This is a genomic window from Larkinella arboricola (assembly GCF_003259745.1).
GTDB classification, from domain to species: Bacteria; Bacteroidota; Bacteroidia; order Cytophagales; family Spirosomataceae; genus Larkinella; species Larkinella arboricola.
The window spans coordinates 1-57,671 of the sequence record NZ_QLMC01000010.1 but is presented as its reverse complement, the minus strand read 5'-3'; the positions used below and the strand labels follow the sequence as shown (position 1 = coordinate 57,671).

General features: G+C 51.6%; 39 protein-coding genes and 1 pseudogene (1 of these 40 running past the window's edge). 14 read left to right on the top strand and 26 right to left on the bottom strand.

The genetic code is table 11. The annotated features are described in order from the left end of the window. The 3 genes from LX87_RS26745 to LX87_RS26735 all read left to right on the top strand — a co-directional run. On the top strand, nt 1–867 hold the 3' portion of the coding sequence (locus tag LX87_RS26745; RefSeq protein ID WP_111631381.1) for an alpha/beta hydrolase-fold protein. Its footprint begins 249 nt before the window's first position; 867 of the gene's 1,116 nt are visible here — the last part of the coding sequence; its start codon lies off the left edge, out of view; the stop codon is at nt 865–867. A gap of 72 nt (nt 868–939) precedes the next feature. After that, complete coding sequence (locus LX87_RS26740; protein WP_229310835.1) at nt 940–2,844, top strand: alpha/beta hydrolase-fold protein; 1,905 nt, start codon at nt 940–942, stop codon at nt 2,842–2,844. Between the two features lie 77 nt (nt 2,845–2,921). Beyond that, complete coding sequence (locus LX87_RS26735; RefSeq protein ID WP_229310834.1) at nt 2,922–3,935, top strand: glycoside hydrolase family 43 protein; 1,014 nt, start codon at nt 2,922–2,924, stop codon at nt 3,933–3,935. Nucleotides 3,936–4,050: 115 nt separating this feature from the next. Here LX87_RS26735 and LX87_RS26730 read toward each other — a convergent pair whose 3' ends face one another. From LX87_RS26730 to LX87_RS26715, 4 genes are all read right to left on the bottom strand, one after another. After that, complete coding sequence (locus LX87_RS26730; RefSeq protein ID WP_111631378.1) at nt 4,051–6,516, bottom strand: TonB-dependent receptor; 2,466 nt, start codon at nt 6,514–6,516, stop codon at nt 4,051–4,053. A gap of 169 nt (nt 6,517–6,685) precedes the next feature. Next, entirely contained in the window at nt 6,686–7,453 is a 768-nt protein-coding gene (locus LX87_RS26725) for a helix-turn-helix domain-containing protein (RefSeq protein WP_170139478.1), read from the bottom strand. 96 nt (nt 7,454–7,549) lie between these two features. After that, on the bottom strand, nt 7,550–8,926 hold the full coding sequence (locus LX87_RS26720) for a sulfatase family protein (RefSeq protein WP_111631376.1): 1,377 nt from the start codon (nt 8,924–8,926) through the stop codon (nt 7,550–7,552). 10 nt (nt 8,927–8,936) lie between these two features. Then, the gene (locus LX87_RS26715; protein ID WP_111631375.1) at nt 8,937–10,319 is read right to left on the bottom strand and encodes a sulfatase family protein; all 1,383 of its coding nucleotides are present in this window, start codon (nt 10,317–10,319) and stop codon (nt 8,937–8,939) included. 315 nt (nt 10,320–10,634) lie between these two features. Between LX87_RS26715 and LX87_RS26710 the strand changes: the two genes are divergently transcribed. The 7 genes from LX87_RS26710 to LX87_RS26680 all read left to right on the top strand — a co-directional run bounded on the left by LX87_RS26710 (nt 10,635) and on the right by LX87_RS26680 (nt 21,328). Then, a complete protein-coding gene (locus LX87_RS26710; RefSeq protein WP_111631374.1) occupies nt 10,635–11,354 on the top strand; it encodes a FadR/GntR family transcriptional regulator in 720 nt (239 codons plus the stop codon). 13 nt (nt 11,355–11,367) lie between these two features. Then, the gene (locus LX87_RS26705) at nt 11,368–12,306 is read left to right on the top strand and encodes a dihydrodipicolinate synthase family protein (RefSeq protein ID WP_170139477.1); all 939 of its coding nucleotides are present in this window, start codon (nt 11,368–11,370) and stop codon (nt 12,304–12,306) included. Beyond that, the gene (locus LX87_RS26700) at nt 12,303–13,289 is read left to right on the top strand and encodes a hypothetical protein (protein WP_111631372.1); all 987 of its coding nucleotides are present in this window, start codon (nt 12,303–12,305) and stop codon (nt 13,287–13,289) included. The genes LX87_RS26705 and LX87_RS26700 overlap by 4 nt, the downstream gene beginning before the upstream one ends. Nucleotides 13,290–13,327: 38 nt before the next feature. After that, a complete protein-coding gene (locus LX87_RS26695; protein ID WP_111631371.1) occupies nt 13,328–15,403 on the top strand; it encodes a sialidase family protein in 2,076 nt (691 codons plus the stop codon). Nucleotides 15,404–15,482: 79 nt separating this feature from the next. Beyond that, a complete protein-coding gene (locus LX87_RS26690; protein ID WP_111631370.1) occupies nt 15,483–18,572 on the top strand; it encodes a SusC/RagA family TonB-linked outer membrane protein in 3,090 nt (1,029 codons plus the stop codon). 4 nt (nt 18,573–18,576) lie between these two features. Continuing rightward, on the top strand, nt 18,577–20,055 hold the full coding sequence (locus tag LX87_RS26685; protein ID WP_111631369.1) for a RagB/SusD family nutrient uptake outer membrane protein: 1,479 nt from the start codon (nt 18,577–18,579) through the stop codon (nt 20,053–20,055). A gap of 19 nt (nt 20,056–20,074) precedes the next feature. Next, entirely contained in the window at nt 20,075–21,328 is a 1,254-nt protein-coding gene (locus LX87_RS26680) for an MFS transporter (RefSeq protein WP_229310832.1), read from the top strand. Nucleotides 21,329–21,784: 456 nt separating this feature from the next. Here the strand turns inward: LX87_RS26680 and LX87_RS26675 are convergent, their stop codons facing one another. From LX87_RS26675 to LX87_RS26660, 4 genes are all read right to left on the bottom strand, one after another. Next, nucleotides 21,785–22,021, bottom strand: coding sequence for a hypothetical protein (locus LX87_RS26675; protein ID WP_111631367.1), 237 nt, complete (start codon nt 22,019–22,021; stop codon nt 21,785–21,787). A gap of 302 nt (nt 22,022–22,323) precedes the next feature. Then, entirely contained in the window at nt 22,324–23,697 is a 1,374-nt protein-coding gene (locus LX87_RS26670) for a hypothetical protein (RefSeq protein WP_111631366.1), read from the bottom strand. A 317-nt stretch (nt 23,698–24,014) separates the two neighbouring features. Next, nucleotides 24,015–26,804, bottom strand: coding sequence for a M16 family metallopeptidase (locus LX87_RS26665; protein ID WP_229310831.1), 2,790 nt, complete (start codon nt 26,802–26,804; stop codon nt 24,015–24,017). A 140-nt stretch (nt 26,805–26,944) separates the two neighbouring features. Further along, nucleotides 26,945–27,592 carry a hypothetical protein gene (locus tag LX87_RS26660; protein WP_111631365.1) on the bottom strand — a complete coding sequence of 216 codons (648 nt, stop codon included), beginning with the start codon at nt 27,590–27,592 and terminating at the stop codon, nt 26,945–26,947. A gap of 368 nt (nt 27,593–27,960) precedes the next feature. On the opposite strand from LX87_RS26660, the gene LX87_RS26655 reads away from it, so the two are divergent. Beyond that, the gene (locus tag LX87_RS26655; protein ID WP_111631364.1) at nt 27,961–28,791 is read left to right on the top strand and encodes a helix-turn-helix domain-containing protein; all 831 of its coding nucleotides are present in this window, start codon (nt 27,961–27,963) and stop codon (nt 28,789–28,791) included. 248 nt (nt 28,792–29,039) lie between these two features. Here the strand turns inward: LX87_RS26655 and LX87_RS26650 are convergent, their stop codons facing one another. From LX87_RS26650 to LX87_RS26625, 6 genes and pseudogenes are all read right to left on the bottom strand, one after another. Then, on the bottom strand, nt 29,040–29,855 hold the full coding sequence (locus tag LX87_RS26650) for a helix-turn-helix domain-containing protein (RefSeq protein ID WP_310587950.1): 816 nt from the start codon (nt 29,853–29,855) through the stop codon (nt 29,040–29,042). A gap of 654 nt (nt 29,856–30,509) precedes the next feature. Further along, nucleotides 30,510–31,022 (bottom strand): DUF6691 family protein, encoded by a 513-nt coding sequence (locus tag LX87_RS26645; RefSeq protein ID WP_111631362.1) that lies wholly within the window; start codon nt 31,020–31,022, stop codon nt 30,510–30,512. After that, nucleotides 31,019–31,597 carry a YeeE/YedE family protein gene (locus LX87_RS26640; protein ID WP_111631398.1) on the bottom strand — a complete coding sequence of 193 codons (579 nt, stop codon included), beginning with the start codon at nt 31,595–31,597 and terminating at the stop codon, nt 31,019–31,021. The genes LX87_RS26645 and LX87_RS26640 overlap by 4 nt, the downstream gene beginning before the upstream one ends. A 101-nt stretch (nt 31,598–31,698) precedes the next feature. Next, a pseudogene (locus LX87_RS26635) lies at nt 31,699–33,090 on the bottom strand (MBL fold metallo-hydrolase). A 58-nt stretch (nt 33,091–33,148) separates the two neighbouring features. Continuing rightward, nucleotides 33,149–33,979, bottom strand: coding sequence for a sulfite exporter TauE/SafE family protein (locus LX87_RS26630; RefSeq protein ID WP_111631361.1), 831 nt, complete (start codon nt 33,977–33,979; stop codon nt 33,149–33,151). Between the two features lie 53 nt (nt 33,980–34,032). Then, entirely contained in the window at nt 34,033–34,686 is a 654-nt protein-coding gene (locus LX87_RS26625) for a Crp/Fnr family transcriptional regulator (protein ID WP_111631360.1), read from the bottom strand. Nucleotides 34,687–35,430: 744 nt separating this feature from the next. Here LX87_RS26625 and LX87_RS26620 point away from each other — a divergent pair. Together LX87_RS26620 and LX87_RS26615 are read left to right on the top strand one after the other, a co-directional pair. After that, nucleotides 35,431–37,164, top strand: coding sequence for a PQQ-dependent sugar dehydrogenase (locus LX87_RS26620; RefSeq protein WP_111631359.1), 1,734 nt, complete (start codon nt 35,431–35,433; stop codon nt 37,162–37,164). A 96-nt stretch (nt 37,165–37,260) separates the two neighbouring features. After that, complete coding sequence (locus LX87_RS26615) at nt 37,261–39,279, top strand: right-handed parallel beta-helix repeat-containing protein (protein ID WP_111631358.1); 2,019 nt, start codon at nt 37,261–37,263, stop codon at nt 39,277–39,279. Between the two features lie 12 nt (nt 39,280–39,291). On the opposite strand, the gene LX87_RS26610 is transcribed toward LX87_RS26615, so the two are convergent. The 4 genes from LX87_RS26610 to glgX all read right to left on the bottom strand — a co-directional run bounded on the left by LX87_RS26610 (nt 39,292) and on the right by glgX (nt 44,490). Further along, the gene (locus tag LX87_RS26610) at nt 39,292–40,458 is read right to left on the bottom strand and encodes a PKD domain-containing protein (RefSeq protein ID WP_229310830.1); all 1,167 of its coding nucleotides are present in this window, start codon (nt 40,456–40,458) and stop codon (nt 39,292–39,294) included. Beyond that, nucleotides 40,455–41,390 (bottom strand): amidohydrolase family protein, encoded by a 936-nt coding sequence (locus tag LX87_RS26605; protein ID WP_111631357.1) that lies wholly within the window; start codon nt 41,388–41,390, stop codon nt 40,455–40,457. The genes LX87_RS26610 and LX87_RS26605 overlap by 4 nt, the downstream gene beginning before the upstream one ends. Before the next feature lie 657 nt (nt 41,391–42,047). Further along, the gene (locus LX87_RS29185; protein ID WP_229310833.1) at nt 42,048–42,125 is read right to left on the bottom strand and encodes a DUF2254 domain-containing protein; all 78 of its coding nucleotides are present in this window, start codon (nt 42,123–42,125) and stop codon (nt 42,048–42,050) included. 250 nt (nt 42,126–42,375) lie between these two features. Next, nucleotides 42,376–44,490: a glycogen debranching protein GlgX gene (gene glgX / locus LX87_RS26595; protein WP_111631396.1), complete on the bottom strand. Its 2,115-nt coding sequence runs from the start codon at nt 44,488–44,490 to the stop codon at nt 42,376–42,378. Between the two features lie 713 nt (nt 44,491–45,203). On the opposite strand from glgX, the gene LX87_RS26585 reads away from it, so the two are divergent. Further along, nucleotides 45,204–46,619, top strand: coding sequence for a chloride channel protein (locus tag LX87_RS26585; RefSeq protein ID WP_111631356.1), 1,416 nt, complete (start codon nt 45,204–45,206; stop codon nt 46,617–46,619). 259 nt (nt 46,620–46,878) lie between these two features. Here the strand turns inward: LX87_RS26585 and LX87_RS26580 are convergent, their stop codons facing one another. From LX87_RS26580 to LX87_RS26545, 8 genes are all read right to left on the bottom strand, one after another. Beyond that, nucleotides 46,879–48,012: an efflux RND transporter periplasmic adaptor subunit gene (locus LX87_RS26580; protein ID WP_111631355.1), complete on the bottom strand. Its 1,134-nt coding sequence runs from the start codon at nt 48,010–48,012 to the stop codon at nt 46,879–46,881. Nucleotides 48,013–48,025: 13 nt separating this feature from the next. Further along, nucleotides 48,026–51,286 carry an efflux RND transporter permease subunit gene (locus LX87_RS26575; protein ID WP_111631354.1) on the bottom strand — a complete coding sequence of 1,087 codons (3,261 nt, stop codon included), beginning with the start codon at nt 51,284–51,286 and terminating at the stop codon, nt 48,026–48,028. A gap of 10 nt (nt 51,287–51,296) precedes the next feature. Continuing rightward, complete coding sequence (locus tag LX87_RS26570) at nt 51,297–52,718, bottom strand: TolC family protein (protein WP_111631353.1); 1,422 nt, start codon at nt 52,716–52,718, stop codon at nt 51,297–51,299. Nucleotides 52,719–52,782: 64 nt separating this feature from the next. Next, on the bottom strand, nt 52,783–54,192 hold the full coding sequence (locus tag LX87_RS26565) for a sensor histidine kinase (RefSeq protein WP_111631352.1): 1,410 nt from the start codon (nt 54,190–54,192) through the stop codon (nt 52,783–52,785). 2 nt (nt 54,193–54,194) lie between these two features. Beyond that, nucleotides 54,195–54,869 carry a response regulator transcription factor gene (locus LX87_RS26560; protein WP_111631351.1) on the bottom strand — a complete coding sequence of 225 codons (675 nt, stop codon included), beginning with the start codon at nt 54,867–54,869 and terminating at the stop codon, nt 54,195–54,197. A 108-nt stretch (nt 54,870–54,977) separates the two neighbouring features. Continuing rightward, complete coding sequence (locus LX87_RS26555) at nt 54,978–55,256, bottom strand: hypothetical protein (RefSeq protein ID WP_146624570.1); 279 nt, start codon at nt 55,254–55,256, stop codon at nt 54,978–54,980. A gap of 106 nt (nt 55,257–55,362) precedes the next feature. Beyond that, nucleotides 55,363–55,971 (bottom strand): Crp/Fnr family transcriptional regulator, encoded by a 609-nt coding sequence (locus LX87_RS26550; protein ID WP_111631349.1) that lies wholly within the window; start codon nt 55,969–55,971, stop codon nt 55,363–55,365. Between the two features lie 210 nt (nt 55,972–56,181). Beyond that, complete coding sequence (locus LX87_RS26545) at nt 56,182–56,577, bottom strand: hypothetical protein (RefSeq protein WP_211325380.1); 396 nt, start codon at nt 56,575–56,577, stop codon at nt 56,182–56,184. Nucleotides 56,578–57,671 lie beyond the last annotated feature (1,094 nt).

Below are 57,671 nucleotides of genomic sequence, written 5' to 3'. Positions count from 1 at the left end.
GGTTTCTGGACCGGCACCACCGACGGACCGCTGGATGAAGGTTTCCATTATTATCACCTCACGGTTGATGGCGGCACCTTCAACGACCCCGGCACGTTAAACTACTACGGGTCGGTCCGGTGGGAAAGCGGTATTGAAATCCCGGCCCATGATCAGGACTTCTACGCCCTGAAGGATGTTCCCCACGGTCACGTGCAGCAGATTCTTTTCCCCTCCAAAAGCACCCAGACTTCGCGACGCGCTTTTGTGTACACCCCGCCGGGTTACGAGAAAGAGACATCGAAAAAGTATCCGGTTTTATACCTGCAACACGGCTGGGGCGAAGATGAAACCGCCTGGACCAATCAGGGACGCGCGAATCTGATTATGGATAACCTGATTGCCGAGGGTAAAATCAAGCCGTTTATCATTGTGATGACCTACGGCATGACCAACGAAGTGAAATGGGGCCGGATCAAGGAATTCAGGATTGAGCCCTTTCAAACGGTGCTGGTCGATGAATTGATTCCCTACATGGATGCGAATTTCCGCACCCTCGCCGACCGGTCGAACCGGGCGATGGCGGGGCTGTCGATGGGCGGTATGGAAACGCGCACCATTACCCTCAATAAACCGGAAGTTTTTGGTGCCTACGCTCTACTCAGTGGTGGTGTTTATACGCCCGACGATCTCAACGGTAAGTCAAAGGCCAAACTGATTTTCCTGAGTTGCGGCAGCAAAGAAAATCCGGATCGGGTCAATAAGGCGGCCGCTGACTTAAAAGCAGCCGGTTACAATGTGGTTTCGTACGTTTCCGATAAAACGGCCCACGAATTCCAGACCTGGCGTCGCAGTCTTCGCGAGCTGGCCCCGTTGCTGTTTAAATAAAAGAGTGCCTAAAAACTCTTCTGAACCATGAAAAATAGTTTATTTCTGAGCAGGGCGTATCTGGTCATCGTGATGGCGGTTGGTACCTTGATGGGGTCAACGGCTTATTCACAAACCATCGAAAAAGAAGCGCCCAAAGGGTTTGACCAGGTACGCACGGGCATTGCTGCCGGCAAACTGGATTCGGTACAGTACGAGTCGAAAACCGTGGGTACAAGGCGCAAAGCCCTGATTTATACGCCACCGGGGTATTCGAAAAAGAAGAAATACCCGGTTTTGTATCTGCTGCACGGTATTGGGGGCGATGAAAAGGAGTGGCTCAGAGGGGGCAGTCCGCAGGTGATTCTGAATAATCTGTATGCGGAGAAGAAACTGGAGCCGATGATCGTGGTCATGCCCAACGGACGAGCCATGAAAGACGACCGCGCCGTGGGCAATGTGTTCGACAAAGACAAGGTAGAAGCCTTCGCTACGTTTGAAAAGGATTTGCTGAACGATCTGATTCCGTTTGTGGAGAAAAACTATTCTACCCTGAAAGACCGGGAACACCGGGCCATTGCAGGGTTGTCGATGGGGGGCGGTCAATCGCTCAATTTTGGTCTGGGCAATCTGGATAAGTTTGCCTGGGTGGGCGGTTTTTCGTCGGCCCCCAACACCAAAAAACCGGAAGAGCTGGTGCCCAATCCAGACGAAGCCCGAAAGCAGTTGAAATTGCTCTGGATTTCGTGCGGGGATGCGGATGGGCTGATTACGTTCAGCAAGCGGACCCACGATTACCTCTACGAGAAAAATGTGCCGCACGTTTACTACATCGAACCGGGTGTCCATGATTTCAAAGTCTGGAAAAACGGTTTGTATATGTTCTCTCAGTTTCTCTTCAAGCCAGTTGACGTCGCATCGTTGCCGAAGTATACGGTTTTGGGTTCGCCCGCTTCGACCAACATCCGTACCGCCAAATACCCGCAGATTTTGCCGGACAACCGGGTTATTTTCCGCGTAAAAGCCCCCGAAGCACAGAAAGTGCAGATTGATTTAGGCAAAAAATACAACATGGTGAAAGACACCAGCGGTTTCTGGACCGTCACGACCGATTCCATCAGCCGGGGTTTCCATTATTACTCGTTGCTGATTGATGGCGTCGCGGTTGTCGACCCGGCCAGCGAAACCTTTTACGGCATGGGCCGGATGGCCAGCGGTATTGAAATTCCGGATCGGGACGGCGGTTATTACGCCCTGAAAGATGTGCCGCATGGTGACATTCGGATTAAACGCTACTGGTCAAAAGCGTCGAACACCTGGCGGGAAATGTACGTGTACACGCCACCGGGCTACGATCAGTCGGGCGCGAAATACCCGGTTTTGTACCTGTTGCACGGGGGCGGTGAAGACCAGCGCGGCTGGGCCACTCAGGGGAAAACAAATGTAATTCTGGACAATCTGATCGCCGAAAAGAAAGCCCAGCCGATGGTGGTGGTGATGCTGGATGGCAACATACCCAACTCGGGCGGTCTGGCCGGTTTCAACGAAAATGTGCTGCGGATGTTCGAGAATGAGCTAAAACAAGGGGCTATTCCCTTCATCGAAAGCAACTTCCGGGTGCAAACCGACGCCAAAAACCGGGCGCTGGCGGGGCTGTCGATGGGCGGTTTACAGACGCTCTACGCGGGGATTAAGAATACCGATCTGTTTTCGCAGCTGGGCGTGTTCAGTTCAGGCTGGTTTGCCAATAACCCGAAACTGTCGGAACCTCAGTATGAGTTTATGAAAGCCAATGCCAGCACCATTAATGGCAATCTGAAAACGTTCTGGATTTCAATGGGTGGCAAGGAAGATATTGCGCATCAGAACTGTCAGGTGATGATGAAAAAGTTTGACGATCTGGGCATCAAATACCAGTACAGCGAATATGCGGGCGGACACACCTGGCCGGTCTGGCGGCACGACCTGTTTGGGTTTGCGCAGCTCCTGTTTAAGTGACTCTTGATTACCTACTAACCTGGATGAAATAGCATCTTATGAAACCAACCTACGCATTCCTTACCGGCGCGGCCCTGATGGCCTGCTCGCTGACAACCTTTGCGCAAACCAACGGCGGCAAAAATCCGATTTCGAAGCCCCTGGTGTCGCACATCTACACGGCTGACCCGTCAGCCCACGTTTTTAACGGCAAGATTTACATTTATCCCTCGCATGATATTGACGCCACGAATGTCAAAGAAGATGATGAGGGAGGGCATTTCGCCATGCGTGACTACCACGTGCTGTCGATGGACAAGATCGGTGGCCCGGTGAAAGACCACGGGGTGGCGCTGGACCTCAACGACGTTCCCTGGGCGGGCCGACAGCTCTGGGCACCCGATGCGACGTATAAAAACGGGACGTATTACCTCTATTTTCCCGCCAAAGACAAGCAGGATATTTTCCGGATCGGGGTAGCAACCAGCAAAAGCCCGACCGGACCGTTTAAGGCCGAACCGGAACCGATCAAGGGCAGTTACAGCATCGACCCAACCGTGTTTCAGGATACCGATGGCAAATTCTATCTTTACTTTGGCGGTATTTGGGGCGGTCAGTTGCAGCGGTGGAACAACAACCAGTACGATCCGAAAGGAGCGTTGAAGCCGAAAGATGAGGTGGCTTACCTGCCCCGCGTGGCCCGGCTGAGCGACGATATGAAAAGCTTTGCCGAGCCAGTTCGGGAGGTGCAGATTCTGGATGAAAACGGAAAGCCGTTCCTGGAAAAAGAGAACGACAAACGGTTTTTTGAAGCCGCCTGGCTCCACAAATACAACGGTAAGTACTATTTCTCGTATTCAACCGGCGACACCCATAACCTTTGCTACGCCATCGGCGACAATCCGTATGGTCCGTTTACCTACAAAGGCATTGTGCTGAAACCCGTCTTGGGCTGGACCAACCACCATTCCATCGTGCAGGTAGGCAAAAAATGGTATCTGTTTTACCACGATGTCCAGCTCTCCGGAAAGACGCACCTTCGGAATGTCAAAGTAACCGAGCTGACCCATAATCCCGACGGTACCATTAAAACGATTGATGCTTACAAGTGATCAACCTTTTTTACCGCTTTGGCTTGTTATTTAAGCCAAAGCGGTATGGGTTATTGGCAGGCGCTTATTCTTTTAACGAGGAAAGACATCGTCAGGAGATCGCGGTAAGAAATTTCTAAAACTCTTTCTCACCAAATTCGCTCTCGGCAAACTTCAGTTTTTTCCCCCGCTGATTAAGCTGATAGGTCAGGCTCAGCATGATGACGTCTTTTTCGTAAATGTAATTGGTGGTTGTGTAAAAATCCCGCCCCCAGGTGCTGATGCGCTGCTCGTTGCTGGCCAGCCAGCCCATACTTATGTTTTGCCATTGCAGAATGGCCGACAACCGCCCGCCCCAAAAGCCTTTCTTGACCGACGCATTGGGGGAGAAAAAGCGAGAGTCTTCCCCCTGCGCGGTTGCCCGGAGCGAAAGGTAATTCAAGGTTGTTTGTAGCGTCCAGCTCGGAGCCAGTTGAAAACTGCTGTTGACGTTTACCGAATAAACCAGGCTGGAATTGTTGACCCGAACGGTGTTGTTAAATAAACTTCCCTCAATCCGGTAATCATAAAGGTTTGCGCCCGTATACAGCTTCCACCAGCGAACGGGTTTGAGGTCCAGCCCAACCTCCAGTCCGATGCGTCGGGCGTTGCCCGCATTGGTGTAAATCCGGTTTAAAATCGTATCGGCATAGACACTGTTGACGCGGTTGACAACGTTCTGAATACCCTGGTAGTACAGCGTGGCAAATACCGAACTTTTCTTTCCGCTGTAAATGACACCGGCCTCGGCCAGGCTAACAAACTCCGGCAGAAGATTGGGGTCGCCCTGTTCAAGCGTCTCGGAGTGTTCACGTTCGGGCAGCGGATTCAGCTCCAGGCTGGTGGTGCGTTGCACCCGGCGACTATAACCGGCTTTCAGTTGCCATTGAGTATTGAATTTGTAAAGCAGGTTGGCCGACGGAAACAGATTCCGTAAAGTGAGCGGAAAGCGCGAAACGGTCGGGCCTTCAATCCGCAGGTCCCGAGTGGCGTATTCGTAGCGCAAACCGGCCGTGTAGGATAGCCTGGGATTCACGGTGGCTGCGTACTGTCCATACACCGACTGGATCATATTCTTCACCAATACCGTCCCGCTGAAATCCGGAAAGGAGGTTAACGGCTGGCCGGGCCGGTCTTTTTGCAGATAGAGAAACGCGCCCTGATCGCTGAAATACCGGTATTGATAACCCACTTCGAGCTTTCCCTTCCCCAGATTCCGGGCGTAATCGGCCTTTAACCGATAGCCCGTCAGAGGCCGCTCGTTGGTGTTTAGCGTGTATTGCAGCGTATCGTTCGACTCACTGTTGCGCAGGTTCAGGTTGCGGGTAAAACCCGATAGCTGATCTTTTTCGTAAAGACCGGATACCGAAATTGTTGATTGATCCGAAAATTGATGCGTATAATCCAGATTACCCAGCGAGAACGTGCCCTGTTTTTTGACCAGATTGGCATTGTAGTAAGTCGTCCGGCCTATCAACTGCCCCGTTGTCCGATCAATGGTTGTATTGTTATACGTAATGTCTGCCCGGCGGTAGTCGGTCCTGGCCCCATGGTAAAGGCCAAGCTGCAAGGCATCCCGCTTCGTAGGGTTATAGCTAACGGTGGCCCGGCCCGAATACGCCTGCTTTTGGGTGCTGCGTTCACCATCCGAAGGAAACGAGGTAAAACGGTTGCCCAGGGTAGTGTTTACATCGCCCACCCGCCGACCCGCCAGATCGTTTTGGTAGTAGCTGGCACCCAGCGAAATATCCCATTTTCGTTTCTTGATATTCAGCGTGGCATCCGACCCATAACGCTGTGGGCGCTCCTGGTTATCAAAGTCATTGAGGCTGGGCAATCCCCCCTGGGCATTGACGATCAGGGTTACCCCTTCATCCAGCCCCGTGCGGGTGGTAATGTTGATGATCCCCGCCCGTCCGTCGGCGTCATACCGCGCCGACGGTGTGGTTAGAATTTCGATGTTTTCAATACCGTTAGCCGGCAATTGACTCAGCAGGACCGTTGCATCTCCCTGCACCGGTTTTCCGTTCAGGAGCACCAGAAAACCGGATGCTCCTCGGACGCGGATGCCGTCCTGCCCGTCTACCGTAACCGATGGCAGATTTTTCAGCACATCCAAAGCCGTCCCGCCCACGGCCGATTGAAATTGCCGGACGTTGTACACCTGCTTATCGAGTTGGTGATAAACAGCCGCCTTCTGACCGCTCACCTGAATTTCCTGCAACAATCCCGGGCTGGCTGGCAGGGAAATAACACCAACATTTATAAGCCCATCGGTGGTCAGGGTGATATCCGAAACGATTTGTTTCTGATATCCCAGAAAGGTAACCAGCAGATAATACCGCCCGGCATTGAGTTTTGTGAAGGAAAACCGTCCTTTTGCGTCGGTAACGGCTCCGTTGGCCAGAGTACTGTCCGTGGTTCGGTGCAGCGCGACGGTCGCAAACTCCAGCGGTGCCTGATCGGTTTTGTCCCGGACAACGCCTTCAATGGTGGCCGATTGACCATATAGTTGAGAAAGGGAAAAGAAAAGGGAAAGAATCGCACCGACGACCGTTTTCATTCAGTATACAAAAGCCATAGATTATCCAGAAGGCTGCAAAGGTACTCGCTGGCTAACCGCTGAAAAGGTCGTAATCGGAAGAATGCTGGTCGATTTGCGAACTGCACAAGGAACCCTTCCACATTCACAAATTTTAGGATAGGTTGCCGTCGTCAGAACACCGTTTATTTTACCGGATGCGCTCGCGGTACTGTGTCGGAGTCATGCCGCTGCAACGGCTGAAGAATTTAGAAAAGTGGGACGGGTCCTGAAAATTGAGCTCAAAGGCGATTTCGGAAACGTTTTTGGTCGTATGAATCAACTGCTTTTTGGCTTCCAGCACCACCCGCTGTTCAATCAGTTGGCTGGCGGTTTGCCCCGTGGCTTTTTTGCAGAGGTCATTCAGGTATTTGGGCGATACGGAGAGTAAATCGGCGTATTGCTGCACCTGCCGTTTGGTCGTATACCCTTTTTCGAGCGCCTGCCCGAAAGCCTGAACCAGCGGGGAGTCGACCCGGCTTAAGGCATCCGGCAACTGAGAGGCAATATGCTGAAGTTTTAGCAGGATAATCTGCAAATACGCTCCAATGATTTTTTCCTTATTTGCGACGGCCGTGTTGTACTCCGCTTCCATGCTGTTCAGTAACGCATTAATCTCCTCAGCTTGCTGGGGTGTCAGGCTGAAACCGTTAAGAAGATGGCCCAACTGGATCAATTCCGCTTCATCCAGGCGATTTTCTACCAGAAAGTCGGTTCGAAACATCAGAACAAATCCTTGCGGAACCTGCGTCAACGCCCAGCAATGCACCTGCCCGGGCAAGATAAAATACAACGTATTGGCCGCTACCGGATACTGATTCACATCGATCCAGTGTCCACCGGCTCCGGCGGTCAGGAAGATGATCTCGTGGTAATCCTTATGACCATGAGGCTGGGTTGTTTTAATCACCGGCTTCATACGTGAGATTTTAAAGAGTACCCCTGAATCGATTTTTGACTTTACCTTAATCTGATCAATCATATAGCTGCGTACTACGTCTACACAATCAGTACCTTACTTTACCTGCTTTTTAAGAACCGCATAGCGCTTTCTCATCGCTTCCAATTTCGGCTGATAAGCCGGAGAAGAAGCGAGGTTCTGTTTTTCGTGGGGGTCAGCTTTTAAGTCGTACAGTTCTTCGTACCCGTGTTCAATATACTGCATGTACTTGCTATCGACTCGAACAATCCCTTCAACTTTGGGCAATCGGGGGCTGCCCATAAAAGTATGCTCATAAAAAAACTCCTGCCGCTCGAAAGCCCGGTCTTTTGAAAGGACCATCCTATTCAGGTCAATCCCCTGCATTTGATCAGGGACTTTGCTACCGGCCAGTTGTAAGATCGTCGGGGCGATGTCGATATTCAGGGCGATTTTGTTCTCGATTCGTCCTTTCTGTGCCGAATTTCGGGGATCATACACGATCAGCGGCACCCGGATGGATTCTTCAAAGCCAAACCATTTCCCCTCCAGACCGTGTTCTCCCAGGCAAAAACCGTTATCGCCCATGTAAATGATGACGGTATTATCGGCCACACCCAGACTATCGAGTTGCCGGCGTAATTTACCAACGACCTCATCCTCGCCCGTTACCAGCCGGTAATAATCTTTAACCGTCTGCTGGTACAGGGTATTGGTAGAAAGCAGCGGTTTCCATCGTTCCCGGCCAATGTTTTTATCGGTCCGAAAAAAATCCGGGAAGCGGTTCCAGTACGTAGGGTCAGCCGTTTCGGGTTGCGGAATGGTGAGGTCGTTATACAAGCTCTTAAAACGCTCCTGCACCGGATAGGTGGGCGGATTGCCGTCGAGTTCGTGGGGCGCTTTAAAACTAACCGACAGACAGAAAGGAGACGCTTTGCCAAACCGGTTGAGAAATTGATGAATGCCAATGGCAACGCTGTCGGTATGGTGAATCAGGCTGCCGTCGGGTCGCCGGTACTCATAAGGCGGTTGCCCCTTGCGGTTGCAGGCCCAGAAGTCAAATTCCTTTTCCGGTGGATTCTCTCCGACGCCGTACTTGCCAACAAAGCCGATCGTATAGCCCCGTTTTTTGAGAAGTAAAGGGTAGGTATTCTGGAGGGCCTGGGGGCTGAAATCCCTGGCAAAATCGTCGATACCGTGCCGCGACAGGTACTGACCACTTAAGATACTGGCCCGGCTAACCGAGCAAATGGAGGTGGTCACATAGGCGTTCTTAAACAGGATGCCCTGGCGGGCCATCTGGTCGATATTCGGCGTCCGGATGTAAGGATTGCCCATAACTCCCAGCGCATCATGCCGCTGATCATCCGTCAGCAGAAAGATGATATTTGGCGCAGGGGCAGGGCGGGCGGTTTTTGCCGTTTTGCTTTGCCAGAAAAGGCACAGGCTCAGCAATAGAAAGGCCGGGTTCATACAGAGGGCTTTAATCAATCGCTGATTTTTCGGTGAGGTACAGCGAGCGCATCCGGGCTAACTGCTTTTTATAGCCGGGGTCGCGGGCGACATCGCGGGTTTCTTCGGGGTCTCTCCGGCAATCATAAAGCGATTCGTACTCATGCTCGGTATACCGGAAATACTTGAAATCCTTCGAGATAATCCCTTCTACTTTGGGTAAGGCCGGACTGGTGAATACCGTGTGTTCATAAAAAAAGTGTTTTCGTTCGGCGGCTTTCCCCGCCAGCAGATCCATCAAATTCGTTCCCTGCATCCCCTCCGGTGCCCGAACGCCCGCAAAGCCTAATAGGGTGGGAGCCAGGTCAATGTTGAGGACGAGCTGCTCCGGTTGCACACTATGCCATTTCGAAGAAGGTCGTAAGTCGTTGATGATCAACGGCACGTGCGTGGAGGCTTCGAACCCGTACCATTTCCCCATCAGGCCGTGTTCACCCAGCGAAAAGCCGTGATCACTGGTGTAGACGACGATGGTATTCTCATCGAGCTTCAATTCTTTGAGTTTGGCGACAATAACCCCCACCGACTCGTCCAGACCCGTAATCAGACGGTAATAGTTTTTGGTGTTCTGCTGAAAGAGTTCGGGGGTCGAAAACAGGCCGTGCCACCGGGCCCTTCCAATGTTCTGATCTGTCCGGAAGAAGTCGGGGAAGTGGTTCCAGTATTCCGGTGCCGCCGTGGTGGGTACCGGAATGGTCACGTCCTTGTACAGGTCTTTATACCGCTCCTGAACCAGGTACGTTGCCGGTTTCCCGTTCACACCGTCAATTTCGTGAGCCGCGTTAAAAGACAGGGCCAGATAAAAAGGGCCGCCCGACTGGTGTTTCTCCAGGAAATCAACGGCTTTGCGGGTGACGTGGTCGGTCTGGTGAAGCCCATCTTCAGTCATCCAGGGTATACTGCCCTCCCAATGATCGAAAAGCTCGGTGGGCGGTTTTTTCCCGACGCCCAGAAAACCAATCTGGGCCGTTTTATAGCCCGCCTTTTTCAGAACCATCGGGTAGGTGTTCTCTAAAGCTGGGCCGGAAAATCCGGTGGTAAAATCATTGATTTGATGCCGCGCCCGATGCTGTCCGCTGAGAATACTGGCCCGGCTGACGGCACAGATCGCCGTGGTCACATAGGCGTTCTTAAACAGGATGCCCTGGCGGGCCAGCCGGTCCAGATTAGGCGTTTGAACAAAGGGATTACCCCGAATCCCCAGAGCCTCGGAGCGATGGCTATCCGTAATGATAAAAACAATATTGGGACGTTTCGGGGCTTGTGAGGGCCGATCTTGGGCAATGCCTTTCAGGGCAAGGCCCAGAACAAGACCGACTATCCAAACGGTTTTCCAGCTTTTGGCACTCATCATCTGCAAGGGTTACAAGGGTTAGGTCCCGGAGTTTATTCCAGCTTAGTAATAAAATCTGTTCGGCCGTCCAGATGGATGCAAATTAAAAAACAGGCCGCCAAAATGGGCAGAACTTTTCGTATAAATACAAATTGGGGCAATACGTCGGGGTTGTAGGAGATAGAAAAGATACGTTTTAAAACCCAGATCAAACTCACTAACGGTATCTCGGTGGAATAAAAATTCTATAAAGTCAGGAAATTTTTCATAAAAATAAAAAAACGCTTAATATTGTAGGACATATACTACTTATAGTACATATACCAATTGATTTGTATGGATGAGATCCTCAGAAATAGTACGCTGGTGGACGGGCTTGAGAGTTTGATTATCAAGCATATAACCGATAGGAAGTTAACGCCCGGCGATGAAATTCCGAGCGAACTGGAACTGGCGGAGAAATATAATGTCGGCAGAAATGTGGTTCGGGAAGCTTTGAGTCGCCTGCGAATGCTGGGATTAATTGAAAGCCGAAAGCGTCGGGGAATTGTCCTTTCGCAACCCAATGTTATGACGAGTTTCCAAAAGGTGGTCAACCCTTTCATCCTCAGTAAAGAAACCATCCTGGACTTATTGGGTATGCGGGTTTCACTGGAAATTGGATGTGCCAACCTGATCGTCAACAACATCACCGATCATGACATTGAGGAACTGAAACGGATTGTAGCCAAGGAGGAGAATATCAGCTACCTGAAGGTGAATGTGGAAATGGAACGGGAGTTTCACACCAAGATCTACGCCATTACCAAAAACCGGGTGATGCTCGATTTTCTGAATATCATTTTGCCGGTTTTCAAGTACGTCAACGAAAATTTCGAGGATTTCGACCGATTTAATAAGGGCAGTCAGCCCGAACGGCGACTGGTCCGGCACAAAGACCTCATTCCGTATCTGGAAGCCCGCGATCTGGAAGGATACCGTAAGGCGGTGGAGGACCATTTGATCGCTTATGTCGAATACATTAAAACCATCCATACGCCCGATATACCCAACTAATTTTTTATCCTATATGATTAATTACCCCAAAATAAACGGGCTGATCGCTGCGGTTTTTACTCCTTTTCACCCCGACGGTTCCATCAATCCGGCGCTGGTCAGCACGTACGCCGACCGCCTGAAACGGCAGGGTGTGGCCGGCGTGTTTGTTAATGGCTCGTCGGGCGAAGGCATGTTGCTTTCGGTCGAGGAGCGGAAAGCAATGGCGGAAGCCTGGGCCGTTCACGGCACGGCTGACTTCAAAATCATCGTCCACGTCGGCAGCACGAGTGTGCAGATTTCCAAAGAACTGGCGGCCCATAGCCAGCAAATCGGGGTCGATGCCGTGGGCTGTATGGCACCCTGTTTTCTAACGTCGTCGGATGTCGATGTCATCGTGGATTACTGTCAGCAGGTGGCCTCGGCGGCCCCTGAATTGCCGTTTTATTACTACCACCTGCCCGTTGCTACCGGAGCGCATATCAAAGTAAATCAGCTGCTGGAGCGAGGTTCGAAGCGAATTCCGAACCTCGCGGGGGTCAAGTTTACCTATACCGATTTCATGGATATGCACCAGTGCTTGGCGTTGCAGGGCGGTCGCTTCGACGTGCTGCACGGGCACGACGAAATTCTGATCAACGGTCTGGTGCTGGGCGTTCAGGGAGCCATTGGGACAACCTTCAATTTCATTCCGGAGGTGTACCACAAACTCATGGAAGCGTATCAGGACGGCGATTTTGCCGCTGCCCGGGCTTATCAGATGCAATCTATTGATATTGTGACGGTGATGCTGCGGTACGTCAATGCCGTAGTGGGTGGAAAAGCCATTCTGAAGCTGGCGGGACTCGACTGTGGCCCCTGCCGGACTCCGCTCCGGAACCTGACGTCTGCCGAGTGGCAGCAACTGGAGCAGGATTTGCAAAAGACGGACTTTTTTGAATTACTCACCGAATCCAGACTTGTTGGTTTATGAAACTTCGGAGCCTCGTTCTGGTCACGGTAGCCATGTTGGGGTGCACGGCCTCCAGCCAAACCTCCCACCAAACGGAAACCTGTATTCAGGTTCTGAAAGACGTGGCCGTATGCGACGATTTCTGGGTAAAAGTTCACGCCGTCGAATACCTGATCGAGTCGGGTTTTCGGGAGGATGCCGACGCATTGATCAAAACCGGTCTGGCCAGTTTCCAGAACGAGCCTCAGAAACGGATTGGCTATTGGCGGGCCAGCTACCTGAATGCGAGCCATGAAGCGGAAAAGCAGGGCTGGCTCGACCGGATCAAACGGGCTTATCTCGACACAACGGGACCGGACCGCATCCATGCTGCTGAAACCCTGGCCAAACTGTCGTATTCTTTTCTGCATTTTGGGCCAAACCCGGTTCAGAACGATCAGGCTGGGGGAGGAGTTCTGGCGGATTTCGTCCGTTGGGGAATGGCCTTGCCAAAAGAGCCTTCGCAACCCGTCGCGTACGATTCTTTGCTGGCAGCGGTGCGGTCTACGAACCAGACTTCCCGCAAACTGGCGGCCTATGCGCTGGGATTTATCGGAGCCCTTCCGGCCCATCAGTGGCCCGTTTTGGCCCAGGCTGCCCTGGACGAACCCGACCAATCGGAAGCAGCCGCCTACCTGCTGAGTACGGCTTACGCCCTGGCGCCCACGCCAATCGAAAAGCAGGCTGATGTTTTGAATCGGATTCGGCAACGGCTGCTGACACTTCAAAACTCCGACCGAAAAGCAGACCGTATCGAATTGTGTCGGGCGCTGGCGCGGAAAGGCACCACCGACGATGTTTCGTTGCTGCTACGGTATCTCAACCTCGAAAACCGGATTGAAACCGTTTCCGACACCACGAAGTCGGTTCATGCCCGCGATCATCCGCAGAACCTGGATGTGCAGGCCGCAGCCGCTTACGCCCTGCTTCAACTGGAAAAACGGGCGCGTTCGGCCGATATATAAAACGACGATTATTCCTAACCCTTAATTCCTTGTATTTCATGAATAGTTCGATCAAACACCTTTTTCTCTTACTGACCTTTCTAACCGGCCTCACCACCGCGTACGGTCGGAAGAAGGACGATGGGCCGGTGGTAACCAAAATCTGGGATCAGGCCACGCACAGTGCCTTTACGGACCTGATTCGGTTCAAAGGTGCGTTCTACTGCTCGTTCCGGGAAGGGTCGGGCCATATACCCGGCACCGATGGAAAAGTACGGATTCTGAAATCAACCACGGGCAAAGACTGGGAAAGTGTTGCCTTACTGGAAAAAGAAGGGATCGACCTGCGCGACCCCAAGCTGTCGATTACGCCAAACGGCCGTTTGATGATCATCATTGGTGGCTCGATTTATCAGCAGGGCAAACTGCTTGGACGAGCGCCACATGTCGCCTTTTCCGACAAAACCGGACTGAAGTTTTCGACGCCTGAAAAAGTAAACGTTGATCCGTCCATCGTCTCCTGGGGCGACTGGATCTGGCGCGTGACCTGGCACAAAGGTACTGGCTACGCCATCGATTATCAGATTGGACCCCAGGAACGCAACGGTCCGACGGCCATGTATCTGCTGAAAACGAAAGATGGTAAATCGTTCGAAAAGGTGTCCAAACTGGACGTCGACGGTTTTCCGAATGAAGCCACCGTACGGTTTGACCAGCACGATTCCCTGTTTGTGCTGATTCGCCGGGAAATAGGCGATAAAGTAGGCATGCTGGCCAAAAGTGCCGCTCCGTATACCAACTGGAATTTTCGGCGGTTGACCATGCGGCTGGGCGGGCCTAACTTCCTGTTCCTGAACGACCAGCAACTGGTGATGGGAACCCGGTCCTACGAAACCGTTCCGAACACGGCCTTCTTTCTGGGCGATAAGAATGGCAAGTTTCGCAAGATTTTCAAGTTGCCGTCCAGTGGTGACAACAGCTATCCGGGAATGGTCCTGCACGAAGGAACCCTGTATATTTCGTATTATTCCTCCCACGAAGGGAAAACCTCGATTTATTTTACGCAAGTCCCGGTTTCCCAGCTCACAGCACTAAATAAAGCCCCCGACATTCTGCCATCAAAACCGATCTGGAATTCGTCTCCGCACAGTGCGTTTACGGATTTGCTCCGGTTTAACGGCAAATTTTACTGTACGTTCCGCGAGGGACTGGGCCATGTGCCGGTCCATACCAAACCGGGCGAATCGTCGGACGGTACGATCCGGGTCATCGCTTCCGTGGATGGCGAGAAATGGGAAAGCCAGGCCCTCATCACGGAACCGGGCATTGACCTCCGCGACCCCAAGCTGGCCATTACGCCCGACGGTCGGCTGATGATCACCTGTGGCGGTTCCGATTACGTTGACAATAAGTTAATGGAATGGCATACCCGGGTGATGTTTTCGAAGGATGGCCAGCAATGGACCTCGCCCATGCGGGTGCGCGGTATTCCCTCCAACAACTGGTTTTTCCGGATTACCTGGAATGGCCCAACCGGCTATGTGGCTTCTAATGTGTGCGAAACGGATCCCAAAACCGGGCAGGTGAACACCAAAAACCGGAAGCTTATTCTGTATAAAACCGTCGATGGGATTAATTACCAGGCCGTTAGCAATGACTTCAACCCATCGCCCGAAGGCTGCGAAGCCACAGTAAAATTCAGAGCCGACAGCAGTCTGGTTATCCTGATTCGGAACGCGGGAGGCAACTCCACCGCCGGTTTTCTGGCATCCTCCAAACCCCCATACCAGAAATTCGAGATCGTTCAGATTGATCACGGCATGGGCGGGCAGAATTTCTTTGAACTAACCGACAACCGCTGGCTGGTCGTCACCCGGGAGTACCCCTATGAACGCCCTCCCTCTCGCACCGGAACGGCGACCGTGATGTTGCAGGTGGACGAAAATGGGATTTTTCAGCGTCTTTACGAACTGCCGTCCGGGGGCGACACCAGCTATCCGGGCCTATTGATTCACGAGGATAAGCTCTGGATTTCGTACTACTCGTCGCACGAAGGCAAGTCAGCCATCTACCTAAGCGTCATTCCAATGGCGCAGCTAAAAGACCGCATTCAATCGCTTCTAACCCTCAAATAAACCAACGAAAAAGGAGCTGTTCCAGCAGCTCCTCCACTCAAAAACAAGATGTACTAAACCAGTAGTAACCTTCAAATGTATGAAAAAAATTATTCCTGCTCGCTACAGGAACCGGGATTGTATTCTCTTCCGAAACCGTTGGAATTGCTTTCTGTCGGTTGTGTTGGGAATCCTGCTGTCCGGTTCGGTCTATTCGCAAAGTCTGACGGTTCGGGGAAAAGTCACCCGCGAAAACGGGGAATCCTTACCGGGTGTGACGATTCTAATCAAAGGAACCCTGAAAGGTGTCGTTTCTGACGCTGAGGGTGCGTATCAGATTACCGCGTCAAAAGGTGATATGCTCCAGTTCTCCTACATTGGTTACAATTCGGTTCAGAAAACCGTTGAAAGCGATCAGCTTGATGTGCAACTCACGGAATCGAACATCAATCTGGAAGAAGCCGTCGTCATCGGATACGGTTCGCTCAAGAGCACCCAGATTACCAGCTCGATTGCCAAAATAAAAGCCCAGGACCTCGATCAGCGGCCCGTGAGCCGCATCGACCACGCCCTGAACGGCAAACTGGCGGGGGTTCAGGTGCAGGAGACGAGCGGAAGCCCCGGACGGGGCATGGCCGTCAAGGTTCGGGGGGTTGGGTCGATCAACAATTCGGGGTCCCCGCTGTACGTCGTCGACGGTTTTCCGATCAACTCGGGGCTGGACAACATTAACCCGAACGAGATCGAATCCATCGAAGTGCTCAAAGATGCGGCTTCGGCGGCTATTTACGGATCGCGCGGTTCCAATGGCGTCGTACTGATTACGACGAAATCGGGCAAAAAAGGCAAACCGGTGCTTGAATTTGATACGTACTACGGTTTGCAGGAACGGTTTAGCCGTGTCGATGTGCTCAACCGCGATGAATACATTGATTTTGCCATCGAAGAACGAAACAACACCTGGATGCTCCAAGGCGGAAAAGCTAGTGATCCGAATTCGGTTCGGAGCAATGCCAACTACTGGATTGATCCGGTCTGGTTAACCGATCCGAAATCGTTGCCTGATCATGACTGGCAGAAGCTGATCTCGCGGGTGGCACCGGTCCAGAATTACCAGTTGTCGGCGTCGGGCTCTTCCGAGAACACCAAATACTACATCTCGGGTAACTACTTCAACCAGCAGGGTATTATACTGGGTTCGGACTACAACCGGCTGGCTTTTCGCGCCAATGTGGAAACCAAACTCAGTTCCCGCGTCAACATGGGCTTAAACCTTTCCGCTACTTCGGTCAGGAAGAATGATTCGGATGGCGACGGTCTCCAGGGGCCGGTCAGCCGGTCGGTGCGGGTAGCGCCCATTGTTGGCCTGAACCAGCAAACGCAGCTGGGCGGTTTTTATCCCTACCATGCGGCTTTTTACCTGAACCCGATTGCGCTGGCGACCCAGATCACCAACGAAACCAAAAGCCGGAACCTGCGGGCCAATCTGTACACCACCGTCGATCTGGCCCAGAACCTGCGCTTCCGGACCTCCTTCGGGGCCGATTTTCTGAGCGATCTCGACCAGTTTTTCAAACCGGACAACATCAACCGGGGCGTTGGGCACGTGGGGACGGTTGGCACCGGAACCCGGGAAAACTACCTCAACGAGAACACGCTGACCTACGATATTCAGAAGGAAAAATGGAGCCTGAACGCACTGGCGGGTTTTACCTACCAGGAAGATAAATTCACCGCCACGAGCCTTTCCAAAACCGGTTTTCCCGACGACGAAATTCCCACGCTGAACATGGGGACCATCCTGAGTGCCGGGGAATCGTCGGCCACGGCCTGGAGTCTGATGTCGTTTCTGGGCCGGGTGAGCACCTCGTTCCGGGATAAATACCTGTTGACGGCCAGCATCCGTCGGGATGGTAGCTCCCGATTTGGGGCCGATAACCGCTGGGGCTGGTTTCCGGCGGCATCGGTTGGCTGGCGGATTTCGCAGGAGCCTTTTATGCGCGCGGTTTCCTTCATCGATGATCTGAAACTGCGGGTTAGCTACGGGGTGGCCGGGAACAACAACATCGGCGACTATGCCGCCATCGGCACGCTGTCGAATACTAATTACGTGCTGGGCGGCAGTCAGGCGGTTGTTTCCGGTTTTAGTCCAAGCTCGTTCAGCAACCGGATGCTGGGCTGGGAGCGGTCGTTTACCTTTGATGCGGGTTTTGATCTGGCCGTATTCAATAACCGGGTCGTCATTGGATTTGACGTGTACCGGACCGATACGAAAGACCTGCTGCTGAACGTCCAGATTCCGCCGATCACCGGTTTTTCGTCGGCCCGGATGAACATTGGCTCGGTGCGTAATTCGGGGGTCGAACTCGAACTGACCACCCGGAACCTCACCGGTCCGTTCAAGTGGACCACCTCGTTTAACATCACCCACAACACCAACAAGGTAACGGCGCTGGGACCTGGCAATGCCCCTATTTATACGACCCGGGACGGTTTTACCACCATCACGCAGGTCGGCCAGCCGATTGGCAGCTACTTCGCTTTTGTGCAGGACGGTGTTTTTGTTGACCAGAAAGATTTCGACTCTCACCCGAAATACAAAACCCAAAATGTGGGCGATATCAAGTACAAGGATGTGAACGGCGACGGGAAAATTACGGAAGACGACCGGACCATTCTGGGTAACAACAACCCGAAGTTTTTCTGGGGTATGCAAAATTCGTTTTCGTACGGCCAGTTTGACATGATGGTGTCGATGGACGGGCAATGGGGCAATAAACTACTGAATGCCGCCATCGGGCAACACGGACAATCGCGGGGTAACGTCGATGGCTACTGGCGCGACCGGTGGCGTTCGCCCGAACAGCCGGGGAATGGCTGGGTACCCCGGGCGGCTGTGACGGCCAACCTGACCACCCCTTCCAGCTTCTGGCTCCGCAGTGCGGCCTACTGGCGGGTTCGGACCATTTCGCTGGGCTACCGGCTACCGGAGTCGCTGCTGGCCAAAACAAAGAGCATCAGCGGCATCCGGATTTACGGCAGCGTCGACAACGTCTTTATGCACGACCATTACAATAAAAACCCCCAGACGGGAACGTATTCGAACACCAATACCCTGGCTGGTGTCGATTTCGACGCCACCTACCCGCTGGCCCGGACCTATACCCTCGGTTTAAACGTAAAATTCTAGAAGGATGAAAACCGTACACCTTATTTTCACTCTGTTGATCGGACTGGCCAGCGGTTGTCAGCAACTGGATCTGGTACCGATTTCTCAAAAAAGTGTGGAGGGTTTTTATAAAACCGAAACCCACATCAACCAGGCCGTACTGGGCTGTTACAACGGCCTGCGGAATGCCTGGGTTACTTCGCAAACCTCCTACATGCTGACCGAAGCCCGTACCGACAACACGTTTCAGGGTACGGCCTACGACGACGGGCCGATCAATCGGTTTGATGTTACCCCGACGCTGCCCGTGCTGTCCAGCGCCTGGTCACTGTATTACAACAACATCAACCGCAGCAATCGGATTCTGGAAGCCGTCGGTACAATTGACATGACCGCCGACAAACGGAAGCAGTACGAAGGCGAAGCGAAGTTTGCCCGTGCCCTGTTTTACTTTGATCTGGTCCGGCTTTTTGGCGGGGTGCCGAAAGTAACGACCTCTCTTTCCATCGACGAAAGCTATAAACTCACCCGGTCGAGTATCGAGGAGATTTACGACCTGATTGTCAGTGATTTGACGGAAGCGGCTAATCTGCTGCCCGCTACGTACGACAATGCCAACAAGGGCCGGGCCACCAAATGGGCCGCTAAAGGCTATCTGGGTAAGGTCTATGTGTTCCGGAGTGGCTACCCGTTGAAAAAGGCCGAATGGACTAAGGCAAAAGATGCGTTTGAGGAAGTGATCAAGTCGGGCCAGTTTGAGTTTTTCGACAACTACGACAACATTTACAGCCATCAGTTCGAAGGTGGTAAGCAGCAGGTGTTCTCGCTTCTGTTCAAAACTGGGGCCAGTGGGCAGGGCAACCCGTTCCCGACGCGCAATGCCTCCAACGATGTTGCGCCGGTGCCCGTTGCGCAGGGAGGACTGCCGTTTGGCGGCTCTCCTTTCAACCTGTTTCTTTCCAACGACCTGCTCAACAGCTTTGAACCGGGCGACAAACGAAAAACCAGCGCGATCCGGGAGAGCTGGCTCCACAAATCCGGTCAGACCATTACCACTCTGCCCACCAGCCAGAAATACCAGAACGGCCCCGTTACGGTCGCCAATGACTGGGATATCGACTGGATTGCGCTGGGGTATACCGATGTGCTGATGATGTACGCCGAAAGTCTGAATGAAATCGGCTATTCGGCTTCAGGAGAAGCGTTTCAGATTCTGAACAACGTGCGGAAACGCGCCGGTCTAGCCCCAAAAACCGCAGCCAATGTGCCGGACCAGGCCAGCTTCCGGTTGTGGATGGAAAAGGAACGCCGGGCGGAGTTCTGCTTTGAAAACCTCCGGTGGTTCGATCTGGTCCGTACCGATCGGGCGCTGGATGTTATGAAAGCGTTCCTGACTCAGTATAACCTCGGAGGTAACGTCAAAAGCCGGGATCAATACCTGTTTCCGATTCCCCAATCCGTGCGTGATGTAACCCCGGCCATCACGCAAAACCCCGGTTATTAACCTTAATTGTAACGGCTTCGTGCAATCGACGACTATTCCTCCCCAAACCAAACCGTCTGCGCGGGCGTGGCTCTTTGTAGCCATGCTCGGCGTAGTCGGGTGTCTGAATTACCTCGACCGCATCATGATCACCACCATGCGCGGGTCGATTCTGGAATCCATTCCCATGAGCGACGCGCGGTTTGGACTGCTGACGGCGGTATTTCTGTGGGTCTACGGATTGCTAAGCCCATTTGCCGGTTTTCTGGCCGATCGGTTCAACCGGAGTCGGGTCATTATTGGGAGTCTTTTCATCTGGTCGGTAGTTACCTGGCTGACGGCCCGGGCCACCTCCTTCGAAGAGTTGCTGCTCACGCGGGCGCTGATGGGCATTAGTGAAGCCTGTTATATCCCGGCAGCTTTGGCCCTGATTGCCGATTACCACCGGGGCTCTACGCGTTCACTGGCAACCGGTATCCATATGGCGGGGGTCATTGCTGGACAAAGCTTGGGCTTTGTGGGTGGCTGGATTGCCGAAAAACACCGCTGGAACGCTGCGTTTGAGGTGTTTGGCCTGTTTGGCATTGGATACGCCCTTGTTCTGCTGCTGGTGCTCCGTGATGCGCCCAAACCGCAAACCGATTTTACGACCGAAATTGCGGCTTCGCCGGAGTCTCCAGTTAGTTTCTGGCGGGGCATAAGGAGTCTTTTCAGTCAGAAAGCCTTTGTGCTGACCCTGACGTACTGGGGGCTTTTGGGCGTGGTAGGCTGGCTGATTATCGGTTGGCTACCCACGTTCTACCGGGAACATTTTCAGCTGAGTCAAACGACGGCTGGTTTGTATGCTACCGGATATTTGTACACGGCCGGTCTGGTGGGTGTCTTGGTTGGAGGAGCCTGGGCCGACCGCTGGAGTCGCACCAATCCGAGAGCCCGTATGCTGGTGCCTGCCCTGGGGTTGGTGGTTGCCGCACCGGCAGTGTTCTTCGCCAGCAGTACAGCCAGCGTGGCGGTAGCGATAGCCGGTTTTATGGTGTATTCCTTTACCCGTTCCTTCAGTGATGCCAACATGATGCCGATTCTCTGCCTGGTTTCCGATCCGCGCTACCGCGCCACGGGTTACGGCGTTCTGAATCTGTTCAGTTGTATCGTGGGCGGTATCGGTTTATACGCCGGGGGTATTCTGCGTGACGCAAATGTTAATCTGACGATCCTTTTTTACGTTGCGGCCGCGATCATGCTGCTTTGTGCCTATTTCCTGCTGATGGTCAAACCGGCAAACCCGGCGAAATAGGGTAATTGTTTACGGAACAAATCATCAATTCTGCTGGATAGTTTCAGCAGAATTGATGATTATGTTTAGCCCCGTCAGCCCGTTCACTAGCCCTCTTTGTAGAATATCTCCTGTGTCGTGTCTGCACAAGTACTACGCCACCCGGATCCGCTTGTGGGAACCCAGTTTTAACGGTATTGCCAAAACACTTTACGTTGTCAATTTAACAGGTTTTCTACTGAACGGCTTTGAAGCCAGTACCGACAACGAGAAGAGGGACTAGGGACTCTAGGAATAGAATAGAATAGAATAGAATTGATTTATTTACTATAAAAGTAAATAGTGAAGCTACAACCTTCCTCACATTTGACCCGGTAGTAAGACATTAGATTAAGGCTGTAGGGGGATGACTGCAAGGAGTTGGTGGGTACGTGAAACCGGTGCCGAATCACTGGAAGCCGTAGCCGTGTTGGCCTGCTACACGGGCGGATCATTCTCCTTACTTTTTAAGACCAAGTAAGTCGCACTGCTGATGCCGGTCAGGGCTAGCAGCGTATCACTTAACTCGGGCAGTTCGCAGCCTTTGGTAATGAGCGATACCTTGTAGAGATAGACTAGGATGGCAATGAATGCCCAGGTTACATTCTCAAAACGGTGCAGGTTAATACCGTTGTCATCCGAGAGAATATCGGCAAAGAAGCCCTGCGAGGGCACGTGCCGGATAGGTATTGTGCTCCTTTTTCTCTGCTTCTACCTCTGTATTATCAAACAGTTCAAGCAGTAAATTTTTCTGGTTTGCGTCCGCACTTCTTCATCGCAATCACCAATTAGTAAACGAAATCATCCCGGCCGCAGCAACTAATCGTAGAATCGCCGGATCAGGTATTTTGCACTTCCTCTTTGTCTTAGTAGAACAGCAGATCAAAAAGTAAAGTCAAAAAGCCGGGTAGATCATCCATCTCCTGTGTGCTTTTCGCATTCCTGATCTACAATCCGATCAGTGAGAGATTCAACCCCTACCGATCATACTCTTCCGGTATTTTGCTGACCAGGGTGATCTGGTAAACACCCGGTGCTTGTTCAGTACTCATCTGGCTTAACACCTCGTCAGCCTCCTGCGGGCGGCCCAGTTTGATCAGCAGCCGGGTATGCAGATGCAGATACCCGGGGCAGGTGTCATATTCCAGGCAGCGAGCCGACCAGGCAAGGGCCTGCTCAAGATCCTGGGCATCGGTGAAGTTCTCCGCATAGTACTGCACCAAACCGTTCAGCCGATGCGCCATGTCCCGCGATTCCATCGTGCTCATGGCATAGGCATATTTGATGTAATCCGGCTGGTGTCCCTTCTTCTCGAGCTGTTTCTGCCGCTCCAAGAAACGCTGGTATTCCAACTTATCCTTTTGATGCACCGAAGCCACCGGGATGGTCATCAGCCGCCAGGCTTCCGCTTCAGCCAGCGGACGGTATTTCTCGAAGTTCTTCGTCTCGGCATAAAACCGCCGTCGGTAACCGCTGGCCACCCGCTCAACTTCCTCTTCCGGCAACGACTCACCCCGCTCGGCTTTGAGCAGCCGCTGGTGGCAGGCAATGACCGCTTCTACTAGCTGTTCATCCTGCCCAGTGACGGCTTGACCAAACTGCGTCCGGGCCAACTCCCGGATGCATTCGCCGATCTGCCTTGGCAGCGATGAACAGGAGCGATCCGGCGATTGGCTTAATAGACCGAGCTTTTGCAGCAAGGCGTCAACCGGCCCCGGCTGGTACGTCACTAAGTTGCCCATAATCAGGGGAATGGTGTCATCTGAGGTCCACTCGGTCTGTGGCACCAGCGATAAATAGGCTAGTAAGGCCTCCTGGTTGGGCATCTTCCACCGGCTGCGTTCGTTTAAGTAAGTCGCTAAAAACACCGGATCACGTAGACCGGCCTGGTAGTCCTGCTCGAGCACTGAGAGTTGATTCCGTTGGCGGGCGGCTTCAATGGCTTTGCCGGCTTCGGCCAAAAGGCCCTGTAGGCCTTGATAGCCCTCCGCCCGGTGCACCGGGCTGCCATCCCAGAGAATGAAGAGCGCCGTTGGAACGGCCGACTGGTGCATCCGGTAACGATGGGCAATCTGGTCCCCTTCCTCCTCTTGGGCATCAACCAGGTAGTTGATAAAATGAGCGTTGAAGGTTCTTGCCAAAGAGGAGTCGCAAACTGTTTCCTGCGCCGTTTGCTGACGGGGATAGTAGCCCATCGTGTAAAAATCAAGGAAAACGGGTTTGTTCAGGCGTTTGGCTTCCGTTAGTAGCTGCTGCCAGCTGCCCTCAAAGTAACGGACTCCGGCTAAAGGCCCACCATGGAGCGTAGGCCGGCTTAACCCGGTAAGCAGCCGCTGAAAGAAGCTTGTCATAAACTGGTCCGCTTAGAGAATGGCTCACGTCTCAATAAAGATAGTAAATTCGCTCAAGCATTACTATCGTTTTGAGCCTGATTTTGCCGAATCGGATAAGCCCTACCGTATTCAGGTACGCAAGGGCGACCTGGATGCGATGAAATAAGGGCAGTTGTGAATTTATATTGTGCCGAGGCTTGGTGAAATTACGTTGAGCAATTGCTTCTGACGGCCCGTGGAACGGAAGTGTTGATGGGTTCCAAGGTAGTAATGCCCTTTTGGGCTTGAATATAGCACCTAAAGGAGATACTATAACTGGCCCAGTAATTAGCCCACTACTTCTTGGGGGCTCCTCCTAACGCCGACGGGGGTTGGGCCTGTTTGCGGGCTGATCCCTCGAAATCTCCTCCTTTAACCTGGATTAACTTACCGTAACTAATGTACTTGTTGAAAACGGCACTGACCTGTTCCGGCGTTAAGCTGGCGATTTTCTTTTCCAGGTCTGCAGCGAAGGCAAAACTGCGGTTTAGCGCTAAGTAGGTGTTCCATTGGTGGGCCAGGTAGCTGTCCTGCGCCCGTTGCACCTGGTTATTCTGAGCAATGGCCGCCTGGGCTTTTTGTACTTCCTCGGCCGTAAAACCTTCGGCCTCCAGCTTCCCGAGTTCTTCTCGAAAGGCCGCTTCCAAGCGTTCGCCGTTTTCGGGGTTGTAAATAGCCCACATGCGGATCCTGCCTGCTGCATCGACTTCGTCAACTGACAGCGATGAATAGGCCCCGTAGCTGATGCCTTCTTTCTGCCGCAGGCGCGCCATCAGCCGTGAATCGAAAAAACCACCGCCCACAATATAGTTGGCCAGATGCAGTGCCGGGAAGTCGGGGTGATCCTCCCGCAAAGGCACATTGAGATTGGCCATGTACATGGCATTGGCCTTATCGGGCGTTTGTAAAACGTAAGGGGCCTCGCCGGGCTTTACCTCATCGTAGGTTAGGACCAGACGGAGGTAGGGCTTGGCCGCTTTCCAGCTACCGAATTCCGCCTGTAGTAGTTTTCGCATCACCGCTTCATCAAAGGCTCCGACCACCGCAACGCTGGCGTTATCCGCTCCGTAAAACTGCCGGTGAAACTGCCGGATGTCCTCCACCTTGACGGCTTCCAGGTCCTTGATTTCTTCTTCAAAGCTGGGTACATATAACGGATGACCTTTCCCTCGACGATTCAAGACGCGATCGGAAGTGCGGTACACCAGCGTCTGGGGCTGCTGCTTCTGGGCTTCCAACAAAGACAGGTAGTCCTGGCGCATGGTCTCCAGCTCTTTGGGGGGAAAGACGGAATTCTTCACCATATCGGCCACCAGCCGCGTCACCTCGGGTAAATGCTCCTTCGTAGTCTCCACCTGCACCAGCGTTTGCTGGGGGTGGCTGGAAGTAAATACCGTCGCGTTTAAGTGATCGAACTCCTGGCGAAGCTGTTGAAAGGAATGGGTTTTGGTTCCCCGATCCAGCAGGCTTGCCGTGGCATAGGCTACAGCGGCCTGATTCCTCAAACTAGTTTCATCGCCGTAGCGAAGCACCATTTGCAGCGTGACGGTATTGCCCCGAGTGGCTTTCGGCAGCAGGGCGTAGCGCAATCCCTTCCCCAACTGACCCCGTTTGGTCCGGGCATCAATGTGACGGGGTGAGGGATCAAAGGCCTCCCCCAGGACCATCGTGGGGTCGCCTTTGTAATCTTTGACCAGGTCGGCTACGTTCGGGGCTGCCGGGATGTGGGCACGCGCTGCCTTGTTTTCAGGGATAAAGATCCCAACCGTACGGTTGGAAGGAAGAAAATAAGCGCCCGCCACCCGGTTTAAATCGGCCGCTGTTACCTTTTTAATGCCATCCCGGTAGAGAAAGATCAGTCGCCAGTCGCCGGTGGCCATAAACTCACTCAGATACAGGCCAATCCGGTCGGTATCGCGCAGGATCAAATCAATATTCTTTAGAATCCGGGTCTTGGCCCCCTGTACTTCCAGGTCGGTAAAGGGAGTTCGGCCAATCCCATCCAGCGTCGCCAGCAGGGTCTGGCGGGCGGAGTCCAGCGGCTGATCCTGCCGAAGCTCGGCCGTAAAGTAAGCGAATCCCGGATCGTACGTAATCCGGGTGTAGCCTTCCTGGTAGGAGGCCTTTTTGCCTTCCACCAGGGCTTGGTAAAGCCGTCCAGCCGGTTGGTTGACCAGGGCATCCATCAGTACCTCGACGGCCACATAGTCGGAATGAGAACCCGCCGGAATGTGATAACCACAGGCCACCAACTGCACGTCACCGGCCCGGCGCAGGCTGACCGAACGCTCGCCGTCCTGGGTAGGTTCAACGGTATATGGAGAGGTTAACTGGCGCGTCGGCTTGGGAATGGGGCCAAACAATTCGGCAATGATCGCCAGCGTACGGGCTTCGTCCATAGTGCCTGCCACGAGCAGAATAGCATTGTCGGGTTGGTAATAATTTTTGTAAAAGGCTTGTAGGTTCTCAATGGGCACGCGTTCAATGTCTTCCTTGGAGCCGATCACTGATTTTCCGTAGTTATGCCACAGGTAGGCGGTGGCCATTACCCGCGCGCTGAGCACCTGATACGGACTGTTTTCGCCTGCTTCCAGTTCATTGCGCACCACGCTGAATTCGGTGGCCAGATCCTTCGGGGCGATAAAGGAGTTGACCATCCGATCCGCTTCCAGATCCAGAGCCCACTTTAGATTTTCCTCGGTCGCTGTTACGGTTTCGAAATAATTGGTTCGGTCGTAACTGGTCGTTCCATTGGAGCGGGCCCCGTGCTGACTGAATTCCTTGGGAATATCGGGGTGTTTAGTCGAGCCCTTGAAAAGCATGTGTTCCAGCAGGTGAGCCATGCCCGTCTGGCCGTACCCTTCGTGGCGGGAGCCAACCAGGTAGGTGATGTTGACGGTCACCGTCGGCTTGGAGGGGTCGGGAAACAGCAGGACCCGCAGACCATTTTTCAACTGGTATTCGGTGATGCCTTCCACCGAGGCCATTTTAGTGATGCCATCGGGTAGCTTCTGCGCCATCGTCTGGAAGGTTATAACGAAGGTTGCCAGGAGCAAGGTCCGCTGGTACAGGATTAATAATGACATGAGTGACAGGTTAAGTTGAAAGTCTATCTGTAGTCGAATAAAAAACGCTGGCAAACGGGCTGTACGGAGCAAACGATCTTCTTAATTTATAGGCATTTTTCTCTTTCCTACCAGACGCACCAAGCGGTCCTGGCGGTGAGTTAGTTAATCTGCAGGGCTACGTCCGAGAAAATAACCTTGCCGGTGGTCCTGGGCAAGATTAATAAGTACAGGTTGATGTAATCAACCGCACTAGAGTAGGGCAGAGTAACCGAATACGATGCAAAATCGGCTGTGCCGGTAATGGTTGTTTTACCCTCCGTGGAGGAAAACAATACATTTGTTTGAGCCCCTTTATCACCCCGCAGGACCAGCGAAACGCCTTTACCCTGTACCTGTTCCAGGCGGACGCGGGCCGTTAGCGTTAGGGATTTCCCAACCCGTAGGCCTGCCGGGGGCCGGATACTGTAGTACCAGTAGCTGTAGGAAGCCGTATCGTGGACCATGGGTGCGGTGATGCCCAGCGAATAGGAAGCCGGTCTGGAGCCGATGCCCCCTAACGTTGTCCCACTCATTGGGGAAGTGTTTGCGGCTTGACGATCCGTCAAGCTCTTCTGGTAGTTGTTCGGATTAGCCTGGTTACCCTCATCGCCCACCGCAAACAGCCAGTTCTTTGCCTCCAGCGTGATCGAATTTCGGCTTGTACCCAAATTAGTCGTCTTACCCGGTGAGCTGACGGGGGGAATGGTTTGATTTCGTTCGCAACTGGTCAGCAGCAGGACCGCAAACAGGAAGAGTACGTTTTTCATGATTAGCCCATTCGTTTTTCAGTAAGATGACGCCTTGCGTTACTGCTCTTTTGAACTAGGTGAACTAAGACTAAATGGACTTGCCAGATGACGTAGGCGTCCTAACAAAAGTAGGTTTGAGAATTTGCCGGGTATTGGAAAAATCAGCCATTTTTGCGCCGTTCGCTCAAATGTCTCCGCCTATGCCTAAAAGCCAGTTGGGGGCTGAGTTTATCAAGATACAGGCGAAAAGAAGTCAGCCTCCCCGATTAGAATGTCCAAGCAGGGGTTCCTACAGCCAACTTTACAAGAGCCAGTATTATTTACCTATAGTATTGATTATAAATAGATTAATGCTTAATTTGAAATACAAATAAGATATTCCGGATATGCGCTATCAGAACTTCCCCCCTTCTGCGGGTCTGCAAGATTATATCGAAGAATATACCTTGCTGTCTTCCGCTGATCCCATCAAGTCAGAGGGGCTGCCACCCGGTGGACGCTCCGGATTAATCATCAACTTAGGAACCGAGTGTCGTTTTACATTTTCCGGTACCACGTGTGGCCTCCCGCCGGTGGCTATTGGGGGGCAAATGACCCACCAGATGCAATTAACTCCTCAAGCCGGCTGTCAATTACTAATGATCACGTTCCGAACGACGGCTTTCTACCGGCTTTTTGGCCTTCCCATGGCGGAATTAGCCGATCAGGTGTTGGATATTGAAGCCGTATTTCCCTTGACCTTCCGCCAGCAATGGCGGGCAATAATGGATCAACTCCGAACCTTAGAAACCATACAGGAATGCATCCAGCTGATTGAAAAAGGCCTATTGGCTTATGTTCACCGGATGCCTTACTTCTCTGCTAACTGGGTGGATCAGGCCGCCACCTGGCTGGCTCAACCCGGCAGCCGACGCATTGGGAATTTATCCCAGGAAGCGCGGATCAGTACCCGAAGTTTAACCCGGGAGTTTAGCCGGCAGGTAGGGATTACGCCCAAAAGTTTTGCTCAGGTCATGCGCTTTCGAAATATGTTTCGCGTGGTAATGAGCCAGCCCAAGCCTTGCTGGCAAGACTTGGTGTATTACGGTGGATGGTATGACCAAGCTCATTTTTGCAACGATCTGTTGCAAATAACCGGTTTGACCCCTACTGATTTTTTTGCCCAGCAGCATGCTACTACTGGCTTACTAATCAGTAATCCAGATCAATTGAGTTAGCAATGGCTCAATAAAGGAGATTAGACCATGAAACCTTCGCTTGTAGTAGGTCTTTAATCCATTCCACGACATAACCTTATTGAGAAGATTTTAGCGTTTTTCGTGGATAAAATACGCAGCCTTCATTATCCTATTATTTGCCTTTTAGAAGGCAAACTCAAAAAGTATCAATTTCTGATTGATTCCTTCTTAAAGACCTTTTGACCTTCATGCATAAGTTATGACCATTTGAGCAACCGGTTAAAAACTCAACGTTCCCGCATAAAGTCGAGTGAGAAGTGCTTGTCGGAGAAGTATACCCCAGGGGGCTTACCCGCAAAATAGCGAAACTCATTAATGAAGTGGGCCTGATCGTAGTACCCCAGTCGGGTCAACATGTCGCCCCAGCGATGGGCCGGTTGGGTATCCATCCATAGCCGGGCTTGAAGAAAACGCTGAACCCGGGCGTACTCTTTTGGGGAGAGGCCCACGCTTTGCGTAAATCGACGGTTTAGCGTTCGTTCCGAACAGTTTATCAGATCTGCTAGTTGCCGAACCTGTAGACAACCCGGTTGTTGCTGAAGCAGCTTAACGGCCGTTTCAATCTGGTTGTCTGATCGGGAAGTGTCGTGGAGACGACGCAGGAAAAAAACATCTAACAGCCCAAAGCGGACAGCACGAGACGGCTCATTCCGGAGTTGATCAACCAGACTGTCAGTAGAGGGACCTACCCCAAGTTTCGTATCAACGGTAAGTCCGGCCAGTTCATGAGCGGGTTGTGCGAAGAGCTGGTAAAACCCCGTTGGGGTGAAATCAATGGTGATTGCCTGAACCGGGGTAGTCAACTGGTGGGTAAAGGGGCGAATCATTTGCCCAATAAACATAGAGTTATAATTAGTCAATGGCTGCCCGTCATCGAAGCTTGTCTGAAACATATTTTCCAGGAAAATCAGCCAGTGGGTCCGCCCCGTACAGCCAAAGGATAACGGATGAGTCTCCCCTGGTTTTACCTCGTATCGAATTTCCCAATAACCGTGTACGTACGGAGTTAAGGCTGGATGAGGAAGCTGATGAATAACCTGCATGACACAGTGGCATGAATGATCCTTGAATGAGTAAGATCGCATTAATCTTTGCTCTGTCATAAAGTTAGGCAAAGAACATCAACAGCGTTGGCCTATCATCCAGTACTAGGCAAGATACAAAGCATTGGCAGTTCATAAATTTCTATCCCGGCAATTTGAAATCTCTGTCAAGATAGTGACTTACGCCCTGAAAGTCAAGTAGATATAAGTTATCCTTGGGGTCTAATGGTTCCTACACAATCGGGTGATTTTAGGATGAGATAATGTCTGTATATCTCGCTGGTAACGGATGCTTACTCGAAACAAATTATAGCGGGGACACACGGGCGGCTATGCCGTTAACTGTAGCTTTACAGATAGCGTTGGAACAGATTGATCGAGAGATGGGCCAGTATCTGATTCATCACTGCGCCAGCAGACCGGTCGGATCGAGGTATTCAATACTGTAGTGTAGACCTCACTTCAGCTGTGACATGCTCGTACCTCAGAAGGCGCATCAGAGTAACAGGTCATTAAAAAAGGTGGAAAATCGTTATCTTCAAAAAAGTGGAAAAGGAGTCGGTCAGCGAAAACCCTGACTAACAGAATTTGCCCTTAAAAAGTAGTAACTTTCATCAAAACGGTCAACATAGTTCAGGACGAGACAAATACACTTTAATGCGGTAACCGCTCGCGAAAATAACCGTACAACCAGGTACCCGCCACCGCGCTGATCAGGGTGACGGCCACACTCAGAAAACCGCTTCCGATTTGGGCAAACAAAGGACCGGGACAGGCCCCCGTCAGCGCCCAGCCTAGCCCGAAGATCAGGCCGCCAAAAATCTGTCCTCTATGAAAGGTTTTCGGAGCAATTTGTACGGTTTCTCCCTGGAGCGTTTTCACATTGAAGCGTTTGATCAGCTGTACTGAAAGCATTCCAACCAGAACGGCGCTACCAATGACACCGTACATATGAAAGGAGTCAAGCCTAAACATCTCCTGAATGCGAAACCACGAAATAACCTCGGCTTTTACGAATACAATGCCGAAGGTAGTGCCGACAATCAGGTATTTTAGCAAGGATACTCCACTCTCCGAGGCCCTGGCCACGTTGGGAGCATCGCACACCGTTGCAGTTGAATGGGTTGTAGGTTTATGACGGACCGACGTTTGAGGTGAGGGTTTCATGGGTAAATCAGTTTGAAAATGAAAGGAAAGAAAACATGCGTCATGGCAAAGCCGCCAACCATAAAGCTGATGGTAGCTACCAGCGAAGGCCATTGCAGGTTAGAAAGGCCCATGATGGCGTGCCCGGATGTACAGCCACCAGCCCAGCGCGTGCCGAAGCCCACCAGTAAGCCCCCCAGAACCAGGAAAATAAATCCTTTACCCGTTGCCATAGTAGACAGAGCAAAGAGTTCGTTCGGCATGAATCCTGAAAAATCCTGGATGCCCAGTGCTTGCAACGCCATTTTGGTGGCCGGAGCTAATTGAATAGGATTCGGATTGTCCAGAAAATGAGTCGCGATGAAGCCCCCCAGCAGAATGCCCGTAACAAATAACAGATTCCAGCTTTCCTTTTTCCAATTGTAGGAAAAAAATGGAAGTTTGGCCGGTAGACAAGCCGCACAGATGTGGCGCAGAGAGGAAGAAATTCCAAATGATTTATTACCGATCAGTAGCAGGACCGGTACCGTTAAACCGATCAGTGGCCCGGCCACATACCACGGCCAGGGCTGTCGGATGAATTCCAAAAAAGACATAAGATGATGTAATACTAAAAAGGTACAGAAATTAATTACGTGCGGATTCCGCTGATCATTGCTAAACTGGGTCGAATAAGGTTGAAGGCCGCTGGCCAACATTAGCCCGCCGGTTCCAGTTTTAAATTTTTGACCCACTCGTTCATCCCACCGGAGTAATTTTTAACGGTTTTGAATCCATGACGAATCAGCAACGAGTAGCCAATTGTGGCCCGGTCGCCCCCCTGACAGTAGATAATGACGGTTTTATCCCGAGAAATCTTGTCCAGATGCGCTGGCAGGGTACCGACAAAAACCGATTCAGCTCCGTCAATATGCCCGGCTTTGTATTCGGCGGCTCCCCGCAAATCCACCAGTTGAACGTCGTTGCGGCTCACCAGAGTTTCAATGGTTTGGGTATCGATGAGGTTGACAGTCTCCAGTTCGATGCCCAGGGTATTGACATCCTCCACGTAGCCCAGCATCGAGTCGATGCCAATGCGCATCAATTGACGGGAAAAGTCCTCGATCTGCGCCCTGGATGCCACCAGCATAAAGGGCGCCTACGCCGTTAAAAACCAGCCCATCCAGGTAACAAAGGAGTTATTTCCCTGAATATTCAGACTACCCGGGACAAAGCCTTTGGCGAATTCGGTTTTATCACGGGTATCAATCAGTTTTATCCCTTTATGCAAAGCCTCCTTCACTTCCTGTGGACGTAAGTTTTTAGGGATCGGAACGTGGGTTAACAGGGGCCGCATCACCTTATTAAGTTTTTTCATCCGGGCAAAATAAGCGGGCGGTTCCGGCTGATCAGCGAGCAGAGAATCAACAAACTCGGCAGAATCGTCGAGTTGAAACGCCCAGTTTCGGATTTTTTCGTACCCCACCGTCGTGCTGGGCACCGCTCCCAGGGATTTTCCACAGGCCGATCCTGCCCCGTGTCCGGGCCATACCTGCACAAAATCGGGCAGGGCGGTAAATTTGCTGAGGGAAGAAAACATCTGTTTCGCTCCGGCTTCCTGAGTGCCGACCAAGCCTGCCGCTTTTTCAAGCAGGTCGGGTCGGCCAATATCGCCCACAAAAACAAAGTCCCCGGTGAAAAGCATGACCGGCGCCGAAGTAGCCGCCCGGTCGGTCAGTAAGAAGCTGATACTTTCCGGTGTGTGGCCGGGCGTGTGGATCACATCTAGAGCCAGGTTACCGATGGTGAGGGTGCTCCCGTCTTTCAGGCCAATGTGGTCAAATTCGTACTGCCAGTCCGGACCTCCCTCATCCGAAAGATAAAGGGTCGCTCCAGTCAGAGCCGCCAGCTCCCGGGAGCCCGACAGAAAGTCGGCGTGGATATGGGTTTCGGTCACATGCGTAATCCGAAGACGGTTCTGGCGGGCAATTTCTAGATAGGTATCCACATCCCGTTTGGGGTCAATCACAATGGACTCACCCGTTTTCTGACAACCAATCAGATAACTTGATTGGGCCAGACTTTTGTCATAAATATGTTGGAAGAACATCGTTCTATTTTGATTGATGAAAAAATCTTAGCAAAGCTAAAGCGTGGTCCGCTATAGATCAGTGACAAAAGTCACACGCGCGGGTTAATTGAACTATTTCATGACTCAGGATGAAAACTCCCATCACTAGCAGCAACCAGCCAAAAATAGACTTGAGTTTTTCACCCGGAATATATCGGGCCAGCCGGGTGCCCAGTACAAGCCCCAGAATGGACAGGCTCGTAAAGGCCAGCAGAAAGGGCCAGTCGGCCGTCAGATGAGAAACGTCCCCCAGAAAACCGACCATTGAGTTCAGGGCAATGATGAACAGTGAGGTGCCAACCGCCGTCTTCATGGGCAGGTGGGCCAACAACACCAGAGCCGGAATAATCAGAAACCCGCCCCCTGCTCCGACCAGCCCCGTCAATGTGCCTACCAGCAGTCCTTCACCGATCAGAAGCGGAATGTTAACTACCAAAGATTCATCAGCTTGTTGGCCTTCCGTTTTTTGGGGCCGGATCATGCGGTATGCAGCTACCAGCATAATTAGAGAAAACAGCACCATGAGGGTCGTATCCTTCCCTACAACCAGCATAGAGGTTGACCAGACGGGATCGGGAATCGCCGGTAACAGGTATTTTCGGGTCAGTAGGACCGCCAGAAAGGAAGGGAGGGCAAAATACGCAGCGGCTCTAAAACTTACCTGTTGTTGCTTTATATAATTGACCGACCCAACCAGGGAGGTTGTACCCACCACAAACAGCGAGTAGGCGGTCGATAGCACAGGGTTGATGCCCAGCAGGTAGACAAGAACGGGCACCGTCAGAATGCTACCACCTCCGCCCAATACCCCAAGGCTGAGGCCAATGAAGAGCGAGGCCAAAAAGCCAAACCATTGCAAGGAGTTCACTATCTTTTTTTAGCAAAATTCGATGGTGTGGGGGCGGCTTTCCGTGACAAAAGTTACATAGCCTCGCTTTTTTTCAAAAGGGTGATCCGGTTTCGCATTAACTGGATGTGTCCCTCCTTTTCGAGTTGTTTTAATAAGCGGGAAATTACCTCGCGGGAGGTGGCCAGATCCTGGGCAACTTCCTCGTGGGTAATGGCTAGTTCCGAGCACTGGCAATTGGCAGCTTTCTTATCCAGATAGGTCAGCAGCCGCTCATCCAGTTTGTGAAAAATAACTTCATTCAGCGTATTCAGCAGATTATTAAATCGTTTCTGGTAGGTTTCAAACACAAACCGCTTCCAACTCGAATACCGACAAAGCCACTCATCAACCTTGTCGACCGGAATGGCCAGCAGCGTAGTTTCTTCCTCCGCCAAAGCACTAATCTCACTTTGGCGACTACCCAGGCAACAGGTCAGTGACATTGCACAGGAGTCTAGCCCCCCCAGATAATAAAGCAACGCTTCCCGCCCTTCCGAATCGGGCCGCATGATTTTAACGGAACCGCTGATTATAAGAGGTATCGAGCGGATGTATTCTCCGGGCCGAATAAGGTAATCGCCAACCGTGAGTTTTTTAAATTGACCCACCGCTGCCAGTTCCTGGAGAAGTGGATATTCAAACATCCCGTTGAGTGTCTGTTGTAAAAATTCATGTGTGATCCGCATACTACGTCTGTAAGTTGCTGTACGTTTTGGAGTTTAATTAATTGAACACAAAAGGTAGCAACTTAATTTTCACAAGCTTACTAAAAACCGGTTGCGGTGCTCATTGATTGGAATGGGGATAAAAGCCCGCTACTCTAAATGAAGAGAGCTAGTTGGCTATCGACTGCGTGTAACACCACACCGTTTTTTGCCTAATCCGGATCCAGTAAATAAGCGGATACACAATCGGGTGGCCTTGCGGGGGAATTTCCCCCGGATAACCCATTTTTTCGCCCGCAAAGATGGGGAACAAGCGAAAATGGGTCAAACAGGTGCTTAGGAATCTATTCTATAATGAGTGTAGTACTTTACTGTGGAACACTCTCAGAATTTCGAATCGTACAAGTACAAGCAAGTATTGAAAAGGGGAGAGGTGACCAAACGTGTATTTCGTCATTTTTATAAGCGATTTCGGATTGTTTAAGTTGTCAAAACCGCCCAATTTTCTCTATGAATACCGTGTCCAGCTTTTAGGGCTAAGGTCATGTAAAAACGGATTATCAACAAACGGTCAACACTTTTCCGGACGGGTCACAACAATATTTACGTAAAATAAAATTAGATTTCATAAACGGAAATATGAAATAACAAACACCCGATAAGGCAAAGAAAATTGTCAGTGTGAAGCAAAGCCAAGGATTTTATAAAACCCTTGGTAATTTTACTTGAATCCAAGGAAGAAATCTTTTTATCTGATGTAGTGAAATGAATTTATCGAAAACATGTTTTACTGTACTGTTATTAATTTTTATAATAAGTACCTTCCTCTCCGGATGTGTTCAAAAATCAACTCTCCCGGCAGGAGATATTGACAATGGCGGTCTTTTCTTACCCGTTGGGTTTGAAGCTGTGGTTGTTGCGGATAGTATTGGCCATGCCAGACATCTAGCCGTAAATAAAAACGGGGACATTTATGTAAAACTAACCTATGCGAAGCAAGATTCCGGAAATGTTGCGATCAGAGACAGCAACAACGACGGTAAGGCTGATAATATCGCCTATTTTGGAGATTACAAAGCGGAGAGCGGTTATGGCCCAACAGGTATGAGAATATATAATGGTTATATTTATTTTAGTACGAAGGGGGCTGTATATAGACAGAAACTAACGCCGGGTAAACTAATTCCCGAAAGCAAAATAGAACTTGTTCTTACAGACAATTATATAACTGAACATATCGGTAAATCACTCGCGTTTGACGACGATGGACACATGTATGTCAACTTTGGGTCAATAAGTAATAATTGTCAGATTGATAACAGGACTCCCGAAAGCCCAGGTCAATATCCGTGCGCTGAACTTGCTGAACATGCCGGTATATGGAGATTTGATGCTAACAAACTTGATCAAACTCAAAAAGACGGTGTTCGGTATGCCACCGGACTTAGAGACGGGATAGCGATGGACTGGAATCAGGCAACTAATACTTTATTCGCGGTAGAACACGGCCGAGACGGTCTACATCAAACATGGCCATCACTTTATTCAGAATGGGAAAGTGCCTTATTACCATCTGAAGAATTTTTTGAAGTGAAAGAAGGAATGAACGGTGGGTGGCCGTACTATTATTATGACCAACTGCAACAAAAAAAAGTTGTTGCTCCCGAATACCATGGTGTCGATTTAAAAGAGGTGGATAAACCTGCAAATCCTCTTATTGGCTTCCCAGGCCATTGGGCACCGAATGATCTTTTCTTTTATACGGGCAACCAATTCCCAGACCATTATAAAAATGGCGCTTTTATAGCTTTTCACGGATCAAGTAACCGAGCCCCCTACCAGCAATCAGGTTTTTTTGTCTGTTTTGTTCCTTTTAAAAACGGTGTGCCGTCAGGCTCTTGGGAAGTATTTGCTGATGGATTTGCTGAGCAAGAGACTATTGTGAGTTCATCTGATGCTGCTCATCGCCCGATGGGGATAGCAATGGGGGCTGACGGTTCCTTGTACATAAGTGATATTGTCACAGGAAAGATATGGCGAATCATGTATAAGGGGAACAAAGAAAATTTCGGAACGGATCAGTTGGCAAAAATGGAAGGTCGTAAAATGCTAAAACACCTTAAGACTCCTGATAAGGTCAAAGATAACCTTGTCAAAGGCATGGCGGATGAAGGTCAGAAAATCTATACTGCTTATTGTATTTCCTGCCATCAGAAAAATGGAAAGGGAGACGGTAATCGTTATCCTCCCTTAGAGGAATCGGACTGGGTAACCGGAGATAAAAACAGGCTAATAACCGTAGTATTAGAGGGACTTAAAGGGCCGATTACAGTCAATGGAAAGCTCTTCAATGGCGAGATGCCCAAACATGATTTTTTGAGCGATGCTGAGGTTTCTAAAGTAACCTCCTACATCAGATTGAATTTCAAAAATAACGCAGGTGTTATCCATGAAAAAGAGGTGGCTAACGTGAGGAATAAATTAAAGAGCAAACAATAATGGAGGGGTCTGGAAGGAATTGCTCGGAAAATAAGCAGGAAGTTTTTTACTAAGTGTAGAAATCATTTATACAAATGCATATTTAAAATAAAAAGAATGCAGAAGTATTATTTTCCAAGGGAAGACGTAAGAAAAATATCCTACTTTAAAGGAAGGGTATTACCGAACCTGATCGGAGGGTTTGTCGTCATACTCTTTCTTCTCCCACATCTTTCACCAGCCCAGAACAAGGTTCAGGGCCAAAAATTTATTGTTGAACCACCAACACTTGAAAACCTGGGGTTTGAATGGTATATCGATGGTGACGAAAACCGTAATGCCACCGTAAAGGTCGAGTATCGAATCGCGGGATCGGGCAACAAATGGAAAAAGGGAATGCCTCTCCTAAGAATTGGGGGGGAACATATCGAAAGGGCGGGAATTAATTACACCACTCCCCATATGTTTGCTGGAAGTATTTTGGAAGTTAATCCCAATACCAAGTATGAGGCTCGCTTTACATTAGAAGATCCTGATGGGGTCGAAGGGGAAGCGGTTAAAGAAATCAACGTTTCCACCCGTGCCGAGCCTAAGGCTGCCAGTGGAGGAAGGATAAGACATGTATATTCCCAGTATTATACAGGTGAGAAAGAAAAGCCGAATTACCCCGGTCTGGTTGCTGCTTACGGCGGTTCTGAAAACACAAAGGGCGATTGGAATGTGGTAGCTGAGGATGTGGTGCAGCCTGGAGATATTATTAAAATCCACGGAGGACTCTATCAGGGGGTCCTTCTTAACTATCCGGATTGGCATAATATACCCTTCGACGGGACTTATTTTTTCACGGCAAAAGGCACTGCGGAGCGCCCTATTGTAATCGAAGCAGCAGGGGATGGTGAGGTCATTTTTGATGGAGCGGGAGCCGCTATTCTATTTAATGTCATGGCCACTGAACATCATATTTTTCAGGGGCTTACCTTTAGGAATGCCGGCAGAGTTTTCGATGCCGGCCGGAAACATTTGGCAGGAGCAAGTGATTTGACCATACGGAATTGTCGTTTTGAGAATGTTGGTGAGGGTATTGTAACAGAATATGCCGGTTCAAAAAACTTTCTTATTCAAGATAACGTCCTGCTTGGCCGTGATGATCGTTATAGACTGTACGGTTGGTCTGCTCACCGAGAGGGTCTGATTCCTTACGGGACGCATCTATTAGACTCTTACTATGGAATCAAAGTGTATGGTCCTGGACATGTAATTGCCCATAATTCCATTGCCTTTTTCCACGATGCTATTGGTATCTCAACCTATGGTACCCCTGAGAAAGAACAGGAGCTAAAAGCGGTGTCGATCGATATTTACAACAACGATTTACACCTTATGGTCGATGACTTTATTGAAGCGGACGGTGGTGTGCACAATATTCGTATCATGCGCAATAGGGGTGTCAACGCTGCCGAGAATGGAATAAGTGCCCAACCCGTATTTGGTGGCCCTGCCTACTATATTAGGAATATCCTCTATAATGTACCACTGGGAGGAGCCCTTAAAATTCACGGGGGGGTACCCGGTCTCACGGCTTATCATAACACGTTCATTACGGAAAACAACGCAGGTTCCAAATACCCAAATTCAAACTATCGGAATAATTTGATTCTTGGTACAGACGGGCCGGTAAACGTTGCTGCATTCCCCTTTACCACCGCCTATTCGGTGGCTGATTATAACGGATACCGGCCAAACCAAGGCCATCAAAGCCCTGAAAACCAATTTATTTGGTTTTCACCCCGTGGGGAGCAGGCAGGGTTTAAGACATTGATGAGCCTTACCAAAGCGAGCGGTCTTGAAGCACATGGTATAACGGTCGATTATGATATTTTTGAAAATCTTCAAAAACCGATTCAAGCAATGGCAGGTACACCGTTGGGGAGTAGGCCGGGTCCCGTTTATCACGCAGTAGATCTTAATTTTAAACTTAATCCCAGGGGGAAAGCGGTAGATGCCGGCATTTTTATTCCCAACGTAAATGATAACTTTACCGGCAAAGCTCCGGATTTGGGGGCACTCGAAGTCGGTAGTCCTCCTGTGATCTACGGAGTGCGCGGCCTCAATCAGGGGCATGAGTTCTACCGCTGATCAGGTATTGCCTTACCGTATCATCACTTCCCAATACCGGGTACGTTTGGAACGGCCTTCGGGCCCTTCAACCGTTAAGGTAATGACCGTACGCACCCCTTTATTCTTAAACCGGTAAACCGGATTTTGTTCCGTCGAGCTATCGCCATTGCCGAAATCCCAGGTCCATTTATTGATTGTTCCAATGGATTCATCTTTGAAGGACACTATTCCCTTTTCTTCGTCCACAACCTTGAACGTCCATGCTGCTTTAATGGGCTCCAAAAACTTTTTTTCCAACGGCATCAGTTGAAAGGCACAAAGATACGAGGCATTGTTAACCATTTTGGTATTGTGGGCGAGGTTGATATGACCTTCCCTTTTCCCCCCGTCAAAATCTAATATCGACCAGGAGAGGCCGATCACCTTATTTTCCCTTAGTTCCGATTCCACGGCCTTTTGCGGCCCTTCATGGGGAGCGTAGTCATAGGGGGTGATCCAGCCTTCCAAAATCAACGTACCGCTTTCCCCATGTTTAAAATGATAATCATAGGCATAGTTCGCGTGCGGAAACTCGGACACCCAGGGTTGGCTCCCCCAGACCAATACCCATGCATTATTTACCGGCGGTGTATAGATGTGGTAGTTCTGCGCGTGTACGCCACTAAAATTAAAATGGTTTTCGATATAAGAAGCGGACTGAGGTTGCCACTTCATCTGCTCAGGATCATATAAGGGGTTTTGAATAAAAGGACCTCCTGAAAGATCGCCATCGACCACGAGCTCAAATATGTCATTCATATAACCCTCGGGGTTGAAACGTTCAAAATCCCAAAAATCGTCGTATGCCTCGTAGAGAAAATAAAGACGATTCAGACCTTTGACCCATCCGATGGTCACTTTTACATCAAGGTCTTTGGGGTCGATGTCAGTGCCCATACCGTCTTCGGTATCGCTTAAGAGATCTGTACCATAGGTGTAATTTTCAGGTACGATTGTCCAATCGCTTTTGTCCCCGTCGATTCGCGGCATTTGATTTCTGGGGAATTGAAAAATTTGAAATACTCTCCCGTTTCTGGACGTTTTGTAGGCCGGGGTGGACTGACCGTTTGAAATCAACGTATTGAGCAACAAATAGCAAAGGAAAAACAACCAAGCCCTATTGCCTGCCCGAAAATTCATGTCGCTTTTGTTTTTCATAACCGATAGATGTGATCTGCATTTTTATGATATATCTTGTGCAATTCTTCATCGGAAAATTGTTCTGTAATTTTTTCAAAAGCCCTGGACCACCTTTTGTAGGAGTCGGCCAGCAGTACTACGGGCCAATCTCCGGCGTAGACCAAACGGTCCATCCCAAATTTTTCGATGACGTATAGGATATAGGGCTTGATCTTTTCGACCGACCAATCCTTCCCGAAACGGGTAATGATACCCGAAATTTTACAGTTCACATTGGGCAGTTCCGCTAACTTCTCTATTCCGTTCCGCCATTGTGTAGTATCTGCATCCCCTACGTTTGGATTTCCCAGATGATCAAGGATAAAAATCGTATCAGGAAATTTGATGGCCACCTTGGCCGCTTCGGCCATAAGTGGTGGTGAAATCAACAAGTCAAAACTCAGTTTGCGATCGGCCAATGCCTTGAAGCCCTCTAAAAAACCGTTGGAAGTTGCCGCATTTTTCGGGAAGCCGGCCCGGATGCCCTTAACCAAAGGGAGTTCACAAAGCTGCTCCAATGCTTTTTCAGTGCCAGGCCCTTGCGTAAGGTCCGCCTTGGCCACTATTCCCCTGATCTTTGGTTCGGATAGGGCCAACTGGCTTACTAGGGTAGCTTCCTTGAGACCTAAATGGGCATCCGTTCCGCTTTCCATGAAAACCATTTTTCCGATGTTCGAACTTTTCGTAGCCTCTTTATAATCCTGTAAATCGAAATTACGGTTGATTTTGGGCGAGTTTTTTAACCAACCGTAGGATAAATTTTTCAAATCGAATAAATGTACGTGTGTGTCCGTTTTCGGTATTTTCTCTAATCGGCCAGCCACATTTTCGTAAGACCATATTGCCTTGGGAACACAGAGCACACCTGTTGAAATACTAAGGAGGTTATTGGAGAAAGTTCTTCGGTTCATGGGTTGGCTTAAGGAGAGATGATCAGTTTGGCTAGAAAAGAATCCGGCCACTTTCAACTACTGAAAGCGGGCTTCCAAGGTACTGAATCTCTTCTACTTTGCTGAAATCTGTGTCCCGTTTCATCGACTTACAACGGTTTTTAAAATGTAAAAGGGGAAATAGATGGTATCGAAAGTAATAATGGTTTAGAGAACGCAGTTCCGTCTTGGAGATGCCCAACGTTTCTTTCAACTCGGCAGCTTGGACTCGTTCGGCACGATAGGCTTCGACCGCAACGGCGGACCGTAACCTTCCATCGAAAAAGGTGTCGAGTAATAGCTTAATAAGTCATAAATATGCATATGCTACTGGATTTTAACTATTATTTCCAGTAGCATACGGTTAGTAACCCACTACTTTGTCTGGTAGTGGGTTCAAGGCCATATCTGATCGCATCATGCTCAGGGGAATGTCGACTGGCTGGCCGGTTTGACCAGAAACCAGTTCATCAATGGCTTTGATTGTTTTCCGGCTGATATGATGGACGATGGTGCCTATCTGCAAGGATTCTGCAGTATGGTGACAAAAAAATGAGGGCCGCCACGCCCCCAGCGCCAGTATTAAACCAAGTAATATAGCGGTTGAGAGGACAAACTTTTGCTCTTCGTTTCCGCGAATCACGTCAGCAAAATAAGGCAATAAGCAAAAACGCCTACGAAGTACGCCATTACAACTTGATTAGGCCGATCACGCATGAAATTGCGCAGTAGTCTTATCTTATTTTTAAAAATTAATGGATTCTTATCCTTTTTACGCCATTCTAACTCGACTCGTCAGCTACTCAGACCTTTCTGAGCCTTACGATACTCCAGTGTTCATTTTAAGCCCGAGAGGGTTCCATATATTCAGTCAAAAATTGATTCGTTACGACCCCATTGCGTTTAGTAAACGGTCGGTATTGACCCTGGTTGGGAGGCTGTTCAGGGTAGTTTACACCTGATACCCCTAGTCTGTATGATTTCGCAACAGGACAGATGAGCGGGCGGGTACAACAAGCGAACTCGCTTCCTGTGCCGGCCCCTTTTGGGAAGTAACCTGATCGCTGGTGGAGTCCACAACAATTTCCCAACCCGCTGGGCCAACCGGGGGCAGATCAAACGTGAGTTCTTCCCAGTAAGCGTTCAGAATCCACAGCAGCAACACCGGTTGATCGCCCTGCATCCCAATTAGCGCGCCCTCTCGGTCCTGTTCATCCACCGTTGAGCCATCCAGCAACAGACCCCAGCAACGCGTGTGCGGATTTTGGAGGTCTTCGGCTTCCAGGGGTAAACCATCGTTGCGCAACCAGACGAGTTGCGGGGGCTGGTAAAACCGGCGCCGGGAAAGCAGGGGATAGGCCTTTCGAAGAGCGATCAACTGGCTGGTAAAAGCAAATAAGGCCTGTTGCTCTTTGTTCCACTGCCAGTGCATCCAGCTGATTTCGTTATCCTGGCAGTAGGCGTTGTTGTTGCCCCGCTGCGTTCGACCGTATTCGTCACCCATCAGCAGCATCGGTACGCCCTGGCTCAGAAACAGTGTCATGAGAAAGTTCCGCTTTTGGCGTTCCCGCAGCTCCAGAATCGCCGGATCATCCGTTGGTCCTTCCACACCGTGGTTCCAGCTTAGGTTATGATCGTGGCCATCCCGGTTGTCTTCCCCGTTGGCCTGGTTGTGCTTGTGGTTGTAACTAACCAGGTCCTGGAGCGTAAAGCCATCATGGGCCGTGATCAGATTGATGCTGTGCGTGGGTGAGCGCCCATCGTTGCCGTACAAATCCGGACTGCCCAGCAGCCGCAGGGTCATCTCCTGAGCTTGCCCTTCGTCGCCTTTCCAGAAGGAGCGGACCGTGTCGCGGAAGCGTCCGTTCCATTCAGCCCAGCGAACCGGAAAATGCCCCACCTGATAGGAATGGATATCCCAGGGCTCGGCAATCAGTTTGACCCGGGTTAAGATCGGATCCTGGGCAACCGCATCCAGAAAGGACGATACGCGCCCGGCTTGGGTTTCATCGCGGGCCAGGGCGGTGGCCAGATCGAAACGAAACCCATCCACATGCATTTCGCTCACCCAGTACCGCAGACTGTCCATCACCATCTGCAAAACGCGGGGGTGAGTTAAATCCAGGGTGTTGCCCGTGCCGGTATAGTCCATGTAGAACTCCGGCTGCGACTCGACCACCCGGTAATAAGACCGGCTATCGATGCCTCTCAGCATGAGCGTGGGACCAAATCGGTTTCCCTCGGCGGTGTGATTATACACCACATCCATAATAACTTCAATGCCCGCCCGGTGAAGCGCTTTGACCATTTGTTTAAACTCGGTCACCTGCTGCCCGCGCATTCCCGAGGAGGCATATCCATTGTGGGGCGCAAAGAAACCGATGGTGTTGTAGCCCCAGTAACTTTCGCTTGTAAACTGATGGACCGGCATGAGCTCAATGGCCGTTATGCCCAGTTTCTTAAAATAGCGGATGCTTTCGGGATGAGCCAGGGCGGCATACGATCCGCGTAAGGCCTCGGGAATGTCCGGATGCTGTTGGCTAAATCCTTTGACGTGCAGTTCATAAATCACCGAGCGGTGGGAGGGAATCGCCAGGTGCCGATCCTCTTCCCAGTCAAAGGAGGGATCAATCACCACACTTTTGGGCGCGACGGGGCCGCTGTCAATCTGGTTAGGAATTAAATACCGATCGTGGGCAGCACTGGTGAAATCGTACCCCAGATAGGCATCCTGATGAACAATGGGGGCGTGAATGGCCCGGGCGTAGGGATCCAGCAGTAACTTGGAGGAATTGAAGTAATGCCCATTGGCCGGGTCATGGGGGCCTTCGACGCGGTAGCCGTAAAGTTGTCCGGGTTTTAGGCCCTCCACGTAAATATGCCAGATCATCTCGGTGCGTTCAACCAGGGGAATGCGGACGAGTTCCCGCTCGGGTTGATGAGCATCATAGAGACAGAGCGATACCGCAGTGGCGTTTTCACTAAAAAGGGCAAAATTCGTCCCTATTCCATCAAAGTGAGCCCCTCGCGGATAGGGGTCTCCGGGTCTGGTCAATAGGCTCTTTTCAAATTCGTCGGCCATTTTATGGGATTTTAGAATGAACTCCTGTTTTCTTTTCAAGTCAAACCGCCAGTAAATTGTTTTCAATCGCTTTAACAGGAAGAGGGTGCCCAACGATCAATGCCCCAACCGAAGTTGAAAAAAGCCTGGTAAAAACGGTCGGTTGCGGATGGGCAGCTTCCTTAGAACAGTTTCCGTTTGGTAAGGTTATTCAAGAAACACTAAACGAATCGGTTACATGGAAACGCTACATTTCCGTACGACGGTGCGCACCCCGATGCGGTTGCCGCCATTTCCCTGGCCTTAAATAATATTGAGCAAATTGATGGCTGGAACCTGGATACAAATGACCGGCTACTCACAGTCCAGACAACCGACAATCGGATTGCCGATCATGTTCAGGAAGCAATTAAAAAAGCGGGCGATCAGGCGCAATGAATTGATTCTTGATTGGCTACCTTATCTACCAAGGATTTCAAGCGTAGTCTCTAGAATTAGATCAATAAATAGAAGAAGTGCCTGAATGGCAGGAGTTTGCGAGTCATCAATCTGCTTCATTTCACGATTCGCCCCAGGTTTACAACAACGCTCACAATCGTCAGCGGTAGGATTTTCCTGGAAAAATGGGCTTCGAAAGAGAAATGTCCGTACGTTTGATTCTAGCCACAAACCGTTCAAACTTTTTATCTAAAAGCGAAACCCTCGGCTTCTGAGCATCTACAACGACAACCACTATGTCTAGGAAGGACTCCCGTTACGCGCAGGTTTTGGCCTGGATCGACCGCAAGGTAATTCATCCGTTTTATACCGAGCGGGTGCGTCGGCTAATTCTGCAGAGCTTTCCTTTTTGGGTAGCCTCCGTGCTGACGGGCCTGGCAGCCGTGGGCTACGAGAAACTTTTTGTTTGGGCCGAACGCATCAGCTTCTCCTGGTTGACCACTGAACCTCTGCTGGCTTTTGCTTTAACGCCCATTGCGTTTGTGATCGCCTGGGTACTCGTCGATCAGCTGGCTCCCGCGGCCCGCGGCAGTGGCATCCCCCAGGTCATGGCGGGCATCGAACTGTCCAACCCCCGCCTGCATGGGCACACCGCTTACCTGCTGAGCTTACGCGTTGCGCTGGTAAAAGTTCTCAGCAGTGGCGTCTTGTTACTGGGGGGAGGGGTCATCGGCAGGGAAGGGCCCACGATTCAGATCTCGGCAGCAATTTTCCGGGCCATCAACCGCCTTCAACCCGAAGGCTGGCCGCAGTTATCCCGGCAAATTGCCTTAATTACGGGCGGAGCCGCCGGGCTGGCTGCCGCGTTCAATACACCCCTTGGCGGTATTGTCTTCGTGGTCGAAGAGTTGACGCAAACCCACATCACCCGGTTTCGCACCGCCGTGTTTACGGCGGTAATCATCGCCGGCATCACCGCCCAAGCTATTTTAGGGCCTTATTTGTACCTGGGTTTTCCCAAAGTACAGGCTTCTACCGGCTGGATTTTGGCCATTATTGCCGCGGTGGCCACGGTGTGTGGCCTGGCCGGTGCGCTATTGGCCCAAACGCTGCTGTGGGTCAATAGCTACCGCCAACGGCTGGGCAGCCGGTTGCAACGGGTTGGCTGGGTCGTGGGGTGTGGTTTGCTGCTGGCGGGTCTGACGTTCGGGCTGGGAACGGATGCCGCGGGGACGGGTAAGTCCCTGATTAACCGACTCTTGTTTGATAGCGGGATTTCAGCGCCGGCTTATCTTTTTCCGGTACGGTTTGCCGGTATGGTCCTCAGTTATTGCAGTGGAGGAGCCGGTGGCGTGTTTGCTACCTCCCTGAGTGCGGGGGCCGTGCTGGGCGATGGCCTTTGCCGGCTGCTTCAGGTAGCACCCGTTGACCGGAATCTGCTGATTCTGGTGAGTATGGTTAGTTTCCTGACCGGGGTGGTGCGCTCTCCCTTCACGGCCGCCATTTTGGTGCTGGAAATGACGGATCGGCATTCGGCGATCTTTCAGTTGCTACTGGGTGGGCTGGTGGCTCATGGGGCATCCTCGTTGATTGACCGGCATTCTTTTTATGAGCATTTAAAAGCCGGATTCGTGCGGGAAGCGCTGGCTCAATCCGGCCAAACCCGGTTCACAAAAGAAAAAGACGAAAACAAGAATAATTCAAGTACATAGATCACTACTGAAGCATGAGCGCTGCAAGCCAATCAAATACAGGGAGGCTCAGGTAAACAGCAGTAAATGAAGTCCATTTAGCTTCTTGGTCAAAAGTTCTATGCTGAAAAGGGGTGAAAGAACCGGTCTCAATCATGAATTCATGGCTATCTGACCTAGCTCTTTCTTAAGATAAAAAAGGGACTATTTAGAGTGTATGTATCTGTACAAAACGAGGGTTCTTCGAAAATCTGGCGGGCCGTTACAAATGGTGAAATGATCAGCCATTGACAACCTGAATATTGACGGAAGTTCCGTCTGTGAGTTCTTCGCTGGCGGTTTTCAAAATGATCTCTCCGGGCTTTACTTCGCCGAATACCTGTGTCTGTCCGGCCGCATCATCGCCTTTCTGCACGGTGGTCCGCACGGCTTTTCCATTTACTACTTTGATCACAAACGTCCGGTCCATCGTGCTGACAACCGCCGATTTAGGAACATACAGGCTTCCCTCACCCGATGCGCTGACTGGCAGGCGGGCAGAAGCAAACATGCCCGGTTTAAGTTTTCCGCCCTTGTTCTGGAAATCAATTTCCACCAGTTCTGAACGGGTTTCGGGCCGAACACTGTTGGCGACCCGGCTGATACGACCGGTAAAGGTTTGATTAGGAAAGCTACGCACCGTAAACCGTACGGGATTCCCCCGCCGGATGTCACCCAGGTACGCTTCCGGCACCGCAATCCGTAGCCGCAGCCGGTCGAGTTGCTTGATTTTCAGGATAGGCACGCCGTTCTGCCCGCCCGGTCCGACGAACGCGCCCGGGGATAACCGGCGGTCGGTGATCACCCCCGTAAAGGGAGCCGTTATTTTAAGATAACTAACCAGTTGCTGCACAGAGCTATAGTGCGCATTGGCCGCCACCACCGCCAGACTGTCCGAGATCGCCCTGGTCCGGGCCGCATCCAGGTCAACCGGGGAGATGGCCCCCAGGGTTTTGCTCGTCCGTAACACACGCTGGTAGGTTCCTTTGCTGGCCCCATACACGGCTTCGGCAGCTTTAACCTTCGAAAAGGCTTCAGTGAGGTTGGCCGTCAGTTCCGGGGCTTCCAGTTCGGCCAGCACCTGACCCTGGCTGACCCGGTCGCCGATGTCGGCGTGGAGCGCTTTGACGTAGCTACTGACCCGCGGATATAAATCCGTTTCGTAATAGCTTTCCAGTTCACCCGGTAAATTCAGTTCCCGAGTCGGACGGGAGGCCGTCAGCCGGACGGCTTCGTAGCGAATCTCTTCGTCGAGCGGGGCCTCGGCCATTCGGTTGTTATCTACCGATGAGCCTCCGCAACTGCTCACCATTAACCCGGTGACGGACACTAGCAGCCCGATTAGATAAGACTGGAAAAGAGGTGGAATCTGCATGATTTTACCAATTTCAATGCGTTATACTGGTTTCAAGAACAGGGTTGGTCGGATGGTTACCATCGTATACCGTACTGGCCGGATCGTCGGGATCAAGCGAGGGGGAATCAAACGTCGTTTGGCGCTGAACACTTGCAAAGACAACGGGCAGAATCAGCAGGGCGGCAACCGTCGAAAAGAGCAGACCGCCGATGACGGCCCGGCCCAGTGGAGCCGTCTGCTCCCCGGATTCGCCCAGCCCGCTGGCCATGGGAATCATCCCGGCGATCATCGCCAGCGCGGTCATGAGAATAGGTCGCAAGCGGGCCGCCCCGGCCACCCGCGCAGCCGCTTTGGCATCGCGGTACCGGATTCGCAGACTCTCCGCGTTGGTGACCAGCAACAGGGCGTTGGCCACCGAGACGCCAACAGACATAATGATGCCCATGTATGATTGCAGATTCAGAGTCTGACCGGTTAGCAGCAGCAGGGTTAGCGAACCCGCCAAAACGGCCGGTACGCTGACCAACACCACCCCGGCCACTTTAAAGGATTGATAATTGGCCGCCAGCAGCAGGAAAATGACCACGATGGCCAACCCCAACCCGAACTGGAGGCTGCTGAGCGTCTCCTGTAGCAACTGCGCCAGCCCCCGCAACTCGACTACCGAACCTTTCGGCGGATCGCCTGCCAGATTGATAGCGGCCTGCACATCCCGCGTAGCCGTACCCAGGTCCTGGTTGTGAATGTTGGCCGAAACGGTGATGATGCGCCGGGGGCCGATGCGGTCGTACTGCCCGGGCACGTTGACGGGGCGGATGGTGGCCACGTCACCCAGGGTAGGCCGGAGCTGGCCCTTAACCAACGGAATACTTTGAATGTCGGCCACCGACTTCATGTGCTCCTGCTCCAGCTCAATCTGCACCTGGTAGGCAAAGCCCTTGGATTGATCAAGCCAGAGATTTTTGGCCGTGAAGCGACTGGATGAGGTAGCGGCCACCAACGATTTGGCAATCTCATCGGTGCTCAGGCCCAATTGGGCGGCCCGCTCCCGGTCTACCTGGATTTGCACCGTCGGGTAACTCAGCGGTTGGTTAATCCTTAAGTCCCGCAGGTAGGGAATTTCCCGCAGCCGGGCAAGCAGCCGGTTGGCGTAGTGCTGGCCTTCCGCCAGGTCTTTGCCACCCACCAGAATTTCGATCGGTGTCTGGGCCCCCTGGCTCATGATCTTATCGGTTAAGTCGATGGGCTCGAACGACAGCCGCACATGGGGCAGCTTTTGCCGCACACGCTGTCGAATCTGTTCCTTTAGGGCATCCAACGAACGAACTTCGTAAGTATCCGAGAGATTCACCTGCAAGACGGCTTCGTGGGGCCCGGCGTTAAACACGTACAGGGCGCTGGTGCCGTAGCTGGAGGGCGTCATACCGACAAAAGCGGAGGAAATGGCTACATTTTTGGCACCGACCAGATCGGCAATCTGCCGGATGACCTGCTTGGTAAGCTCTTCGGTCCGTTCGATGCGCAGGCCCTGAGGTCCCACAATCCGGACCTGAAATTGGCGGGCGTGGTTTTGCCGGGGCATCATATCCTGACCAATCTGCGTAAAACCGATTCCAATTAAGACGGCGCAGAGCAGTCCGTAACCGATCATTACCAGGCCCCGGCGCACCAGTAGACCATCCAACAGATGTAGATACCCCAGCTTAAACCGTTCAAAGCCGCTTACCTTGGCGGGATGCTGGTTCTCGTAGACCTCCTGCCGGATTTCTTTTTTGTTATCCAAATCCGGCAGAATACTCAGATCGTGGGGGGCCGGATGGTCATGTCCTTTCAGCCACCAGTTGGAGACGACCGGCACGAAGGTTTGGGAAAGCAAATAAGAGACGATAATCGAGAAGCCAACGGCCAGCGATAGGGGCAGGAACATGCCCCGCGGTACCCCGTGCATCAGAAAGGCCGGGGCGAAAACGGCCAAAATACACAAGGTGATCAGCAGCAGCGGAAACGCCACTTCCTGGCAGGCATCCAGAATGGCCCTGGCTCTAGGCTTGCCCATCTCCAGGTGCTGGTGAATGTTTTCAATCACAACCGTGGCCTGGTCAACCAAAATTCCGATGGCCAGCGCCAGCCCCGAAAGCGTCATGATGTTGATGGTCTGACCCGACAGGTTGAGGAGCAGGATGGCTGCCAGAATGGAAACCGGGATCGTCAGAATCACAATCAGCGAACTGCGCCAGTCGCCCAGAAACAACAGCACCATCAGGCCGGTTAACACCGCTCCCAGGCCCCCTTCAACCCCCAGGCTGTGGACGGCCTGCGTGACGTATTTCGACTGGTCAAACTCATAGGAAAGCTGCACATCGTCCGGCAAAAGCGCCTGCATTTCGGAGAGTTTGCCTTTTAGCGCATTTACCACGCTCATGGTGGACGCATCGGCGGTCTTGGTCACCGGAATATACACTGACCGCTTCCCATTGACCAGCGCGTAGCCCACCGGCACGTCGGTGGCATCTTCGACCGTGGCGACATCGCGCAAAAATACCGTTGGACCCACGCCTTTGCGCAGCGGCACGTCCATGAATTCGTCTACTTTGTCGAGCACGGTATTGCTGGGGGTCATAACCGTATAGTCGCCAATCCGCACGCTACCGGCGGGGGAGATCTGGTTGTTTTTTACCACCGCCTGCACAATCTCATCGGGCGTCAGTTCGTAACTGCGCATGCGTTCGGGCGATACGCGCACCACCACGGTCCGCTCGTTTCCGCCAAACGGGGGCGGAGCCGAAGCGCCCGGAATCTGCGAAAACAGGGGCCGAATCCGGGTGGAGGCCAGGTCCTGCATTTCCCCCAGCGAAGCCCGGCGGCTGCTGAACACCAATTGACCCACCGGCAGACTCGATGCATCGAAGCGCACCACCGTGGGCGGGACCGTACCGGGCGGCAGGTAATTCATCACCCGACTAACCTGATTGGCCACTTCGCCGGAAACCTGCGCCATGTTGACGTCTTCGTAAAACGTACACTTGACCAGACAAAGCCCCTGAATGTTTTTTACCTCGACCGCCTTGATACCCGATACATACAGCAACTGGTTCTGGTAGCGGGTGGCGATAAAGCCTTCCATCTGGGCGGGGGTCATGCCGCCGTAGGGTTGGGCAATGTAGATCGTGGGTAGGTTCAGGCCGGGGAAAATATCCACCGGTATTTTCAGCAGGGCCAGCACGGCAAAGACCACCACGCCCAGCAGCGCGACGATGACCGTAATGGGTTTAGCTAAGGCAGTTTTCAGCATAGGGGTTGGGTTAGCGGGGCAGTTGTTGTAAAAAAGAACCCAGATCACCAGCGGTGGCCGCCCGGAGCAGCAGCGCCCGCCAGACGCTGTTGGTGGTCAGCGCCTGATCGACTTCGGCGCGGTTGAGTAGCGCGGTGGCCTGGGTCAGGGTCAGGATGTTGTCGAGGCCCGATTCATACCGGGCCTGCGCCTGGCCGTAGGCTTGCCGGGCAGCATCCAGTTGGAGCGGTGCCTGCTGGGCTCTTAACTGCGCCAGTTCCAGTTGAAGCGTGGCATTCTGGTCGGCGGTTTTTAGGGCCAGCGTTTGTTGGTTGTACTGTTGTTGAAGGGCGTTGATGCGTTCCCGCTGGGCCGTCAGGGCGTATTTGGTGCGCAACAGGTCGCTGGGTCGCCAGATGGCCGTTAGGCCCACAATGTAGTTGAAAGACCGCAGGGGTAAACCGGCTCCCAGGGTGGGATCAATCGAAAAAGTGCCATCGGCCTGGGGACTTTTGCCAATGCCCGAGCCCCGGCCCTGTAGCGACCCGAGCAGCGAAATCGAGGGCAGGGTCGCTGCTTTTAAACCGTCCAGATTCGCCTGACTAAGATCAAGACCTTTCTGAAAAGCCCGTAACTGGGGGTGCAAACTGCCCGTGGTGGGTGTTATTGCCAGCACCGGTAATTGATCGTAGAATCCTAATGAGTCCAGTTGCACCACCGGATTAGGCTGCCCCACCAGTTCGGTGAGCCGCAACACCTGCTGCTGGGCAATCTGTTGACTTTCGAGCACCTGCAAGCGCGCCCGGGCTACTTCCGTGTTGGCCACGGCACTGTCGATTCCCGGACGCAGCCCGCCCTCGGTGCTGGCTCGGATAATGGTTTGCAGCGCCTGTGCCCTTTCCAGGTTGACGGTTTGCAGGGCCACGGACTTCTGGGCATTGAGCGCTAAAAGGTAGGCATCACACACTTTTACCTGATGGGTAAACACCTCCCCTTCGAAATCAGCCTGCGCCTGCTGGATCATCAGTTGGGCCTGATTTCGCCGAACTTGCCGCCGGCCGAATGTAATGGCCTCCCAGTCGATAACGAGGGAAGTTCCGCTGGTCCAGGCGGACTTGCCGCTAAAATCATCGGTCCGCACACCGGAAATGGGAAGGAGCAGGCCACCATTGGAAACGTAAGCCCCACGGACCTGATTGGACGTGGCGTTGAGCAACTGGGCCTGCACCCCGGCCTGTGGCAGAAAGGACTGGTGTACCCCCTGTTGGTCGGCTTCGGCGGCCCGAATGTTGGCCAGTTTGCTGCGCAGACTCGGGTAGTTGGTTTGGGCAAGCTCCAACGCCTGGGTTAGGGTAAGTCGGTTGGGAGTGGGTGGCTGCGCCCGAACCAGGCCCGGCCAGCAGCCTACCCACAGGGTTAAAATCCAGCTATATTGTTTTATTCCGGTTAGCATGTCTTCCAGGTAAAGGAATGAAGGCAAAACTACCGGGGGAGATTAGAACCAAATTAGAGCCAAATTAGAATACATTAGAGCTGGCCGGATCAGCGGGCAGGGGCAGCGTTACCTCGGCGGTTGTGCCCCCCTCCTGACGGGCTTGCAACCGCAGTACACCCCCGTGCAGGGTAACAATGCGCTGGGCGAGGGTGAGCCCGATGCCAAACCCTTCGATCGAAGCCACGTTTGTGCCGCGAACCAGGGGCAGGAAAACCCGTTCTTCTTCACTGGGTTTCAGGCCAATACCCTGGTCCTCAATCCGGATACAAACCCGTTGATCCGTGTGCATGTCGACCGAGAGCAAAACCGGTTTCTCACCGGAATACTTGACCGCATTATCCAGCAGGTTCAGCAGCGCCGTTCGTAGCAGGTAGGCGTTTCCGAGCAGGGTGATGGGAGTGGGTTGCTCCAGGATGCCATCGCTTACCTGAACGCTGAGGGTTTGACCGGGGCGTTGTTGCCCAAGTGTATCCGCGGCATCAAGTACCACTTCCAGCAGCTCCAGCGGCTGGCGATCAATCCGGGCATCCACTTCCTCAATGCGAGCCAGTTGCAGCAGGCCATTGGACAAGGTGGTCAGTTTGTCCAGTTCCGTTACGGCCTGGGCCATGCCCCGCTTGAGGCTGTCAGGGTCCGAATCGTAGGTCATGGAGGTTTCCAGCCAGCCTTTGATGGTGGTCAATGGGGTGCGAAGCTCGTGGGAGGCCTGGGCAATAAACGACCGCTGGTTTTCCACCAGTCGTTCCTGCCGGTCGAGCAAGTCGTTGAACGCCTGTGCCAGCACGCCCACTTCATCGCCGGGGTTCTCTGTGCGAAGGCGAAACGGCGACGCGCCGGTGGGTGGCGCGTTAATCTGACGGATCAGGTGCACCAGCGGGCTGAGTGCCTGCCGCGAGAAGAGGTACCCCGCCAGGATGACCAGACCAATGGCCAGGGCGTTGCCCAGCATAAACAAATCCCGGAGCTGTTTCTGGCGCTGGTAGCCATCCTGGTCGTAAGCCGTTACAATGGCAACGTACTCCCGGCCATCGGGGGAGGGGGCCTGCCCGGGGTAGGTGAGCGCTACACCGTCTTTGGGGTAGATATGGCCCGGACTGGTGTAATTGAACCGAATCAGCCGCTGGCGCCGGACACGGTCGCGAAATTCCCGGTCCGGTACAAAATCATTGGTATCCTGGCTGGCGTAAATTAAACTATCGGTCGGTGAGTAGACCCATTCCACCTGCTCGGGCATGGACGTAATTACGCTACCGGCCACCGTTCCTTGCAAGGTTAGGAGTTGTTCGGTGACCCGGGCCTTGCGCTCAAGCCGGTCTTCAATGGCCCGCTGGCGAAACGTGGTGTAGGTGCTGTAGACATAGACCGAGAAAATAAGCAGAATAACGGCAACCAGCGAGGCAAACCACAGGATGAGCTTGTGTTTTATCTGCATGATTACTCCCGTAAAACGTAGCCCATCCCCACGACGGTGTGCAACAGTTTGGGTTCGAAGTTCTTGTCGATTTTCTTCCGCAGGTAATTAATATACACGTCAATGACGTTGGTATTGGTGTCAAAGTGCAGATCCCAGACTTTTTCGGCAATGTCGACCCGGCTAACAATTCGGCCCTGATTAACCAACAGGTATTCCAGCAGGGCGTATTCCCGGGCGGTCAGCTCAATATACTGTCCGGCGCGGGTCACCCGGCGGCCTTCCGTGTCCAGTTCCAGGTCGGCCAGCTTCAAGACGGTTTTCAGGCCCATGAAGGCGCTGTTTCGCCGGGCCAGGGCCTTCACCCGTAGAATCAACTCCCGAAACTCGAAGGGTTTGACCAGGTAATCGTCCGCCCCCGCCCCAAAACCACTCTCCTTGTCGGCTAAACTATCCAGGGCCGTCAGCATCAATACCGGTTGCCGGGGCGCCCCCCGTTTGATGTGGGCACACAGCTCAAAACCGTTGAGATGGGGCAGGTTGACATCCAGAATGATAACGTCATACGGGTTTTGATCCACCAGCCGCTGTCCCATCAGGCCGTCATACGCCACCTCAATTTCGTAGCCTTCGCTTTCCACGCCTTTGCGGATAAACGAAGCCACGCTGACCTCATCTTCAACCAGTAACAGTTTCATACGCCAAAGATGCAATTTTTGACCCGATGCAGCGTAGCTTCCCTTTAAAAAGCCGTGCGATGGGTGGATAATTCCCCCTCCCCTCCAACAAAGACGACTGGCCTCGTTTCACCATTCTGAAAACATGGAAGTAGAGTTGTTTTGGCCCGAAAAGCCATCTTTCAATAAGGGTACAGCACCGGTTGTACTCTCCTGGTAAATTTTAGACCGCCCCGCCGGGAAGGGAAAACTTGTCAGCGTACTCATCCGAAAATGCGTACCGTCGTAGACAATACCCGTTAGAACTGCATCGGTCGTGGGCGGCCCCACCGCTGGAAAGCTCGGGTTGGTCTCATCGGGAAACGTCGCGAAGATGCTCAGGCTTCCGTCCGTTTTCTTCCGGTGCACCACGGCAGTAGCCCCGCATCGACAATTAATAAATCCCCATCAGGACCTAGTGTCAGGTTGTAGGGGTTTGAGTCTGGCGTAACCCGTTGACCTCAGGGGTATCAGGCTATTTCAGGGTAATACTGTGCCTCTGTATCCGCTTCTTGATTCGGCTCAGTGATTGATTTTTTACTCCTAAGTAAGAAGCAATATGAAAAGCGGCTATTCGTTCGACAATCTTGGGATGTTCTTTTAATAAGTTCAAATAGCGGTTTTCGTGGTTGAATAACAAGAGATATTCGGTCCGTCCTTGCGATTGATGAAAAAAGTGTTCAGCTAACATTCTTCCAAAACGCTCCCAGGATTTATGGCTCTGGTATAAGTTCTGCAAATCCTGATATGATATATACAAAACGTCGGCATTTTCCAAAGCCTCAATATAATAGACGCAGGGGCACTGGTAAAGGAAGCTGCGAAACGAAACAATGAACTGATCCTCCGAAAAGAAGAACATATTTTTCTTTTCATTCGTGGTTGGATCGCAGTAATACACCCTGAAAATACCCTTTACAACAATGCCTAAATCCCGACAAACAAAGTTCTGCATGTTATAAAAATCCCCTTTACGGATATGCCGCTTGCGCCAGAAGGGGAGGCTTACCGAAACCTCTTCTGGCGTTAGTCCGGCAAAGGGAGTTAATATAGCTTGTAAATAGGTTGAGGCATCTGTATTCATTTTAAAAGTCTAGCTAGTAAACGGTCTATTCTCCTTAAGTCAGCGCCATTCAAGCAGCCGCAATTTCCTTTCAACGAAATGAAATAAACCAGCAACTTTTCTAACGATGCGTTTAATTTGGAAACAGGCTCATTTTCCTTCAACAGGAAGGTTAAAAAAGTATGACTTATTTTATCTCGCTCTATAGAAGGCGTGTTTCTTTCGAATTAGTTATGGAAGCATTTTATTAACTTTTCGTTGCTTTCTAAATTGGTAAACTGAGCCAGCAACAAACAGCAGTAAAAGTACCAGCAAAGTATTACTAATTACCGGATCCGTGACACTTTTAGCCCATGGATGCCCGATCGGAATACGAGTAAAGGTCTCGTTGACGGTCGGGACCAGGGATAGAAAAAAGCTGAAAGACAAAAAAAAGTTTTCCAAATACCGGGCTCTGTAGTTTCCTTTCTTTCGAAGAGAAAGGAAAAAAGCGATGACAACTAACACCAAAATAAACAGTGAAAAAATATGCCCGGGATTAAAGCCGCCATTCTTAGAAAGCCCTAAGGCAGTTAATGAAGTAATGACCGTGCCATAAAAATAAAGTTTCCCGGATAGTCGTGTCAAATTATTTTGCCGTACTGTACAAATGCTACGAGTGCAGCAAGGATGGCGATGATACCAATGGCTGTGTGAAAAATACCTAAATTAGAGAGTCCCATATCAGTTGTTTTTGGCAAACTTCGGCAGGAATGAAATAGGCTAAATTCACTTAAGTGCATTCTGGTAAACTATTTTTGGCTAGGCTCTTATTCTTAACACCCAAATCCCATTGGCCCGCCTAAGCATTCGATGTTAGGACGATTCAGGGTTAATTTCCGGTTCATTATCCGACTGGCGTTGTCGTGAGGCAATCCATAAAGGCACTTCTTGTCTCACGTTGAAGGTTTAGTGGCTGAATACTTTCAGCGACCAATGGCTCAATATTTTTTCTGAACTGTGTGGCCAACAGTTCGTAAGGATAGCCCATTGCAATGGCACTTACCTCATCCAGACGCTTTCGTTGATCGGCCGGTAAACGAATAGCACTGGCTCCCAAACTGGTCTGAAGCTGGGTCAATGTCCGGGCACGTTGTACTACCGAAACAAGTATTACGCTGAAAGCACCCTGCTTAACGCTAAACAATCTGCGGTGGCTACAGCCAATCACCCGATAGCATTAGCAACCGACTCATCCCATTCTTGCAAAAGACTCCCGCTTGAGACGAAAGAAACCTCATAGATGTGCTTTTCTCCAGATACTTCACCAGCGCATCGCAACTGCCGGCACTCTTCCAACGAGACATATTTACACGCCAAGTGACTAGTTTTAGAGTTTAAGTATCAGGTTATGACTAGTATGAAAGGATGGATTAATCTGTTTTAGGGGGCGCTTCTTGTGCAATTTCACGCACTGTCAACCAACCTGTTGGGCTACTTTTGTCTTGCCTGTAAATTACCATGGAGCGTCCTCGGCCTATCGCTTGGGGTGCCGCCCGCTTTCGGAGTTGTTTTGATTGAAAAAATGACGGTTTGTATGGGGGTTCTTCTTCCAACAGTATCCTGTTGGAAGAAGAACCCCCATACTGGACTTGCAACAGAAAACTGGACAAATTTTTAAGCCACGTTTTGTAATGAACCATTATTGAATTCAAAAGGGGACAGATAGCCTAATCCTGAAT

Excerpts from the sequence above, each read along its gene's own strand:
- LX87_RS26740 (WP_229310835.1), top strand. The coding sequence starts at position 940 with ATGGCGGTTGGTACCTTGATGGGGTCAACGGCTTATTCACAAACCATC.
- LX87_RS26735 (WP_229310834.1), top strand. The coding sequence starts at position 2,922 with ATGGCCTGCTCGCTGACAACCTTTGCGCAAACCAACGGCGGCAAAAAT.
- LX87_RS26730 (WP_111631378.1), bottom strand. The coding sequence starts at position 6,516 with ATGAAAACGGTCGTCGGTGCGATTCTTTCCCTTTTCTTTTCCCTTTCT.
- LX87_RS26725 (WP_170139478.1), bottom strand. The coding sequence starts at position 7,453 with ATGAAGCCGGTGATTAAAACAACCCAGCCTCATGGTCATAAGGATTAC.
- LX87_RS26720 (WP_111631376.1), bottom strand. The coding sequence starts at position 8,926 with ATGAACCCGGCCTTTCTATTGCTGAGCCTGTGCCTTTTCTGGCAAAGC.
- LX87_RS26715 (WP_111631375.1), bottom strand. The coding sequence starts at position 10,319 with ATGATGAGTGCCAAAAGCTGGAAAACCGTTTGGATAGTCGGTCTTGTT.
- LX87_RS26710 (WP_111631374.1), top strand. The coding sequence starts at position 10,635 with ATGGATGAGATCCTCAGAAATAGTACGCTGGTGGACGGGCTTGAGAGT.
- LX87_RS26705 (WP_170139477.1), top strand. The coding sequence starts at position 11,368 with ATGATTAATTACCCCAAAATAAACGGGCTGATCGCTGCGGTTTTTACT.
- LX87_RS26700 (WP_111631372.1), top strand. The coding sequence starts at position 12,303 with ATGAAACTTCGGAGCCTCGTTCTGGTCACGGTAGCCATGTTGGGGTGC.
- LX87_RS26695 (WP_111631371.1), top strand. The coding sequence starts at position 13,328 with ATGAATAGTTCGATCAAACACCTTTTTCTCTTACTGACCTTTCTAACC.
- LX87_RS26690 (WP_111631370.1), top strand. The coding sequence starts at position 15,483 with ATGAAAAAAATTATTCCTGCTCGCTACAGGAACCGGGATTGTATTCTC.
- LX87_RS26685 (WP_111631369.1), top strand. The coding sequence starts at position 18,577 with ATGAAAACCGTACACCTTATTTTCACTCTGTTGATCGGACTGGCCAGC.
- LX87_RS26670 (WP_111631366.1), bottom strand. The coding sequence starts at position 23,697 with ATGACAAGCTTCTTTCAGCGGCTGCTTACCGGGTTAAGCCGGCCTACG.
- LX87_RS26665 (WP_229310831.1), bottom strand. The coding sequence starts at position 26,804 with ATGTCATTATTAATCCTGTACCAGCGGACCTTGCTCCTGGCAACCTTC.
- LX87_RS26660 (WP_111631365.1), bottom strand. The coding sequence starts at position 27,592 with ATGAAAAACGTACTCTTCCTGTTTGCGGTCCTGCTGCTGACCAGTTGC.
- LX87_RS26655 (WP_111631364.1), top strand. The coding sequence starts at position 27,961 with ATGCGCTATCAGAACTTCCCCCCTTCTGCGGGTCTGCAAGATTATATC.
- LX87_RS26650 (WP_310587950.1), bottom strand. The coding sequence starts at position 29,855 with ATGCAGGTTATTCATCAGCTTCCTCATCCAGCCTTAACTCCGTACGTA.
- LX87_RS26645 (WP_111631362.1), bottom strand. The coding sequence starts at position 31,022 with ATGAAACCCTCACCTCAAACGTCGGTCCGTCATAAACCTACAACCCAT.
- LX87_RS26640 (WP_111631398.1), bottom strand. The coding sequence starts at position 31,597 with ATGTCTTTTTTGGAATTCATCCGACAGCCCTGGCCGTGGTATGTGGCC.
- LX87_RS26625 (WP_111631360.1), bottom strand. The coding sequence starts at position 34,686 with ATGCGGATCACACATGAATTTTTACAACAGACACTCAACGGGATGTTT.
- LX87_RS26620 (WP_111631359.1), top strand. The coding sequence starts at position 35,431 with ATGAATTTATCGAAAACATGTTTTACTGTACTGTTATTAATTTTTATA.
- LX87_RS26615 (WP_111631358.1), top strand. The coding sequence starts at position 37,261 with ATGCAGAAGTATTATTTTCCAAGGGAAGACGTAAGAAAAATATCCTAC.
- LX87_RS26610 (WP_229310830.1), bottom strand. The coding sequence starts at position 40,458 with ATGAAAAACAAAAGCGACATGAATTTTCGGGCAGGCAATAGGGCTTGG.
- LX87_RS26605 (WP_111631357.1), bottom strand. The coding sequence starts at position 41,390 with ATGAACCGAAGAACTTTCTCCAATAACCTCCTTAGTATTTCAACAGGT.
- LX87_RS29185 (WP_229310833.1), bottom strand. The coding sequence starts at position 42,125 with ATGCGTGATCGGCCTAATCAAGTTGTAATGGCGTACTTCGTAGGCGTT.
- glgX (WP_111631396.1), bottom strand. The coding sequence starts at position 44,490 with ATGGCCGACGAATTTGAAAAGAGCCTATTGACCAGACCCGGAGACCCC.
- LX87_RS26585 (WP_111631356.1), top strand. The coding sequence starts at position 45,204 with ATGTCTAGGAAGGACTCCCGTTACGCGCAGGTTTTGGCCTGGATCGAC.
- LX87_RS26580 (WP_111631355.1), bottom strand. The coding sequence starts at position 48,012 with ATGCAGATTCCACCTCTTTTCCAGTCTTATCTAATCGGGCTGCTAGTG.
- LX87_RS26575 (WP_111631354.1), bottom strand. The coding sequence starts at position 51,286 with ATGCTGAAAACTGCCTTAGCTAAACCCATTACGGTCATCGTCGCGCTG.
- LX87_RS26570 (WP_111631353.1), bottom strand. The coding sequence starts at position 52,718 with ATGCTAACCGGAATAAAACAATATAGCTGGATTTTAACCCTGTGGGTA.
- LX87_RS26565 (WP_111631352.1), bottom strand. The coding sequence starts at position 54,192 with ATGCAGATAAAACACAAGCTCATCCTGTGGTTTGCCTCGCTGGTTGCC.
- LX87_RS26560 (WP_111631351.1), bottom strand. The coding sequence starts at position 54,869 with ATGAAACTGTTACTGGTTGAAGATGAGGTCAGCGTGGCTTCGTTTATC.
- LX87_RS26550 (WP_111631349.1), bottom strand. The coding sequence starts at position 55,971 with ATGAATACAGATGCCTCAACCTATTTACAAGCTATATTAACTCCCTTT.